Source organism: Micromonospora sp. CA-259024 (assembly GCF_050936255.1).
Lineage (GTDB): Bacteria > Actinomycetota > Actinomycetes > Mycobacteriales > Micromonosporaceae > Micromonospora.
The window spans coordinates 629,963-686,755 of the sequence record NZ_JBNJND010000001.1; the positions used below are offsets into that span (position 1 = coordinate 629,963).

Here is a 56,793-nt window from a genome sequence, read left to right on the forward strand (position 1 = left end):
TGGGAGACCTATGGTCGTGGCGGTACCAGGGGTGGACTCACTCCTTCCACGGTTCACGGCCATGACGTGAACTACACCCATGTCAATGCTCTCGATGGCGAAGGCCGAACAAATACTGGCCACCGGCGTCGCCGGGACGACCGAGATGTCGATCTCGGTCAACATCGCCGTCATGGATGCCGGGGTCAACCTGAAGGCCTTCGCCTGTAGGGATGAGGCTTTGTTCGGCTCCATGGACGTCGAGATGGGCAAGGCCCGAACGTTGGCGTTTTTCCAGAATTTGGAGGATCGCTTCGACTTCTCCAAGCCGGGCGGAACATCATTCGGCCTGGAGGACAGCAACGGCTGGCTGGTCGGGTTCGCCGGCGGACGTCCACTCATCATCGATGGTGACGTCGTCGGCTCGGTTGGCGTCTCCGGAGGGTCGGTTGTCCAGGATGACGCGATCACGCGAGCAGCGGCCGTCGCGCTCGGCGCGGTGCGCTGGAGGCCCTCGCCGAGGCGCTCGATGGCCAGATCTGTCCGTTCAACATCAAGATTCGGAACGTGAACCCGGGTGCCAGCCGGAGCGCCGTCGCCGACCGGGGTGCTGGCTTCGCTCGGATATGGAAGTGGTGCGAGTACGTGTGGCATGCAGACAGCGTCCCCGCCGGTGGTACGCACTCGCATCCGTCGACTCCCCAGCGAGGACGCCTCGATACCTGGCGGAAGCGCGCAGGTTGGGATCAGTCATGCCTGACCGACATCTACGGTTCAGCAACGCGTCCAAGCCGGCCACGTAACCTGGTGCGGGTGTGTCTCGCCGACGAGGCTTCCGGCGTTCTTGGTTAGCTCGTCGAGTCAGTGCGAGGGGTCGTAGAAGGGTTCGAGGTTGCCCACAGCCAGGGGCGACCCGCCATCCGCCCGTGCAAACAGCCAGTCGACCAGGAACAACAGTCACCAGACGTCATGCTCCACGTGACCATGGCCGACCTCGTCCGCGACGCCGACCTCGCCACCATCCTCGAAAGCCGAATCAACGAGGCGCGGGTCTGCGACCGCAACGGCGCCTACTCCAGTGCCGGCATCATGCTCGGCAGCCTCCTCGAAGGCGTTCTGCTCGACGCCGTCAAGGCTCGCCTGCCCGGCTCGAGCGAACCGCTCAAGAAGTGGAATCTGCACAACCTCCTTGAGACCGCCCACGACAAGGAGTGGATTCAAGCCGACGTCCACGGTTTCGCCACCACGCTGCGCGAGTACCGCAACCTTGTTCACCCCAAAGCGCAAGTCAATATTGGCCATGCTCCTGATCGGGACACAGTCAGCATGTGCTGGCCCGTGATTAACGCTGCCCTCAACGAGTTGGCGGCAACGGCAGGCTAATCGCCACGGCGTCTATACACTTCTCAACGCGCCACCCAATGGCGCGGCGCCTTTGAACCAGGCGCGTGAGTTGGTACGTTAAGCGCATGAACACCCACGCTAAGCGTGGATGCTCTAAATATGTGTTCAGCTCCCCCCTCGGACACGAACCATAACCCCACGGTGCGCGCTGAGATCCACTGCAGCGCGCACCGTTTGCGTTTCGGTCTGGTAGGTGAGTCGCAGTCCGAGTTGCCGGTAGACCTCGGCTTTGTCGTTCGGGTCGGCGTCGCGCAGCATGGCGGCGATGTCGCCGAGCGCTCGGACTAGGCCGTGTTTCATAGGGTCTGATCAGGGGGTTTGGTGGAAGCTGCCAGCGTGTCGGTGATCGTTATGTAGCGAGGTCTCCGGTAGATGGTTCATCGACCAAGGAGACCATCAGCACGGAGACCTCGTGGCCAGGGTAGCGGTGACGAGGCGGTTCGACCTGACCGACGCGCACTGGGCGGCGCTGGAGCCGTTGCTGCCCAAGGGGCGCAAGCCGGGCCGGCCGTCGAAGTGGAGTAAGCGGCCGCTCATTGACGGGATTCGGTGGCGAGTGCGGGTGGGTGCACCGTGGCGGGATGTGCCCGAGTGTTACGGACCCTGGCAGACGGTGTACGGGCTGTTCCGCCGTTGGCAACGCGCGGGAGTCTGGGCGCATATCGTGACCGGGCTGCAGACGCGTGCGGACGCTGGTGGGTTGATCACCTGGGGCGTGTCGGTCGATTCCACCATCGCTCGGGCGCATCAGCACGCAGCCGGTGCCCGCACCGACCCCGACGCGCAGAACGAACCGCCGGGCGGGGTCGGTGCACCTGAGCCGGCCGATCACGCGTTGGGCCGTTCGCGGGGCGGGTGGACCACCAAGCTACACCTGGCCTGCGAGCAGGGCCAGAAGCCGCTGTCGATGCTGTTGACCGCCGGACAACGCGGTGACAGCCCTCAGTTCACCCGTGTCCTGGCCGGTATCCGGGTACCACGCCCGGACGGTAGCCGCCCGCGTACCCGCCCCGATCGGGTGCTGGCTGACAAGGCATACAGCTCACGCGCGAACCGCGAGCACCTACGCCGCCGTGGCATCCCAGCCACCATCCCGATCAAGGTCGATCAGGCGGACAACCGGCGGAAGAAGGGGTCTAAGGGCGGCCGGCCACCAACCTTCGAACCGGAGATCTACAAACGGCGCCACGCGGTCGAGTGCGGCATCAACAGACTCAAACGGCACCGGGCTGTGGCCACCAGGTACGACAAGCTCGCCGTCCGGTACCTGGCCACACTCCACGTCGTGGCCATCAACGAATGGCTTTGAACAGCGGCCTACAGCCCTTCGGTGATGCTGCCATCCGGGTTCACCCGACCGAAGAACAGTCGTCGCTCTCCTGGCGGCTTCGCCTTTTCGGCTTCGTACCGGGGTACGAGTCGAGCCCATGCCTGGGTCTGCTGCTCGACCTGCGCCTGCAGCCAGTCGGTGAAGCAGGAGTAGCTGATGACCGGCACGCCAACTGTCGTGCCTTCGCTGTAGGACCAGACCTCGGGATTCGGGCCCGTACCCCGAAGAAAGTCGAACTGGTAGCCCTGATGCATCAGGATCACCCGATCCTCGGAGGTCCACACGAACGGGACCCGGTTCTCCTCCAACAACTCACGAGCGGCCTGACCCAAACCCAGCACCGACGGGTAAAAAACATCACTGCCCTGCAAAAAGTGCCCGGCGCCGCGCCCCACCAACTCCAGGAACCGCCGGTAGCTCTGGACGAGCGGCACCGCCTGATCATGTTCGATCTCGTCGACCTCGGACTGCGTCAAACCCTGCAACTGCTCCCCGGTAGCCGTCACCCCGTCGGCAATCGCTGCCACCAGCCCGCGAACGCGATCATCAGCCACACCCCAGACTAACGCCAGCTCCCAGACGCGACCGCGCCAATAAACCTTTTGAAACAAGGGCCTAGGTCAGCGATCTGGGAGCGGCTCATCCGGCGTCCGTGGCCGGCCGGGAAGACGGAAGGTCGGCCCGTCGCGCAGCGACGGGCCGACCTCGCGGGACCCCTGCCGTTAGCGGTTGTACCAACCGCAGGAGTTCGGGTACTCCCAGAGCGGCCAACAGATCGCGTCCCGGGTCTGCGGCCCGTACACCCCGTCGGCGCTGATGCCGAGCCGCCGCTGCAAAGCCTTCAACGCGTTCTCCGTCGCCGGGCCGAAGTCGCCGTCGACCGCGATGGCGTAGTCGTACTGGTCACGCATCACCCGCTGCAGGTACTTCACGGCGTTGTTCTTGTTGCCCCGGCGCATGTTGCACTGGGGGCTGAGTGTCGAGTAGTAGACCGGGATGAACATGTACTGGTTCGACACGCTGTACTTGCGGGTCGCCTCGTTGCAGGTCGGCACGGCGGCGCCGGCCGGTCCGGCGGTCGCGGCGAGCACGCCGCCACTCGCCAGGACAACCATGACCACCGCCGTGGCGACGGCCTTGAATCGAGAACCCATCGCGGGCTCCTCCCCGTTGCGCCGGCGGAAAGCCCCGTGCCTTCGCCCGGCGTATGCCGGACGCTAGCACCGACATGGACGCCCGTTAATCCCTTGAAGGGGGCGCCCGCAAGAACCGGCGATGCGCTCCAGAACGGGAAGAACCGGGCCTCAAGGGGAAACAGGCCTTATAGGAGAGGCCGGCCGACCAGGCTGGCCACGAGGCGCGCGAACTCCTCGAGCCGCGCGATCTGGCCGGCGCCACCGTCGTCGAGCGTCTTCCCGAACCGCAGCGCGTCGTGCCGGGGCACGTGGTGCTCCTCCGTCGGGGCGCCCTCGTCCATCGAGGTCAACAGCAGGTAGACGTCGATGGAGTCGGTGCGCGTCTGCCCGTTGGGCCGCCGGATGAGCCGCCGCCGGCAGCCGACCTCGGTGACCGTCGAGAGCGGCACCACCCGCAGCGACGACGTCATCGGCCCGGCCGGGTCGTCGCCGGGCGGCACGTCCTCGCCGTGCCAGAGGATGAGCCGGCTGCCGTCGCAGACGCGTGCGCTGCGGCATCCGGATCTCATAGGTTCTTGTCAGCCTGCGGATGCAGGATGGTTGCTGGAGCGGTCGGCGGGTCAGCACTCTTCGGATCTGACCCTGGTTGAGGTCTTGCGGCAGACCGTGCGCCCGCTGGTCGTGAGGAGATGTAACGGCTGATGGGATGACGTGCCCTGGTTGCATACCGGTGAGCACTGGACTATGAGATCGCTGGCGTCTCCTCCGCGCTATCGCCCGGACTGCCCGCAGTGGAGGAAGGAGATGATGTGGATAGGAGACGACTGGGCCGAGGATCATCACGACGTCGAGCTGCTTGACGACGATGGACGGCGGATCGCTCGGGACCGGCTGCCCGAGGGCCTCGAGGGAATTGCCCGGCTGCACGCGCTCATCGCCGAGGCGATGCCGGCATCCTGGGCCGAGCTCGACCCGGCGCAGGCAGCCGGCCGGGTCTGTGTCGGCATCGAGAGCGACCGCGGTACCTGGGTACAGGCACTTCTCGGCGCGGGCTACCGCGTCTATGCGATCAATCCGATGTCGGTTGCCCGGTACCGGGAACGGCACTCCACCTCCGGCGCCAAGTCCGATGCCGGCGATGCCCACGTCCTGGCCGAGATCGTCGGCCTGGACCACGCCCACCACCGTGAGGTCGCCGGTGACAGTCCAGCCGCCGAAGCAGTCAAGCTGGTAGCCCGCGCACACCAGAACTTGATCTGGGACCGCACTCGTCAGGTGCTACGGCTGCGCGCCGCGCTGCGGGAATTCTTCCCCGCCGCCCTTGAGGCGTTCGACGACCTCACCGCCAGCGACGCTCTGGAGCTGCTGGACCGGGCACCAGACCCCGACCGGGCCGCCCGGCTACCGAGGCTGACGATCGTTGCCGCGCCACGGCGCGCCGGCCGCCGCAAGCTCGACGCTAAGGCCGACGCGATCCAGCAGACGCTGCGCCAAGACCAGCTCCGCCAACCTGGACCGGTGCAACACGCCTACGCGGCGATCGTGTCCAGCCAGGTCCAGCTCATCAACATCCTCAATGTCGAAATCGCAGAGTTGGGGAAGGTGGTGGCCGAGCATTTTGGCCGGCACCGGGACGCTGACCGCTACTTGAGCCTGCCCGGCCTCGGTCCAGTGCTCGGCGCCCGGATCCTCGGCGAGTTCGGCGACGACTCCCACCGCTACACCGACGCCAAAGCCCGCCGCAACTACGCCGGCACCTCACCGATCACCCGCGCTTCCGGTAGCCGCCGCGTCGTGCTGGCCCGCTATGCCCGCAACCGGCGCCTCGCCGACGCTGCGCACCAGTGGGCGTTCTGCGCCATGCGCGGCTCACCCGGCGCCCGCATCTACTACCAATCCCTGCGCCAGCGCGGCACCGGCCACCAAGCCGCCCTGCGGCAGCTCAGCAACCGCCTCGTCGGCATCCTCCACGGCTGCCTCAAAACCGGCACCACCTACAACGAAGCCACCGCCTGGGCCCACCTTCAACCCACCGCTTGACAAAACAAAACATGGGATGTCTGCTGCCGATCGTGCGTGTTGTCCGATCACACGTCTGCCACCTACGGTGACCGTTCAGTGGCTGAAGCCCGGTACACAATGGGCCGCGCCAGCGGCGAGCCACGTCAGCTAGGAGCGAGACCTGTCCGAGTTTGCCAGTTCGCGGATTATGCTGATCAGCTCCGCGGCGCGGTGACCACGTTGCCGTAACACCGTCTTGAGGTGCTCCTGGGCGTTGCTCGGAGATGGCCCGAACGCGACGTTGTGGCGCGACCAGGCGTTCATGCTGTCCAGCCACTCCTGCGGGTACGGGTACCCCGGACTGGGGTCTCCGAGTGTCAGGCCGAGAACGCGGCGCAGCAAGGAAACTCGACACCTCCAGCGAGTTGTCGTACGCGTTGCCCCGCACCGCGAGATGCCGCCCGTCTGGGCTGAAGATAGGTGTCTCGTAGCCGTCGCAGTCGAGGACCAACGCCCGCCGCATCGGCCGCAGCACCGGCTCGGTGTCTCGAGAGAAGAGCACCAGCGTGGCACCCTGATCGCTCTGCAGGGTGGCCAAGAGGCCACCGCCCGGATACACCGCGACTCCGGTGTCCCAGCGCGGGCCGATCGCGGTTGCGCCGGAGATGAGGTCGAGCGTGATGGACGTGCCTTCGTGAGCGGTCGATGGCCAGGCCGCGGACCTCCGCGACGTGGCCAGGTGCGGCGTCGACGACAGTGTCCCGGCGGGTGTCGGTGAGGATGGGCAGGGCATAGCGGCCGGCGATGCACGCGCGCATCGCTGGCGACCTTTGTATTCGCCTGGGCGGCCTCGATACACCGGGCGGCTACGTCGAGAGGGCTCGAATCAACGGGTGGCCGCGTCGTATGTTGCCCGGGCCGCCTCCACCTGGGGCATGTGCACCTCGGCCCACTCCTTGAGATGACTCATCACGCCGAGCAGCGATTGGCCGAGCGAGGTCAGTTCGTAGTCGACTCGGACGGGCACCGACGGCGTCAGCGTGCGCGTCACCAGGCCGTCGCGCTCCATCCGGCGCAGGGACTGGGTGAGCATCTTCTGGCTCACCCCCGCGATCTGCGAGGACAGCTCGGAGTAGCGCAGCGGACCGCGCAGGCCGAGCGCGACTATCAGTAGGCTCACCCACTTGTCGCCGATCGTATCGAGCAGGCGCCTACTGGGGCAGCTCGCTGCGAAGGCGTTGAACTGCGGCTTCGGCTGCTGGGCGGATGCCGCCACGACGTACCTCCAGGTGCGCACCACACTCCAAAGTGCCTACTTCCCAAAAGAATGTAGGTCACCGAAGGTGGTGTGGCAAACAAAATGCAGGAGGAACCGAATGCGCGCACTCATCACTCGTGCCGGGGCCGACACGCCGGTGCTCACCGACGTCGAGCCCGCACCGCTCGGCCCCGCGGACCTGCGGATCCGTGTCAGTGCCGCCGCCGTCAACCCGATCGACGTCTTCCTGGCAACCGAGCGGGGCCGGGCCGTGTTCGGCCTGCGTGGCGGGACCGGCCTGGGCTCGGACCTCACCGGGACCGTCATCGAAGCCGGCGCCCAGGTCGACGGCTTCGCCGTCGGCGATCGGGTAGCTGCCCTCGATCGCGACCCCGCCGCCCGGAGCCGGGCGCACGCGGAGAGCATTGTCGTCGCGGCTGCCGATGCGGCCCGCGTGCCCGTCGGTCTCGATCCTCTGGCCGCAGCATCGATACCGCTCAACGCACTCGCCGCACGCCAGGGGCTCGACCTCCTCGGCCCGCCCGAGGGGCGGAGCCTGCTGGTGACCGGCGCGGCCGGTGCCGTGGGCGGATTTGCCGTCGCCCTGGCGGCCCGGTCCGGCTGGCGGGTCACCGGGCTCGCCCGGGTAGGTGACGTGGACTTCGTCAGCAACGCCGGCGCCGAGCAGGTCGTCAACGAACTCCCGGGGCCGGCATACGACGTCGTGCTCGACGCCGCCGCGCTGCAGAACGACGCGATCCCGGCGGTGCGCGACGGTGGCGTGTATGTCGGTTATCCCGGACAGTCGGCCGAGGCCGTACGGCGGATCCAGATCAAGTCAGTTGTCACCCAGCCCGACGGTGCCGCACTGGGCGAGCTGCTCCAACTCGCTGCCGACGGACTGCTCCAGCTCCGCATGGCCGGCACCGTCTCGCTCGCAGACGCGGCGGTGGCGTACGCCAAGGTCGCCAGCGGCGGCCAGCGCGGTCGCTGGCTCCTTGTCCCATAGCCCAAGACTTTCCCCGCCGGGGCGTCAGGTGAGCAGGACGGAGCCGGGAACGACCCAGTCGACAGGCGCCACATGGTCCTCACCAAGTGCTCGGGGCCGCACTCTCAGCCAGCCCCGGTCCGCGCCTCGAATCGGCGCCTCGCAACTCGCTCTCATGCCGCGATCCGCGTGGCTGCAGCTGACTATTAGGCCCCGGTTGAGCCGTTTCGGGAACCCGCTCACGATGAGCGGGCTCCCCGGAGCCTGGCCCGGCTCGAACGGTGCTGCCATCCCTGGGTCAGTGACGTGCGGTACCGGCGCCGCACGTTGGGCAGGCCGGCCTTCGAGGTTAGTGCGTTCCAAGCCTTGGTAGGGGAGTTCGTATACGTCGCCGGTTGTTCCTGCTCCCCATTCCGGTGGGGCCCCGCCGTCAGCCATGGCCGAAGCTGCGGGGAGGTCGCTGCTTCGATGGCCATACCTCAGGCCAGCGTCCGCGATCTGGCGAGGAACGACTGCGGGACTATCCACCGCGGGTCGACCGCCGCAGCCCAGTTACGAGCCGGGGATCGGGGGAGCAGGTGGGGAGCAACAGGGTGCACTGAACGGCCTTCAACTGCACCGAACTGCACCCGACGGCCCGCAACTGCACCCACCCCTGCCTGCGGTTTCTCATCTCCGCAGGTCAGAGTCGGTGCAGCGTCCGGCTTCACCGCGGAGTGCTCAACGCCATTGGACGGACTTAAACCCTTCTCTATGTCGCCTGATAGGGAGTGTGAGCAGGTCAGGGCGGTAACGATCGGTGCGGTGGTTGGGCCTTGCGTTGGGAGCAGATTGGGGGCAGCTCGGCGAAGTGGTCACCGTAGCGAAGAGGTCACCCAGATGTGTCCCGGCCAGGCCGCCGAGCAGCAACGATGGTGCGCTCCGGAGCGGTTGACCTCCCAGTAGAGGTCGAAGTGGTCAGGCTTCGCTGCTCCCGGGATGGCTGGCGCCGGCCGGCGTCTTGGGTCGCCTAACGCCACGCCTATAGGTTTGCTGCAGATCGATGGGAAGCGTTGCGGGTGAGCCTGCTGGAGTCCGCCGCGGTTCCGTCATCTAAAGACACCGACCCCACGGGCAACGCTGTGACCAGGCCCTTCAGGCTGGAGACCTCTTCGGTGAAACCGAAGGCGTCATCAACGCGTCGACTCGGGCACCAGCCGCCGGCAAGATCCGGCTCTTACTGCACCCATGGTTCGGCCGCAGACAAGGCTCGGTCCTCCCTCTTCGCGGCATCGTCTCGACGCCGACGACTCCGTGCCGGCCCGGGGCGGGCGGCATCTGTTAGGGACGATCGTGCTAAATCGATGTTGGATTCTGTTTGGGTTAATTCGATCGAGCTCGTTGAGCCCGTCGAGGCACCACGGCTACCTGCATCACCACTCGCTTCCACTACGGATGGGTTCGCGCCGACCCGGGCAGAATCAAACGGCGGACAGATCCCACCTACGGCAGATCTACTGATCAGGCGTTGTCTGTCCCGCGGTGCCGTCTGAGAGCAACTCAGCCAGTCGGGCACGCATCTCGTCGAGGCGACGATCGCCCAGCGTTTCGAGGATGGTGACGGCTTTCTGCATGGCCGCGACGGCCGCGGGAACGTCTCGTCGCGCTGCTGCGACGTCGGAGCAGCCGTGTAGGGCCCAGGCTTCCCGCATCCGGTCGCCGGTGCTCCTTGCGAGTCGGACGGCGGTGTCATAGTGGGTCTCGGCCAGGTCGACGTTGTCGCGCAAGAAGTGCAGCCGGCCGAGATTGGTGTGGACGCTCGCGGACAACCAGTCCCGGTTGCCGGATCGGTCGGCCGCGGCCAGCGCCGACGTGTAGGAGTCCAGCGCCTCTTGCTGGCGGCCAGCCCGGCGATGCAGGAGTCCGAGATTGTGTTCCACCTTGAAGATGAGATCGGGGTCATTCAGCAGGTTCGCGGAGTGCCGGGCCCGCAGCAGTGGTGGGAGCGCTTCGTCAAGTTCCCCGCTTTCGACCAGCATCCCACCGAGGCTCGCCTCGACGTCGGCCAGGCCGGCGTGGTCGCCGTTACGTTGACACAGTGCGCTGGCGCGCTGGTAGGCGGCGCGGGCCTCAACGCGGTGCAGCAGGAGGCTGTGTGCCACGCCCAGGCTCCCTTGCAGCGTGGCCTCGCCGGTGCTGCTGCCGGCCATGGCCGCGGCCCGGATCCCCCGCTCGGTGACGGTGATCCAGGTGTCGCGGTTGGCCCGGCGTTGTAACCAGCCGCGCATGTGCGCGGCGAGGGGCCAGACGAGATCAGGGTGCCCCTGAGCGTGCTCGGTGATCATCTTGATGATCGTGTCCGACTCGGCGTCGACCCAGCGGACGGCTGCGGCCGTATCGGGCAGTTCAGGGAGGAAAAGGTGAAGCGGGTCCGGGGCGCCCTTACCGTCAGGTCCGCCTGCGGTCGGCCGGATGCGTTGCTGCGCTTCGCCGGTTGCCTGCCCGTACCAGGACAGCAATCGCCGTTCCGCGTTGGCGCGATCGGCCGACGTGTCCTCGAGTTGGCCCTGCTCGCGGGCGAAGATGCGAGTCAGCTGATGGAGGCTGATTCGACCCGCTTCGAGGGCGACGAGGTTGACCGCGGTGAGCCTGCCGATCAGTCCGATCAGCACGGTGCCGGACGTGACACCGGCCAGAGCGGCGGCGGCACCCAGCGGGATCGCACCGGCACCTGAAAGTCCGAGGCGGCGCAGGAGCTGCCGGTCCGGGGTCGCCAGCCGCCGGTACGACAGCGCGATGACGGCGTGCACACTGACGTCGCCATCGGTGGTGGTGAGCCGGGCGATGCGTGTTCGCTCATCCTTCAGGTCCGCCACGAGGATGCCTGGCTGGGCCCCCAGTCGCAGGTGAGCTCCCACGATCCGCAGGGCCAGCGGCATCCCATGGCACAGCTCTACCAACGTACGGACGTCGCCAATCGCGGGCTCGGACATCCCGGCGGTCTCCGAAAGCAGACGGGTAGCCGGCTCGACGGGCAGTGGGGTGAGTACCAGCAGATGAAGGCCTTCGCGGGCAACGAGCCCGTCCAGCCGATTTCGACTGACGATCACCAGGAGGCTGTCACCGCTACCGGGCAGGAACGGCCGGGCCTGCTCTGCGGTGCCCACGTTGTCCAAGACCATCAGAACCGTTCGGCTGGACAGCAGTGTGCGCAGCTTCGCCGCCCGCGCCTCCGCCTGCTGCGGCACATCGTCAGGGGCGACGCCGAGATCGATGAGGCTCCTGGCCAGTGCCGCCGCCGGAGTGCCGTCGTCGAGGTCGAGGTAGAGCTGCCCGCCGGGGAAGCCTCGCTGGTGTTGACGGGCCCAGTGGGTAACCAGAGCTGTCTTGCCCATGCCACCGGCACCGGTGACGACCATCGCGCCGCAGAGCCGTTGGCCGGGACCGACCTTCTTGTGCAAGCTGTCGAGGATCGAGAGCTCATCCTCGCGTGCGACGAAGATGCTGGGTGGGGCGGGCAGCTGCATCGGCCGAACGGCATCGGAGACGGCGGACGGTGTACCTGCTTGCGCAGGACCGCGCAGGATCGCGGTGTGCAGCTGTTGCAACCGCGCGCCCGGGTCCGCACCGAGCTCGTCGGCGAGCAGGCGCCGGGTCCGTTCGTAGGTGGTCAGTGCCTCGGCCCGGCGGTCACTGCGAACAAGCGCGAGCATCAGCTGTGCCTGGAGACGCTCGCGCAGCGGGTTCTCCGTTGCCAGAGCCGCAAGCTCGGCGCACAACTCGCGGTGCAGCCCAAAGCTGAGTTCGATGTCCACGCAACTTTCAAAGGCGATCATGCGCTGCTCGCCCAGGTGCTCGGCGGCGGCCCGTACAAGCTCGGTGTCGGCAGTGCCCTGGTACGCCTCCGGCGCGCGCCACAGCCGGAGCGCCTTCCGGTAGCTCCGGCGTGCCTCGGCGAGCCGGCCCCGCGCCTCGTCATGTGCGGCGCTCTCGACAAGCGCCACGAACTCGCTCGCGTCGAGCTGGTGGCCGTCCAGCATCATTCGGTAGCCACCGTTCGCACGAACGATCGATTCGGTGCCCAAGTTGCGACGCAGGTGGTGGACGAGTACCCGTAGTGCCACGCGCTTACTGTTGCTCGGGCCGTGACCCCACAGGGTCTCCATCAACGTGCCATCGGTGACCGTTCGACCGTCGGCGGCAAGGAGGCACGCCAGCACCACCTGATGTTGACGCCCGCCGGCCGGCACCCTCGACCCAGATGCGTCGACGGCTCGCGGGGTTCCCAAGACTTCGAACCGCATGATTCCTTCCTCGGACGTACCCGGCGGGGTTTCCGGTCGTGGCACGACGGCTCTAGCTCAGCGAGCCAAGCGCCCCCAGGTCAAGAATTCGCGACCACAACTGGCGCCGACCTTCGGCCAACTTTAATGCTCGCAGAATTGGCCGACGCCGCCGACGGGTTGGGTGCCTGGCCCTGGGTGGAAGCCGGATCCAGCATGGGGGCCTCCGCCGCCGGATGGCAGCTGTGACGTGCCGAAGCGCCGCCCGCGGCTCCGGTCGCGCAACAGCAGCCCGCCGCACCGGTGGTGGCCGCCCCCGTGTCCTCGTCCGTTCCGATGCCCCGTGCCGACGAAGCTGAGATTCCGCTGTTCGGAGCGTGCGGCAAAGCGCGGGAGTTGGCCGCGGAGGTGACGCAGCTGCGGGCCGAGCTGGAGCGGCTGCGTGTGGAATGAACCGTCTTGGTGTGCTGCCGGCGGTATAGCTGGAGCAGTATCGAGAGCGGCTGAAGCGCGAAATCGCGGAGCAGGCTGCGGCGGCTCAGGAGCAGAAGGCGGATCTGGATCGCCAGTTGCTGGAGCTTCGTGAGCTGGTCGTGGTGACCGAGGAGACGGCGCTGCTGCAGAAGGCCGGCGTCTACGAGTACCGGCATCCGCTGTCGGATGCGGTCGCATACCAGGCTGCTCTGGCTCAGTTGCAGGGCCGGATCAAGGGCATGACCAAGCGGGGAGGAGGAGCGGTCCTAGCCGCGACTGGCTGGACGGTGAACGGTTCCGTGGCCGAGGGACGGGTCATGCTTCGAGATTTCTCCAAGCTGATGCTGCGGGCCTACAACGCTGAGGCGGACAACCTGGTCCGCGGCCTGAAGCCCTACCGGCTCGACTCGGCCGTCGAGCGGTTGGGCAAGGCGGCGGCGACCATCGCCAAGCTGGGCAAGACGATGCACATCCGCATCTCCGAGGACTACCACCAGCTGCGGGTGCGCGAGTTGGAACTCACGGCTGACTACCAAACCAAGGTCGCCCAGGAAAGGAGCGTGAGCGGGAGGAGAAGGCGCGACTGCGGGAGGAGCGACGGGTCCAGCAGGAAATCGAACGCGAGCGCGCTCGTCTGGACAAGGAGCGCCACCACTACGCCAACGTACTCGCCGCACTGCAGGTCAAGGGCGACGTCGACGGTGCCACCCAGATGCAGGAGCGGCTGGCGCAGATCGACACCGCGATCGAGGATGTGGACTACTGGGCCGCCAATGCTGCGCGCCGGCTACGGCTACGTCATCTCCAACTGGACGCGTTTGGCGAGAAGGTGGTGAAGGTCGGCATGACCCGGCGTCTCGACCCGCTCGACAGAGTGAAGGAACTCAGCGACGCCTCCCGACGTAATCGGTTCTGGCTGCGACTGGTCAATCACCACTGGCATCTCTGATGAGGAGACGATCAAGCTCCTGCGCGTGGTGCAGCGAAAGTTGGGCCGCGTAATTTGGATGGCTTAGCCAGGAGGCGGTCACCTTGCCATGGTGTGGGCTCATCCCAGGCGATGTCGGCGGTACTCCGGCGGGAGGTCGCCGAACCCGAGCCCGTTTTCGTCCAGGGCGCTGTAAACGGTCAGCCAGCTGTCCGCGAATTTCAGGCCCACGGTCACGGTACCGGCCGCCAGGTCGTCGCCGGCCCACTCGAGAAGCTCTACCACCTCAAGCCGCTGCCCGCGCCGGGCCGCCAACACGGCGGGGACATCATCGCGCCACCGCAGCTGGAAGCCGTCCGATGCCGGCCACTCCGGCGTCCGGGTCACGTCGATCGAATTCCACGTGATCGACAGATCGTCGAACTTCTGGTGGTTAACTTCCAGGCGCTCTCCGGCGAAGTCGAGCACCACCGGGCAGTCAGCGAACCACTCGTCGCGGTCGTCATCCCACACCAGCCAGGTAGAGGTCAACCGGCGGCCGACAAGGCTCTGCAGCCGGTGACCGTGACGGTCGGCGATCTCGTCGACCCCGTTGAGCCAACCCGGCTGGTAACCCGCCATACCAAAGTCGAACACCATCGGGGGATTGTGCCCGACGCCTGCGCCTTCGCGTGACTCTGGGAACCCGGGCCGTGGGCCGCATTCATTCGCTGCGGATTACGTGCGGCGTCCGACGGCGCGGCTCCACCGAGCCTGCGACGAGTCGCTCAGGAACATCCGAGAGGCAGGCTCCGGCCACGACGAGCCGCCAGCCACCGTCCCGGCCGACACCAGTTGGGCTCGGCAGGCGGTCCGGCGCGACGCCAGGACCGGGGAGCAGATTGGGAGCAGCAGGGTGCCGTGAACAGCCTGGAGCTGCGCCCAACGGCGTCGAACGTCGCTCAACTGCACCCACCCCTATCTCCGGCTCCACGTTGCCGCAGGTCAGAGTCGGTGCGACGTCCTGTTTCCCGCGGAATGCTCCGCGGTTCTGCACAACAGTCGACGACGCTCGCTAGTAGCCGCTCGGGCATCGCCGACCCTGAGCATCCGCTCATGGCCGCGATGAATGCGCTGCGTGGTGCCGGTTGGCAGCGGGCCGGGGACGATCTCGCCATGGCGACCTATGAAGTTGCGCTGGTGCTTCTCGTCGATTCCTCGGAGGCGGTACTCCTGCAGCATCGCGATGATCAAAGTTCGGCTTCTCCGAACCAGTGGAGCCTTCCAGGCGGTCATGTCGAGCCGGGCGAGACGCCTGAACAGGCGGCGCACCGGGAGTTATTGGAGGAGACGGGCCTGAGGACAGGTGAGTTGCGTGCGTTGTGGAGCGGCCACTCCCGTACGAGGCCGGCCTCCCGCACACGGTGACTGTCCACGTTTTCCGCGGCCGGACCGATGCTCGGCAACAGGGTGTGGTGGTCGGCGAGGGCCACGCAATGATGTTCGTCCCGCGGGATGAGGTTCTCGACCGCGAGCTGGCCGTGACGACCGCCGCAGTCCTGCCGCTCCACCTCGACAGCGCCGGCGACACGCACTGATCTGCCGCTGATCGAGCGCGTAAGCGGCCGGTGCGGCCATCACTATGGGTAGCTGGGCTCCGCTCGGCAGGTGTGCGTTGTCGATGTGAGTGCCCGGTAAGGGGCTATGCCCAGGGCGCGATGAATCGGCCGACGTAATTGCGAGCATGCCGTCGTTCATACGATCGCGTCTTGGCTGTCCCGTTCCCGGTCGGCGGCGCGCAGCGTCGGACTGACCATCGGCGACCGTACCCTGAAGGTTTCCAACGTGTCTGGCGATCAGCAGGTGCGATTGATTGAACACTTTCTCGCGAGTGTGCGGCGGTGACGAGCCGGGTGGCCGGCACGTTGCTCTCGTGGTCGCGGTCGAGCGGGACGCGCATTCGTCGTTGCATGATCTAGCCGCGCCAGCTGCCGACGCGGCTGCTTTGGTGGCGTGGCGGCCAGCCGTACCACCGTTGGCAGACCTCGTTCGCCGGGCCGCTCAGCAACTGGGCGCCGCTCGAGAACCAAACCCGGTAGTACCGGCTGCCCCGTCCGGGGCAGCCGGTGACTCCCTGCTCGATGTCGTCGTGCAGGCCCAGCGCGACACCCCGGATGGGTTGAACGAGCGGACCACAGCTATTACGGGCTGAGCGGGTCGCACAAGCTCCAGTTCGTCGGCCAGCCTGGACTGACGCCGGTGTACGTCTTGCAGTAGCGCTTGCCGTTCAAACCGTAACCTCGGATTGTCAAGGGGTTGAGGGGATTCCTCGTGTCGAGCCCGGCGACGAACCCTCCGCCCATGGAGCGCCACGGGATCCATGTCGTACGCGCGGGGTTGGAGTAGGTCTGCCAAACGGCCTGGTCCCAACCGATGATGAACGTCTCCTGGTGCCCGTCCGACCAGTAGGCGTTGACGAGGAAGTATCCGGGTCCACACATCGACCCGCCGGTTTGGGAGCCCCGAACAACGTAAATATGGTGGTTCGTCTGATTACATTGCGTGACGTCAAGTGACACTTGCTCGACCCGGGAGACCGTTGCGGCCGCCGCGGCCGCTGCCGGTTGAACCGCCACAACCGACGTGGACAAGACCGCCGCCGCCGACAGCAGCCCGATCGCCAGCCGTTTGAGTCTTCTCATCCTGAGTTCCCATCCTCGTGATGTTGGTCGACGTACGAGGGGCATCGACATTCCTCGGCCATCGGCGATGTTCTGTCTGATCCAGGTCCAGACGATAACCACGACGTGTTGGGATTCTGTTGGTTCGCCGCTGGACCGCGTTACGCCGACGAACGGCAGCGACTTCGCTGCCTTCGCCGGCTCCATCCACGAGAGCATGTCCGCAGCAGCTGACTCCGTGGCAATCGACTCCAGCACAGGCGTTACTGGCTCAGACGTTCTCCCCGCTCACGGCACACACGTGGCTGCGGGCGCTAACGAGTTAGAACCATCGTGCGCGGCCGGATTGCTCTCGTGGGTAGGCGGGGCGGCTTTGCCCGGTGCCTTTCTCACCGCAGGGTGTGCCTTCGCCAGTGTCATGATCCAGACGGCCACGTTCGAAACAACGCCGGACGCGCCATCGCGGGCCACCGGCGCCGTTTAGGCGCGTCCACGCCGAGCGGCCCCCGGCCGCCGCCCTGTCGACGAGCACCGACATCGCCTGGACATTCCGCTCCGGCCGGGTCGCCGCGGAGGCACCGACCGCGCTGCCACTGTGGACCTTCCGGTTCAGCCCGAAGCTTGACCAGTACAACAGGGCGCCCGCGCGTGGCCCGCTGACCGTGCCGATGTCCATCACGGCCCAACCGGGCTCGCAGGCCGGCAAGCTGGTCAGCCGTAGCGTGGAGGCGTCGTTCGACGACGGCGTCACGTGGCGGCCGGTACCGGTGACGGACGGCGCCGTCGTCGTCCCCCAGCCGGTCGGCAGCGGGTTCGTGTCGCTGCGGGCAAAGGCCGCCGACAGCGAGGGGAACACGGTGGAGCAGACCGTGATCCGCGCCTACCGGTACGGCATCGCGAAGTAGCGGCCGGTTCGAATCGCTGGCCTGGCCACTCGCGCGGTGGCCAGGCCAGCGGGCTCACTCCGGTGCCCGCCGGACCCGCCGGACGCAAGGCCCCTGACTTCCCATCCGGGGTCCTGGCCGCGTCTTGGCAGGACCGCGACGGCGCCAAGGGCCCCCTGCTCGCCACCTACGCAGCGACCCCCATTCGGCACGTCTTCGCCGACTCCGGATTCGCCGGTCGCCTCGTCGACTGGGCCCGTGGCCTGCTGCGCACCACCATCGAGATCGTCCGCAAACCCGCCGACCAGCAAGGCTTCGTCGTGCACCCGCGCCGCTGGGTCGTGGAGCGAACCCTGGCCTGGGGTTCACCGCCCACCGCCGCCTGGCCCGCGACTACGAGACCTACCCCAGCACATCAGAGGCCATGATCAGCTGGGCAGCCCTCGCGGCATGCTCCGCCGCCTTGCCCGAGCCAAACCCGCCACCCGCCAACAACGCCGCATCTTCAACACACCCGACTGACAGCAACGTGAAACGCGCTCTCAGTGCTGCCGCCCAACGTTCGAAGCCAACTCGGTGATGATGCGGGGTATCAGGACGCCGTTCCACCCGTTGACGGGAACCTTGATCGCCGGCTTCTCCTTGCCGTCCCGGTGGGCCAACACCACGAAGTACTCATTCCGCTTATCCGTGCCTGCGAAGTCTTGCCAGGCGAGGGACTTGCTGAAGAGCCGGCCTTTATGGACGCCATGGGGATCGATTCGCAGCCCGCTGATGTTGGCGGTGCCGCCGCGCTGAACGGTCGCCACCGCCGCACTGATCAGGCGGCCACAAACCTTCTCTTCGAGGATGTTGACCGCTTTGGTCCATTGCGCCTGATGGTGGTCGCGCTGCTCGTAGTTTCGATTGATCTTGACGGCCCCCGTCGTGCGGGAGTCCAGCCTGAAAACCGCGGTGGCGGCGGCGGTTCCAACCCGGATGACGAAGACGGCTCCCATGTACGCGCCGTTGACATAGATGTCCGAGGCGTGGTAGCCGACCCGGCCGATCTCCGTCCACCCAAAGCTCACGCCGTTGATGGTGAGCCCGTCGGTGGTCATCGTAAGACGGCCGGACTTCGGATGCCCGGGACGGGACTCCAGGTCGAGAAGTACCTCTGACACAGCGTCCTCCCGTCCGGCGAACTGACTGGACCACTATATGTGAGGCGGTCGACGAGACGAGCCGGCCACGTTCCGCCCGCATGTGTTCCCGGAGGCCGCCTATTCCGGCAGGTGCGGGGGCGGGGGATCACCTGTGTGGCGTACCGCGATTCCCGCCGCCGGGCCTCACGGCGGTCGACGCCGGGGTCCCATCCGATCCGTGGGTGTGTAGCGAGCGGGCGGTTTCCGCGGGTCGGGGCGCCGCCCCGACCGACATTGGTCGCGGCGGCGGCGCGGTCGCGGATGAGGAACCTGAACTGGTCCGCATGCTCGCCGAGGGCCATCAGGTGGCTGCGGGCTGCCTGCGCGGTCCAGGCCCCGTCGGGGTTTGGGGTGCCGCCGAGTACGTGGACGTAGCGGGTGCCGACCTCGACCACGAAGAACACGTCGGACTCGGCGTGGTCGTCCTGGCCGGCGGTGTCTTTTGGCGCTGCGGCGATCCGGAGCTGCGCTAGACCGGCGGCGACTGGGAAGCCTCTTTCAATGCGCCGCGTTAGGTTTTTCGTCGAATTGGCTGCCGCTTATTTACCGAACGTTTAACGGCGGGTGTGCCATGCGCAGTCACGGTGCGCACCAGCGGAGATAGTCTGACGCACATGACCGTGCGTCTACTGGTGGCCGGCGTGAGCGCGCTCGCGGGGATCATGGTGCTCGGCGGTTGCTGGGCGGAGGACGAGCCGCAGTCGGGGCACAAGGTCTCGGTGGACGCGGTGCGGCAGGCGGCGACCCAGATCGACCCCGCGCGGTGTCCCATCAAGCTCGACCTGTCCGCCGCGCTGCGGTCCGTAGCTGTCGACCGGCCCGCGCAGCTGGACTCCGCGAGCGCCGAGGTGTCGAAGAGCGAGAAACCCGCCGACGACCCGGCCACCGCGCAGCAAAACGGGCTCCCCCCGCTCGAGGCGGCCGCGGCCGCGTACGTCGAATGCGACTATCGGGTCGGCGAAGACAAACTCGGCATCCGCCTGACCGCGACCCGCGCCCCGGCCGCAATCAGCCTGCTCGCCCCGCAGATCGCGCGTGACGCGCACCTGACCCTTCAGGACCTGCAGGGGTTTCTCGACTCACCACCTGGCGTGGGTCAGGTCAAGGTCGCGGGTGGCACGGTGGCCGCCGGGGGCGTCGCGGCCGACGGGGGAGACGTGGCCGTGCTGGTCTCGTCCAGCGTGCCCGAGTTGCACGACGACACCTTGAGCACGTTCACGGCTGAGCTCATCAATCAAGTTGCGTTCTGAGAGCGCGTTTCACGCTTCGGAAAAGGCCGCACCACTGAGGAACTCACCAACGACCTCGCCGCCCTGACCGACTGGATCAACAACTACGCCCGCCACCAGAACCTCCACGCCGAACAGATTCCACCTGACCCGCACGGCGCGATCACGCTGACCCGGTGCCGGCGCACCCTCGCCTGGCACATCGTCCGCCGCCCGCGCGGGCTCATCGCCGGCGCGATCCAGTACGGCCACCTGCAGGTCCAAATCACCCTCGGATACGCCGGAACCTACGACTCCGGCTTCCCGGACGAGCACGCCTACGAAGACTGGCTCCTGCGCCTGGACACCCTGGCCGAGAACCACCGCCCGCTCACCGAAGGCGAAGCCGTCAGCGGCCCTGCCGCGGACACCTACCGCAACCGCGTCACCGCCGCCCAACACACGTTCGCCGGCCGCGTCCTGAGCAGCCCTCGACACGCCCGCGACCTGGTCACCAACCCACTCCCAAAGATCTTCCCCGGCCGCGGCATGACCTGCGTGTTCGACCCCGCAAAAGCGCTCTGCCAACTCCGCCCCGCCGAAGACGACGTCCGCCGCACACCTGACCAGGACGACTGCCGCCCGACCTGCCAGAACATCGCCTACACCGATCGGGACATCGCAGACGTCCGGCACCGCGCCGCACAGCTACACAACATCGCCAACGACCACCTCGCACCCTCGATACGTCACCACCGCGAACGAGCCGAGCTCGACCGGCTCAGCGCCATCATCCGCCGCCATGACCACGGGAAATGAGCATGTCCACCGCTTCCGAATCCTGGACCACCATCGAGACCGACCCGCAGCGCACGGCGATCCTCGACGCAGCGGACCGCCTCCTCGCAGGGACGTCCCTCCACTCCACCGGCAACCTCTCAGTCGTCCAACTCGCCATCGAAGCCCAGGTCAAGTACTGGGTCGTGGCTCAACGCCACCCCGATCTGCGCAACCACTTCCAAGTACTCGCCCAAGCCGCCCGACAAGGCGCCGTACCTCCCACGAGCGCAGATCGGAACCGGCTCGGTGAAGAACGCGATCAACTTGCCCAGCACTGCGCGGGCCTCGAACAACTCATCCAGACCTACGCAGTCGTAATCAACGAACTCGCAACCGAGAACGAGGCCCTGCGAGACCAGCTCCGGACACCCTCAGCAACCGTGACACCGCTCCGGCGCCGGCGAAGGGGGAGCTGACCCAGGCAGGGTCCACCGACCGGCCCGTCTGGGACGACCCACCGCCGATCGGGTACGCGCTAGCCGGGCCTTCGACCCGGCCAGGTGACCGGCAGCGCCAAGCGCGGTGCCCTATTGTCCGGAGTCGGCTTCTGCGCATGGCGCGCACCCGCCGATCGTCATGCACGGGTCGCGTCGCGCGCCTGCGCTGATGCGATCGGCAGACTCGGGGCCCATTGCCGTTGATCGGGGCGCCATGACGGATTCTCCTCCGTCGGCTCGCGCCCCGGTACGCCTGGGCGACCCGCGCCCGCACGGCGCCGACGGCTCGGGTGATCGATCCCCTGGGCTACGCAGCCGCGTCAGCACCACCGTCGGCCTCTCACCGGTGATCGTCTCGATCAGGTCGACACTGCGTTCGGGGTCCGGGCTGGGCGGTCGAGCACCACGGGCACAGGACCACGGACGCGGCGGCCGGCACCTCGAACACGTGCCCGCACGGGCGGCGGCTTCGGCCCGCGCGTATCCGGTGGTGCCGGCGGCCGACACAGGTCACGGTCGCGTCGGTGGGACCTCGTCGCCCACGGCGCGGGGCTGGGCGTGCCCGCACTCGTCGCACATGGCCTCCGGCGGCGGCGCGGTCACTCACGCTCGGCAACCCGAAGCGTGTAGAGGCGCTGATCACTGCTGTGCGGGGTGACCGGGCCGGGCGGCAGGGAGGTGGCGCACACGCCGGGCTTCTTTTGACAGTCCGGCGTAGGTCAGTTGGTGGGACCGGTTGTGGCCACCGAGGCCCATAGCGCTGAGAGGATCGGGCGGCGTAGGTCGGTGCGGCGGGCGCACAGGCCGATGGTGAAGGTGCCGATCGGTGGGTCGGTGGGTATGGCCGCGAGCCGGTTTTTGACCGCGCTGGTGTCGAGCACGAGGCGGGGTACGACGCCGGCGCCGATGCCCAGCGCGACGAGGGTGAGCAGCGCCTCGTGTCCGTCCACCTCGGCGGTGATCGTCGGGTCGAGCCGTTGGCGGCGGAACCAGCGCCGGGCGGCGTCGCGGGCCAGGCCGCCGCGTGGTAGGACGAAGGGCACCGCGGCCCAGTTACCGGTGCGGGCGGTGGCCCGCAGTTGCCGGGCGGTGCGGGCCACGACACACACCAGCGGCGTTTCGGTTATGGGCGCGCTAGCGAGGTGTTCGGGTACGCGGGCCGGCAGCGCGGCGACGGTGACGTCGACCGCGCCCTCGTCGAGCCGGCCGATCGCACTGGCCGCGTCGCCGGTCTGCAACTCCAGCCGCACCTGCGGGTGGGCCCGGCGGAACGGGGCCAGCAGGTCGGGCAGGATTGCCTGGCCCGCGGTCACTGACGAGAAGATCCGCAGGATGCCGCTGAGGCCGGCCGGCTCCGGGCCGTGTTGGCGGTAGTCCGCCCAGAGGGCCAGTGCCTGCCGGGCGTATTCGGTGAATCGCCGGCCCTCTTCGGTGAGCGCGACGCCGCGCGGCCCGCGGTCGAGCAGCCGGTGGCCGACCTGTGCCTCCAGCCGCTGGACGGTCCGGGTCAGGGTGGCCGGGCTGAGGTGCCGCTCCACGCTGGTGCGACCGAAGTTGAGCGTCTCAGCCAGGTGCACGAACACCCGGAGCGGCTCGAGCGAATCCATCTTTCACTCCTCGCAACACATCGTTGCAATAGTTGCGCTTGCTGAAACAGCATTGTCGCCGATAGAACAGCGTCATGGCCGCACTCACCTCCCAGATCTTCCCGGTCCGAAGCGTCGACCTGCCCGGCGGCGCGGAGACGATCGTGCCCGGCGGGCGGCACCTGTTCCCGTTGCTGCCGGCCGCCCTCGCCGGCGTACGCCGCATCGGTGTGCTCGGGTGGGGACCGCAGGGCCGCGCGCAGGCGCTGAACCTGCGCGACTCCCTGACCGGCAGCCAGATCCCGGTGACAGTGGGGCTGCGGCCCGGCTCCGCCTCGGCGGACGCGGCGCGGGCCGAGGGTTTCCGGACCGGCGACGGCACACTGGGCGACTGGCTGTCCGTGGCGGCCAGCAGCGACCTGGTCATCACGCTCGTCTCCGACGCGGCCTTGGCCGCGCACCACCGGGAGCTGTTCGCCGCACTGCGGCCGGGCACGACGCTGGGGCTCTCGCACGGCTTCCTGGTCGGTCACCTGCGCCAGAGCGGCGCCGACTTCCCGGACGGGATCAGCGTCGTCGCGGTCTGTCCCAAGGGCATGGGCGACTCGTTGCGACGGCTCTACGTGCAGGGCGCACAGGTCAACGGCGCCGGCATCAACAGCAGCGTCGCGGTGCACCGCGACCACGACGGGCGGGCCGTCGAGCGGGCGCTGGCCTGGTCGGTCGGGCTCGGCGCGCCGTACACGTTCGGCACCACACTGGACAACGAGTACCGCTCCGACATCGTCGGTGAACGAGCGGTCCTGCTCGGCGCCGTTCACGGACTGGTGGAGAGCCTCTACCAACGCTTCCGGCTCGCCGGCGACGATCCGCACACGGCGTACGAGCGCTCCTGCGAGAACGTGACCGGACCCATCGCGCGGACCATCTCCGCCGACGGGCTGGCCGCCGTCCGCGACCGGCTCGACCCGGCCGGGCGGCACATCTTCGACCGGGCGTACACGGCCACCTACCAGCCGGCCCTCGACCTGATCGCGGAGATCTACGACGAGGTCGACTCCGGCAACGAGTTGCGCAGCGTGGTGCTGGCCGCCCAGCGGCTGGCCGAACGGCCGATGGCACCGATCAGCGGCTCGCCGATGTGGGCAGCCGGCCCGGCCGTACGGGCCCGGCGCGCCGAGCGGGATTTGCCGGTCGAACCGTTCACCGCGGGCGCGTTCCTAGCCATGCTGACCGCCCAGGTTGACCTGCTTGCCGAGCGTGGCCACCCCTGGTCGGAGATCGTCAACGAGTCCGTCATCGAGGCGGTGGACTCGCTGCTGCCATACATGCACGCCCGGGACGTCGCCTACATGGTGGACAACTGCTCGGTCACCGCCCGGCTCGGCGCCCGCAAGTGGGGGCCTCGCTTCCAGGCGGCGTGCGACCAGATCGCCTTCCCCGACTTCGACGGCTCCGGCGACCCGGACGGCCAGCTCGTGGAAGCCTTCCGGAAGAACCCGGTGCACGACGCGCTCGCGCGCCTCGCCCCGCTACGCCCACCCGTCGACATCTCCATCTGACACAGGCACCGCCGCAGTCCGCGGCGCACGGATCACCCCGGCCGCAGGGTGTACGCCCAGCCGTACCCGGTTGTGCACCTGAGTCCGTACGCCGACAGAGGCCGAAACGCCGCCTTCCCGGTCACCGGCGTCGAGACCGGCTCCGGGACGACCAGGTCGTCCCACCCGTTGGCCCAGGCGGCGGCTGCGGGTGTCATGTGGGATCGAGGTAGGACAGGAGCAGCTTGATCAAGAGCACAGGAGTGAACCAAAACAGTGCGTCGGGCGTGGGTGCCAGCGTCAGGCCAAGGACGGTGACGGCGAAGGCCGCCGGCCGGTGTGCCTTCAGAACGAGTGCCGCACCAGCGACCGCGACCGCGTAGATCGCCGCAGCGGTCACCCAGGTGAAACCGGGCACCAGCCAGGCCATCACGAACGGTTGCACATGGGCGGCGACGAAGGCCAGATGGTGCCTGGACTTGCGAGTCGGCGCGTGAAACCGGCGCTTGGCCGCCGCGGTGGCGTTGACCACGGCGCCGCCGTACAGGTCGAAGGCGACCACCGTGACCGTGGCGATGGTCCACCATGGCCAGCCCTGGCGGGCGGCCAGCGTGAGCGCGAGTGCGGCGCCGACGGTGGCGCTGCCGTAGCACCAGAACCGATCGCCCACGGTGGCGCCAGGGCCGATGAGCGCGTCGTCGACTCTACTCATGTCAGCCCGTTGACACAGACATCGATGATGGGCTCGGTCAAGTCGGCCAGCGGGACGCCGGGATCTACCAGCCACTGGACCAGGCAGCCCTCGACGGCGCCCACAATCACCGCGGCCGTGCGGTCGGGATCCAACCCCCGCCTCAGTTTGGCCTGGCGCAGCAGGTCCGCCATCGCTGCACGGTAGTCACGGTATACGCCCGCGATGCCCACAGCAGCGGGCCACAGGTCCAACTGGAGGCGGGCCAGATCGGCGTCGGCGGCGAGCATCTGTACGGTGGCCCGAATCAACGCCGCCAGCCGTTGCAGCGGCTCACCGGCAGTGTCCGCGCGGGCCAGTATCTCGGCGGCCCGCACGGCATGAGCGTGGAAGGCCGCCTCCAACAAGGCGTCGCGGCTGCCGAAGTACAGGTAGACACTGCCCTTGGCGATTCCCGCCTCGGCGGCAACATCCTCGATCCGGGTCGCGGCAAAGCCCTGGCGCGCGAAAACCCGCACCGCGGCGGTCAAGATGTCCTGCCGCCGCGCATCCTTGTCAACCTTCCTCGGGGTCACGCCGCCATTATGACTGACCGGTCAGTCACCCTAAAGAGTCGGACCGAAATTTGGCGAGTGGGACCGAACCGACACCCACCCGTAGCAGCTCTACGATGCGGCAACACCGAGGGAAGGCAGTCCCCGGCGGAGTAGCGCATGGACCTGGTAGCTGACATGTCGTACTACCACCCCGCGGGCAGCGCGCCTGAACCACCGCACGACGGCTGCCGGACGAACCTTGCGGGTGTCCGGGTTGGTCCACCCCTCGGCATCAACGAAGCAGACGACCAGCACGACGTCGTCCACTGGCTCGAACCGGTTAGCGACACCGCGTACGCCGCAGTCCCTCCCACCGGCGCACAACGGCGGCTGATGCAGTTACAAGCCGGGTCCTGGTACGAGATCCGACGACAGCAACAGCGCCCCCCTAACCAGCGCATCCGCTGTGACGACCACTTCGGCGGATCCGAAGATGTCAGCCAAGGTGCTCCCGGTTATTAAGTCGGGGCGACGTCCGCACATGGTCGAGATGAGTGCAGGTGGTGTACCGATCGACCATTAGCGCTTTCCTAGTGAGGGCGAGGACGAGGCGATTCGCTTGCGCATCACGTCGACCGGCAGGGCCGGGTTCCTCGCTGCGGACTCGGCTAATTCGGCGTCGTTGAGCAGGTCGACGATCCGGTCCACCGGTAGTTGGGGGCATGCCGCCATTGCCCGCCGTACCGCGGGGTCGGGGTCGCGGGTGAGCTGGTCGATGAGCGGAGGTTCTGCCTGCGGGTCGCGGGCGACGAGCCGCCGGACCGCCGGATCTTGGTCGTCGGCGAACCGGGCTAGCGCCGCCGTCGGGAAGTTTGGCAGGGCCAGCAGCCGATAGCGGTCGCATCGACGGTACTCGTCTTCGCGGAACACTCGCAGGAGCAGTTCGGGTGGCGCGGTCGGATGGTTCGGATGGTGATGGGCGAGGAGGGATCGCACGCCGGGTTCGGGGTCGTCAGAGAGCGCGGCGACGATCTCGGCCGGCAACCTCGGGTCGACCGCGGCTCGTCGGCGCAGTAGTGGGTTCACCGATGTGGCGAGCTGTACCGAGTCCGCCAGTGGCGGCAGCGGTTCAGGCAGCAACGTCCATTGCACGTGCCAGCACAGGCCGGTCCACCGGTTCCACGGTGCCGTGGTCACGTCGATGTCGACCGCGGCACGCTGCTGCTCGGTGAGCGCGGGATGGACGGAGACTGCTGTTCGCACCGACACGTCCGGGTCCGCGGCGAGCCATGCCAACTGCGGGCCGGTCAGGTCGTCGCGCTGGGCGAGGCCGCACCGGACATCCGCCGATGGATGGTTGAACAACGCATCGACCACGTTCGGCGGCAGGTTGGGGTTGGTTGCCATCGCGTCGACGCCCGCCGTCCCGTCTTCGGCGGAGAGCACATGCTCGATCAGCGCGGGTGAGAGCCGCAGGCTGCCCAACAGCTCTCGGTACGCATACCCGTTGACAGGCAGGTCCGCCAGCTCCTGCATCCGATCCCGCTCGGCGTAGAAATGGGCGGTCGTCGTGCGCACCTCCGGAACGTCGTCGTGCAGTAAGGCTTGCCGCAGCTCCTCACGGGACGTTGTGTCCAGGCCGTCGAGCAGTTCGACCGCCGCAGCGCGCACAAGGGGCTCCGGGTGGGTGGCGACAGCCCGTACCGCACGCCGGTCCCGCACCGCCACCTCGATCACCTCACCGCGCAGCTCGGTCAACGTCATGAGGTCACGTCGGAACTGCTCGACGAGTCGGTCCAGCACCGGCATGAACGCGCGGTTCGGCAAGGCCAGGTTTCGATCCTCACGGACGAGCGCGGCAACGCGACGTTCGGGGTCGTCCAGCAGACGAAGCCGGAGCGCAGAGTCGATGTGGCGGTTGACGGCGAGTGCCCCGCGTACCCGGGCCAGGGGGTGACGCATCGCCGCCGCGACGACCACAGACGGCAGGTCGACGCGTCGCCGGAACGCCGCGGGAACGGCGTGGGCGTGGTCGTCAAGCAGGCGCATCAGCACGTCGAGCGGTGCCGCTGGATTGCCCGCCAAGCCCCTCGCCACCGGGTCTCCGGCCGGACCGTCCAGCCAGAGGTCGCCGGGGATGTAGACCACCCTGGAGGCACCGATGTGGCCGTCAGTTGTCGAGGTGTCGGCGGTCGTTCGGAGCGTCGTCCAAGGATCGTCGTCAATCACAAGCAGCGACGGTATGCCTGCGAAACCACAGCTCAACAGGGCTGATCACCCGAATGACAGCCGTCCGGGGCCGATATAAGCTGTGGATAGCGCCACTCTGCGGACGCCCCTACGACGGCGAGTCCGCCCTCCTCCCTCATCTGGGCCACTCTGGTTGCCACCGGATTATCAGCTCCTGATACCGAGCTGGCGCCAGCACGCGATTCCGGCATCCGCTCATGGCGAGATGAGTGCAGCGCGCGGCTTCCTGCAGGATGGCATGGGTTATCCATGGCCGCGTCCCTGCCAGCCTGGCCATCGCCAGCTGTCGACCTCAGGCCAGGTTGTCACGAGCCCGGTGGAGAGCGCGCCGCCGAATGCCACGGTTCCCTCATGGGATGCGTAGGCGATCCAGTCGTGATGCTCGTCGCTCCAGAGACTCTCGAACAATGGTCAACTGAGCTGGGTCGTTGCCGATGACTACGGAACCGCCGAGGCCACGGTGAACGCCAGCGACCTCTCGGTCGCCCGCCGGCGTAGCCTGCCGTTCGGCGGCACACGCGGCACCGCACCGACAGCCTGGCCTAGCAGCTTTGACAAAGGCTTCGTCGGAGGCACCGTCGACAGCACCGGCACCACTCACCTCGGCGCCCGGGAGTACGACCCATCACTCGGGCGCTTCACCTCGATCGACCCGATCATGGTCCTGACCGAGCCACAATCGCTGCATGGCTACGCCTACAGCAACAACAACCCGACCAGTACAAGCGATCCAACCTGCTCGCCGCTGCATGGGAAAATGTCTGGATGGCGACGGGCTTCATCGGCATCGGGGTGGGCATGGCGGTGAGTTTTCGCCTACCAAAGTCAGCCGGAGCCCGTCGCGGAGCGGGCGCTAATAGGGTAAATTCCTCAGATCGGGGGCTGAATTATTGATGTGCGATCCGCGGAATGGCTTCTAGCTCGACTACCGCACTACCCCTTTCCTTCGAAAAGACAAATCGGTGATCGGCGGTGGGGCAAAGGGTCGTGTCGCCCCCCCTCGGACACGTATTAATCACACGGTGATCATCTCTGGTGGTCACCGTCTTCTTGTCTCTCTGGTGTTGGCTTCCGGACACACATTATTCACACCGTCAATCGCCGAGGTCGTCACCTCGGCGATCGGTGTTTGTGCGCCTGGGCGGTAGGTGAGCTGGAGTCCGAGCCGGGAGTGGATCTCCGCATTGTCGCTCGGGTCGGCTCGGCGTAGAAGTCCTAGCAGTCCATCGAGTCCTTGGACAATCGCCAAGATCTGTTCTTCGGAACTACGTTCGTTCGTCGTCGGCTTCGCGGTCAGCAGCGCGGGATGCCCGTTGACACCCGGGCAGCACTCAGAGGGCTGGTACGCCAGCGGGGCTCGCCCGGAAGGCTGATGCGTCAGCAAGTCCGAGGTAGGCTGCCAGGTATGACCGAACCGCGCTGGCTGAACCCGCAGGAACGGCGGACCTGGCGGGCGTACCTCCGGATGCAGCGTGCGGTGGAGGTCGCCGCCGACCGGCAGTTCGGTGCGGCCGGGGTCTCCCGTCCCGAATACGAGGTGCTCGTTCCACTCTCCGAAGCTGAGGGGCGGACCCTGCGCGTACGGGACCTGGCCAGGTGGCTTGGCTGGGACCGCAGCCGGATCGCCCACCAGCTCCGCCGGATGGAGCAGCGGGGCCTGGTGACCCGGTCCGACTGCCCGGAGGATGCCCGGGGCACGATGGTGCGGCTGACCGACCAGGGTTACGAGGCCGTCGCCGCCGCCGCGCCCGGACACGTCGAGATCATCCGCAGGGTCCTGATCGACCTGCTCGACCCCGACGAGATGGCCCAACTCACCGCCATCGCCGAACGGGTGGCAGCCGCTGCCGGGTACGCCGACCTGCCCTATCCGGAATCGGGCGGTGGGTCGGCTGGCCAGCGGTTGTAACATCTCGGGACCGGCGCAAAACATTCTGCCGACCCGTTCGTCAGTGGCCGCCACCACGAGCGGAGCGACCGTCAAGGCTGGACGGTGTTCCGCTCCGCGGCGACCAGTTCACGGGCGGCCGGGGCTACCTCCGCAGCGAAGATCTCCACCGTGGCGGGGTCGTCGGCGGCCAGGATGAACGTGCTGACCCCGTCCTTCAGGGTCAGGCTGGCGAGTTCTTCCGCCCACTGCGCGGGCGGGCCGTCGAACTGTCCACGACCGGTCGGCGCGAACCGCCCGGAGACGTTGAGCATCCGCCGAACCTCGGCCGGGTTCCGGCCAGCCGCCGTCGCGCTCGCGTCGATCTGCTCGTTCATGCCGGCGATGTCGGCCGTCCCGCCCGGCAGGTACGTGAGGCTGGGCAGCCAGCCGTCGGCGAGCCGGCCGGTCAGCCGCAGCATCCGCGGCTGGTATGCGCCGACCCAGACGTTGACGGGGTGGGCGGGGGCGGGTCCGCGCCCAGCACCGTCGAGCCGGTAGTGCTGGCCCTCAAGGCGTACCCGGCCCGGCTTGTCGACCGCCCAGAGTTCGCGGATGAGGTGGATGGCCTCATCGAGCGCCGTGATCGCCTGGCCGGGGGAAAGCCGCCGGCCGCCCATCGCCGCGATTCCGTCCCAGAGCACCCCCGCGCCGATGCCGAGTTCGAACCGGCCACCACTGAGCACATCGAGACTCGCTGCGCTCCGGGCCACCACCGCCGGGTGCCGCAGCGGCAGGTTGAGCACGTTCGCGCTGAGATGGACCCGGTCGGTACGCGCGGCCACGTAGCTCAGCAACGTCCAGGTGTCGTGGAAACTCGGCTGGTACGGATGGTCCTGGAAGGTGACCAGGTCCAGCCCGACACGATCGGCGAGCACCGCCAGGTCCACGGCGTGCCGGACTGGTTGCACGGTGGGTGTGGTGAAGATGCCGAACATCAGGTCGTGCCCGTAGTCGGTCATGACGCCGTCCTTAAAGTGGTGTCAGGGGGTCAGGGTGACGTTGTCGTCGAAGAGGTTGTCCGGGTCGTACCGCGTCTTCAGCTCGCGCAGCCGGGCCAGGGTCGTGGGCGCGTATGCCTCGGCGAGCCGTTCTGGACGCCCGTCGACCTCGAAGTTGAGGTAGTTGCCGTCCTGATGCTCGGCCATGACGGCGTCCCAGACCTCGTTCAGTCGTTTCTGGCTCCGGCCGAGCACGGCCAGGTGGAAGTTCGCGGTGCGGTTGCTCCAAGCGGTGGCGTCCGCGTCGATGTCGTTGACGGCCCCGCCGACCGCACGGATGTGGAAGTAGAAGACGGCACCGCTGTTTAGCAGGCGGGCGGCAGCCCGGGCGACCTCGGGCGTGAGGTGGGTGAAGAGGCCGGACCGTATGACCGGTTCGCCGTGGCCGTGGTGCGGGCCGTCGCTCGCGTTGGCCAGCACCGAGGCATAGGGCGTGATGACGACCCGCTGGTCGTAACCGGGTGCGATGTCGGCGATCGGCTGCAGGTGACGGACGATCGTGTCGGGGTCCGCCGAGTCGACCAGCGCGGACACCTGTGCCACGGGCTGCCCCGGTCCCAGGACGAGCGCGCTGGTCACGTCACGGGGGGACGCCTCGACGAAGGCGCCCCAGCGGGTGATGACCTCGGCCGGGCCGCTGGCGTCGAGCGTGAAGGTCGCCCAGCCGACGTCACCGATTTCGTCCACCTCGAACTCGAAGGCGGTGGCGACTCCGAAGGCCGCTCCGGCGCCGCGTACCGCCCAGAAGAGGTCCGGGTGTTCGGTCTCGCTGGCCCGCACCGGGGTGCCGTCGGCGAGGACCAGTTCGACCGCGCGCAGGTGGTCGATGGTCAGTCCGTGTTTGCGCGCCAGCCAGCCGACGCCGCCGGCGGTGGCGAGGCCGCCGACGGCTACCCCGCCGTGATCACCGGAGGTGAGTGCCCAGCCGTACGGTTCGAGCGCGGCGGCGACGTGCATCCACCGCGCGCCGGGGCCGAGGCGGACCCGGCGCGTCGCCTTGTCCAGCACCTCAATCTCGTTCATCCGGCCGACGTCGACCACGATCCCACCGTCGTTGGTGGACCGGCCGCGCAGGCCATGCCCACCGCTGCGGATACCGAGCGGCACCTCCCGATGCGCCCGGGCGTAGGCGAGCGCCTCGGCGACCTCGGCGGGGGTACGCGGTCGCAGGACCAGGCCGGGCGCCCCGCCGCGGAAAAAGTTCGACCTGACCCCGGCGTACCCCGGGTCACCGGGCTCCACGGCCGTGTCGGCGAGCGAATCCGGCACCTCGTCGTAGGCGATGCCCGGACGCCGCTGGGCGCGGGCCGCCGCGCCGCGCCGCGGGCCGCGCGATGGGGCCGGGAGCGTCTGCTCGGCCGCCGCCCGCAGCGCCGGCGCCACCTCCCCGGCGAACCGTGCCATTGCCTCCACGTCGTCGCTGGCCAGGACGATGGTGCGGATGCCGTCGGCGACAACCAGTGGTAGCAGGTCCTCGACCCAGCCGGCGGCCGGCCCGTGCAGGAAGCCTTGACGGGTGCCGGAGAATTCACCGGAGATGGTCACCAGCCTCCGGATCCCCGCCGGGTCACGACCCGCCTTCCTGGCCGCCTCGTCGATGATTCTGTTGCCCTTCCGGAGGTCGTCCGGCCCGTTTGGGCCGAGCGTGGTGAGCCACCCGTCGGCCTTTGCGGCGACCAGCCGCAGGAGTCGAGGGGCGGTGCCGCCGAGCCAGATCGGGATCTCGTGCGCCGGCAGCGGGCCGCGCGGTGCCCCGTCGAGCCGCAGGTGCCGGCCGGCGTAGTGCACCGGTCCTGGCTCGCCGGCGGCGAGCACGGCGCGGATGACGTCGACCGACTCGCCGAGCGCGTCGATCGCGCCGAGCGGGTTGAGCCGCGGGCCAGCCGGCGCGACGACGACCGCCTGGTTGGCGGCGCTGAGAGCGAGTGCCAGCCGTCCGCCGGAGAGCAGATCCAGGCTGGCTGCGGATTGGGCGAGCACCGTCGGGTACTGCGGCGGTCCGCTGATCAGGTTCGCGGCAAGGCGGATCCGTTCGGTCCGGCCGGCGATCCAGGAGAGCAGCGTCCAGGTGTCCAGGTGTGTCGGCTGGCCCGAGATCCCGGCGAAGGTGACGAGGTCGAATCCGAGCGCCTCGCTGTGCCGAGCGAGTTCCACCGGCGTCTCGGGCGACGTGCTCACCGGTGTGACGAGCGTGCCGAACTCAAGGCGGTGGGTATTGGCAGATGACACGATTACCTCTTCGATATGCTGATGTGTCAGCAACATTACGACGCTCGCCCACGAAACATGGGATGACGCTCGTCACCCGGACCGGGGGTCGGGTGCCGTACCGCCGCCCGTGGACCTGCCTCGACCGCACGGCGGTGTCGCGGTGTGCGCGGTGCAGGCCGGGGCGTGCACGTTCGCCGCGGTCAGTGACTGGGTGCGGGATCTGGACCGGCCGGCCTGGGGACGGGTCGGGTTCACCGACCGGATACCCGCGGCCACGATGGTGTGGCGGCTGCTGATTCGCATCGACGCCGAGGTGCTGTCGCAGGTCCTCGCGCGGTGGCTGCGGGCCCGGACGGCGCGGTTCTTATTGGGCGGGCGGCGGTGGCGCCTGGTCATCGCGGTCGACGGGAAGCTCGTCCGTGGTGCCCGCCTGGCCGACGGGCGTCAGGTCCACCTACTCTCGGCATACGACACCAGCGCCCGCATCGTTGGTACCGGAGGACCCCCGTCGACGGGCGGCGTCGACCAGGTTCTGCAGCCCGGTGTCGAGCACCGCATGCTGAACCTCCATGATTTCGACGAGTGGCTGCACCTCGCCGGGGCAACGCTCACACGATTTCGGAGCGCGGCCTGCCTCCGCCGCCCATCCAGTCTCAGCCGAGAAGGTTCCGGCGTACGCCCGCGGCCCGGAAGAGATAGTCGCGTGACTCCTCAAGTTCGTGGCCGAGCCGGTCCAGGTCGGCGTCGAGCAACTGTCCCTTCCACTTACGGATCTTGCCGGCCACGATCACCGTTTCCACGTTGGTACGGTCCATCAGCGATACCACAGCGCCGGGCGCGTTGTTGACCGGCGCGACGTTGAGCGCGGTGGCGTTGAGCAGGACGATGTCGGCTTCCTTGCCAACCGTCAGAGAGCCTGTCCGGTGGCCGAGGCTCAGGTGGTCGGCACCGTTGACAGTGGCGAATCGCAGCACGTCGCGGGTGCCCAACAGCGGAGGCGTAGCGGGCTGGTTGCCCGCCTGGTCGAGAACGGCTTGATTGACGAGCATGCGCTGCACGGTCATAGCACTACGCATGAGCGTGAACGGATCGGCGGTCATCGTGGTTTCGACGTCGGAGCTCAGCGACGGCTCCATGCCCAGTTCCTGCATCTTCAGCAATGGCGGTGTGCCGTGCCGCATAACCATCTCGACGGGCACGGCCAGGGAGACCTTCACGCCGGCGTCCCGGACTGCCTTCCAGGCGAAATCACTCATCCCGGTCATGTGAAAGAGCAGCACGTCCGGGCCCAGCCTGACGTTCGCCCCGCCCTCGCCGCGCACCAGCGCGTCGAAGAGCGAACTCCCCCCGGAGCTTCCGATGAGGTGTGCCGCGATCGGCAGGTCCAGGGCGCGGGCGATGGTCCAGGACCGCGTGAGCACGTCGTCGCCGAGATACATCTCGCCGCCCATGACCATCGTCACCAACTGGTCATCCGAGGAGAACCACTCGTTGCGGACTCGATACGCGTCGTCCGGATAAGCCGCTCCAGCGCGGCCGTCGCCCTCGAAGTAACCGAACGCCGAGCGGCGCCCTGTATCGACCAGAGCCTGAATCGCCGCGTCGGTGTGCTCGGGCGAGTGATGGATCTGCGAGACGTCGAGAACGGTCGTGACACCGGCGTCGAGCTGAGACAGCCCGCCGAACAACGAGTTGATATACACGTCCTGCGGGCGGTAGGCAGGCGAGAACTTCTGCAACACGTACTCGAAGTACGAGGGGTCGGCGCTCGGCGTACCGGATCCGTCGTTGAACAGCAGCGCGTCGGGCAAGAAGGAGCGCAACGCGGTCTCGAACAAATGGTGGTGCGTGTCGACGAACCCGGGCACAACGATCCGTCCGCGGGCGTCGATCACCTCCGCGTCGCCGGTGTCCAGCTCGGGGCCGATCGCGACGATGCTTTTGCCCTCGACAAGAACATCGGCGGTTTCGAAATCGCCCGCGGCGGGGTTCATGGACAAGACCGTGCCGCCGCGGATGACGTAGCGACGGCCACGAGGCGGTGTTGACGGGACAGTGGTGTCAGCCACGAAATTCTCCTGTGATGAAGGGGATGGTGGGTAGGGACGTCGCGCGGCAGCGCGACTTCGGTGCCTCAACCGATCACTTTGTCGGCCTATTTCGGCCCGCACGTGGTCGAGGACGATTTTCAAATGAAAGGAGGACTGCTCAATTCAAGGATGCCGTACCCATCCGCGATCCGCCCGGCATTCGGATCAGCAGCGGGATCGCGGTGCACAGGGCGATCGCGACGGTGACGACGGTGAAGCCGATGAGGGCCGTGGTGAGTGAGACCGCCAAGGTCGCTACACCGATGCCGACCACCGGCAAGGTAAGTCCGATGTAGCCGATCAGGAAGATGCCGGCGAGTACCTCACCGCGATGACTGGCGTCGGCCAGCGAACCGGCCACCGCCGGGGCTGCCTTGAACAAGGGGCCACCACCGGCGCCGGTCAGGATGCCACCGGCGAAGAACCACTTGAGGGCGCCGACCTGCACCACGACCCCCGTAACCACGGCGATGCCCACGACCGGCAAGACCGTCCCGATCGGGACCTGGGCGCGCACGCTGAGCGACCGTACGGCGATCTGGGCGAGCACGGCGGCGGCGAAGGTCGCGAACACAACGAGATCACTCGTAAACCTTGAGGTGATGTGCAGCTGTCCGGAGACGAAGCCCGGCACCAGCGAGGTGAGCAGGCCCAGCACCGCGAAGGCGGCGAAGGTCATCCCGCCGGCCAGCAAGAAGGTTCCGCGCGCGCTGTCCGGGACGCGGACGCGCTGCGGACGGTATTTCGGACGTAATTCCGGAGGGGTCGCGGTCTCCGGCACGAGAGCCACCCCGATGAGGGCAAGCACGAGAAGAACGAGGAAGGCGATGTACGGGGTGACGAGCGGCGCAGTGATCCACTGAGCGAGCGTCCCGGACACCAGGGCACCCGCGCCGAAACCACCGAGGTTGGCCGCCGTCGCCACCACCTGGCCCCGCGTGAGGTCGGCGCCGGGTCGCGCAGTCGAATGCAGGTCGAGGATGTGCGCCGTGATCGTGGCGGTCAAAATGCCGATGCCGAGTCCGGAGACCACCCTCGCCAGGATCAGGCCGGGCAGGGCAGGCCAAAGCAAGAAGATGCCGGCCGAGGCGATCTCGAGCGCGATGGCGATCAGCAGAATGCGTCGCCGTCCGTAGATGTCGCCGAGATGCCCCGCGAGGAAGAGGCTGATCACCACACCGACCGCGTACGCCGCGAATGCGAATGTGATCGCGAGCGTCGAGAAGCCATCGCGTTCCTGGTACAGCGACCAGAGCGGCGTCGGCACGGTGCTGTATGCCATGACGACCAGGAACATGACTGCGGCGATCCAGAACCCGACACCGTGGGTGACACTCCGGCCCGTCGGGGTTATCTGAGCAGTTGCCACGTGCACAACCGTCCTGCCAACAGCAATCGTTTGCCACGATATAATTCGATTGCTCCGATCGGAGATGGAGATAAATGATGGACAGGCGACATCTGGAGGTTTTCGTTGCCGTGGCGCTGGCGGGAACTTTCACCCGCGCCGCCGTCGACTTGCATCTGGTGCAGTCCGCAGTCTCCGCGACGGTCGCCGCACTCGAGTCCGACCTGAACGAGCGGTTGTTCGACCGGACGACCCGGCGAGTGCGCCTGACGGCCGCGGGCCACGCCCTGCTGCCGAAGGCGATGGCAATCCTGGACGCCTTCCGAGATGCCCGTGAGACCGTGGACGCGGTAGGCGGCGGCCTCTCCGGAACGCTTCGCATCGGTTACATGACCAACGTGACCCTGTTCGACGTCCCACGCCTGCTCGGTCGGTTCCACGCCGACCACCTCGGTGTCACCATGCACCTGGCGCCGGCCGCGACCGGCACCGCAGGGCTGGCCGAGGGCCTTCGCGCCGGCGACCTCGACCTGGCCTTCCTCAGCGCCAAACCGGAAGACTATCCCGACCTGAACGTCGCCATGCTGGCCAGCTCGCCCATGGGGCTGGTCGTTCCGGCAGGTCACCCGCTCGCAGACCGAACCCGGATGCGGCTGGCCGACACCGTCTCGGAACGCTTCGTCGACTACCGCACGGGGTTCGGGACCCGAACCCTCATCGACGGCGAGTTCCGGCGCCGCGGCCTATGGCGGAACATCCAGATCGAAACTTCGGACGTCAACGATGCCACGGCTCTGGTCCGCAACGGGTTGGGCGTGGGTTTCCTGCCCCGATACTCGGTCGAGGGTGACAGCGGCCTGCACTGGATAGACATCGTGGACGCCGCGCTCGAGGCCGTCGTCAGCGTCGCGACCTACCGCGGCCGCAAGCCGAGCGCGGCCGCGTCCCGTCTGGCCGCCCTCGCCGTGGTTTCCTAGGCAGTGTCTTCAAAGGATCTTGGTGTCGGATGATGTGGTGCGTGGGTCGTCGCTACGAGTGTCTGACGTCGAGTGGGAAGCGCTGTCGAGGTATCAGCCGTCGGCGGTGACGGGTGGTCGGCCGCGTGCCGATGAGCGGCGGGTGCTCAACGGGATCGTGTGGAAGATCCGGGCCGGGGCGGCGTGGCGGGATGTGCCGGCCCGCTACGGGTCCTGGCAGTCGATCTATACCCGTTTCCGCAGGTGGGCCCTTTGATGGCATGTTCGAGCGGATGCTCGCCGAGGTCCAGGCCGACGCGGACGCGGCTGGGGACATCGACTGGTTGGTGTCGGTGGACTCCACGATCGTTCGAGCACACCAGCATGCCGCTGGCGCTAACGGGGGACCTACGAATCGGACGAACCACAAGATCACGCCCTCGGTCGAAGTCGAGGTGGACTGACCACCAAGATTCACCTCGCCTGTGACGGCCTGGGTCGCACCCTGGCGTTCGTGCTGTCCGGCGGCAACGTCAACGACTGCACCCGCTTCACTCAGGTCGTGGGCGCGATCCGTGTCGAGCGGTCGGGACCCGGGCGGCGTCGGGTCCGCCCGGATCATGTCATCGCCGACAAGGGCTACAGCGCGAAGGTCATCCGGAACCACCTGCGCCGGCGCGGTACCGGGCACACGATCCCTGAGCGCGCGGACCAGCGGGCCAACCGCCGCCGGCGCGGCAGCCGTGGCGGCCGGCCACCGGTGTTCGACAAGCAGCTCTACAAGCGGCGCAACGTTGTCGAGCGGTGCTTCAACCGGCTCAAGCAGTGCCGCAGCGTGGCGACCCGCTACGACAAGACAGCAACGTCATTCCAGGCCACCGTCACCATCGCCGCGCTACTCCAATGGTTGTGAACCTTTGCTGATGCGTCATCTGCTCGCCCATCACGCCGAGCGGGCTGACAGTGACAGCAACGGCAGCCTGCTGCGCTACCGCGATGGTCGACCGCTGACCTCCCGGCGCTACGACCATCTGTGGGCCCGGGTCGGACAGCACCTGCGGTGGGTTCACACCCAGCAGATCAGCACCCATTGGCGGCGACACACCACCCTGACGTGGGTGGAGCGCACCTACGGTCATGCCGTCGCCCGTGCCTACGCCGGCCATACCGACGGCGGCAGCGCGAGCGGCTCGACGGCTACCTATGTGAGGGCAAGTCTGCACGAGGTCGCGGTGGCTCTGGCTGGCCTGACTGCCGAGGAGCATCCGCTCGCCGCGGAAGCTTAGAAACTGTCCTGGAACGGCACGTGCCGGGCGCGTCGGTCAGCTTTGGTTTCAACGGTACGCACACCGGTACCAACCCGAGGCCGGCCGGGTTCACGCTCAACGGGCTGACCTGCGCGGTCGCCTGAGCCTCGCGCCGGGCGGGAGCGGGTTGTGCTCCCGCCCGGCGCGAGGCGTCCCCGTCGAACGTGTACTCCGGAAGGCCGGAGCAGCATCCGAGGTCAGCGGATCGTGATGTCGCTGAGGTCGAGTTCGATCGGCAGCCAGGACAGGTCCGGGGTGCGGTCCTCGTTGCGGGTGTGGATGTGCCGCTTGCTGCTGACCGGGATGCCGTCCACGGTCTGGTGTGCCCGGATGTAGTGCGCGACCGGGGTGCGGCCGTTCACGTCCGGCTGGTAGTCCATCCGGCGCAGCAGGCCGGCGTCGTCGAAGTAGTACAGCTGGGTGGTGTTGTGGGTGTGGATCGACTCGGGGAAGGTCACGCTGAGCACCCGCCACGTCTCGCCGTTCTCGATCCACGGTTCGACCTCGTGCGCCTCCACTCCCGGCCAGGTGAACACGTACGGCTCGACCAGGTAGTGCCAGGTGGCGTAGCTGCGGAAGTAGGCGATCTGGGCCAGGCTCCACGGGGTTTCCGGGGTGTACCCGGCGAAGGTGGCGCGCGGGTCGTCCAGCTGCTCGATCACCGTGCCGTCCGGGCCGGTGACGGTGACCCGGTTGGCCTTGAGGTCGAACTCGGTCGTCCGGCCGGTCGACTCCTGGACGTGCCGGATGCGCTCATCCTGGAGGTTCGCCTCGACCAGTTCGGTGCCGACGAACTCGGGGTGGCCCTTGAACTCCCAGAACGGGCCGCCGTAGGTGATCCGCGCGGTGAGGGTGGAAAACGTCTTCCAGCGGTCGAGCCCGCCGTGGGCCTCGATTACGCGGGACAGGAGTGCGTCCATCTGTCGCTCCCAAGTTAGGACTGGATGGTGCGACTGTAGCACTGAGTGGTGGGCGCTCGTACCCTTGAGCCATGTCACAGCGGAGTTATGAGGACGCCTGCGGGGCCGCCCTGGCAATGGACGTGGTCGGCGAGCGGTGGGCACTGCTGGTCGTACGCGAGCTGATCTTCGGTCCGAAACGGTTCCGGGACCTGCGTCACGGCCTACCCAAAGCCAGCCAGAACGTGCTCAGCCAGCGCCTGCGGGAGCTGGAGGAGAGCGGCGTGGTGCGCCGGGTGGAACTCGGTCCGCCGGTCAGCGCCCACGTGTACGAGCTGACGAAACGGGGTCAGCAACTCGAGCCGGTGCTGATCGCTCTGGGCCGCTGGGGCGCGCGGGTACCCGCCGCGCACGACGCCGAGATGAGCACCGACGCGTTCATGCTGCTGCTCAAGGCGCTCTATCTGCCGCCGGCGGACGGCGCGCCGACGCTGGCCGTCCGGCTCCTGGTCGACGCGGACGCGTTCGACGTGGCGGTGGCGCCCACCGAGGTCCGGGTCACTCGCGGGGCGCGCGTGGACGTGCACGCGACGATGCGTGCCGACGTACGGACGCTGTGGCGGCTGATTTTCACCGACCTGACCGTGCCGGCGGCGATCGACGCGGGGGAGTTGGAGCTGACCGGTGATCCGGCGGCGGCCCAGCGGTTCTTCCGGCTGTTCGGGCTGCCGCCGGAGTGAGACGTGTCCGGCGGCTCAGAGCGGGTCGCCCAGCGGCCCGAACTCGGCCTGGAGGGCGACCTGCGATGGATGCGGTGGTGGAATTCGCCATGTGGTCGCACGCCGGCTACCTGCTTCCACGGGGTGATCGCGGAAGCCGGACGGCCAGGCGCGCCGCCGGTTCGTGGGTGAGCCGGCCGAACATGACGTGGCTCATCCGGCCGATTTGGTCACGCACGGCGTTGTCCAGTATGCGGTGGCGTACTCGTGAATCGCCGCTCACCACGACGACATGGCGTCGATCAGTTCGCTGTTACCGAGTCTGTGCAGGCTCAATGGCCGGATGCCACGGACAGGCCGCATACGGTTAGGTGCGATGTGAGCTCACTGATCACGTCCAACGATGCGGCAGTGGAGCAGGCGAAGATCTCGCAGACAATCGTCACACCTCAACCCCGCTTAACTCGTGAAGAGCCGACATGCCACGCCTGCTTGCCGCCGGTGTGGAAGGCTCGTCGCCGTGGAACAGTTGATCAACGTGGGCGACGGGTCCGTCTGGGCCGAGGACACCGGGGGTGGCCTGCCGCCGGTTGTGCTGCTGCATCCGGGTGTCGGCGATTCTCGCATCTGGGACCCAGTGTGGGAGCGGCTCGCCGGGCAGCATCGGCTGATTCGGTACGACGTGCGGGGTTTTGGCCGCTCAGCGCCGCCGGCCGGGCGGTTTTCCCGCGTGGACGATCTGCGTCGGGTGCTCGATCGGCTCGGGGTCGGGCCGGCGTTGTTCGCCGGTTGCAGCATGGGCGGCGGTACCGCGCTCGACCTTGCCCTCGCCGAGCCGGATCGGGTCCGCGGGATGGTGCTGGCATGCCCCGGCATTTCCGGTGCCCCGCCCGCGCACGATCCTGGCGAGGAGCCGGACAGCTCCGACCCGGAGACCTTCGTCGAGCAGGGCGTCGCCCGGTGGGCCCGGGCCGGACGGGATCCGCTCGTCGTCGATCTGCTGCGCTCGGCTGTCCGGTTTTGGTTGAACTGGGGCGATACCTTCGCCGATGACGGCGACGCGTGGTCTCGGCTGGAGGACGTCGCAACTCCCTGCGTGCTGCTGCTCGGCGATCTCGAACGCCCGTCGTTCGTCCCGGCCTGCGTCGAGGCCGCGCGGCGCATTCCCCGCTGCCGCCTTGTGCAGATACCCGGCGCCGACCACTTCGTGCCGCTGCGGGCGCCCGAGGCCGTGATAGAGGCGCTGCGTTCGCTGCCGCGCTGATCGGACCGGCTACCAGTTGCCCGAATAGCTGACGTCAGTCTGGGCGTGCTCCAGTGACGGCAGCAGCCACACCAGCCGCTCCCCGGCGGCGTAGATCGACCCGTCGGCCGAACCCTGAATCAGCAAGTGTCGGCACTGTCCTGAACGGGAAGCAGCCCGCAGCCGTTGATTGCCAGCACCGAACGGAGGCCCTCCTCAGCAGCGCCCATGTCAAGCAGCCTGTCATGCCGCTGACCGAGCGGTCCGCGGCCAGGCATGCCGCCCACGAGCCGCCTGCAAACCTCAGCAGCCTTGTCGGACTGGGCGAATAGAGCAGGTAGCGAATGCCGCCCGCCACCAGGCGGCCGGCCCGCATGTCGGTCTACGACGTGCCGCTGTTCCTCGGTGAGGGCGAAGACCGGTTCGGGACGCCGAGCGGCTGACGGGCGCCTGGCTATTGGCTGCACAACCTCTGTCACCCAGGTTGAGGACGGCCGGCCTCGCCCTCGGCGACCGCTGGCCGTTGCTCTACGGCTGGGTGAAGCGGGCGACGACCGGGGCCTGGTCCGGCACGATGGCAGCCTCGCGGCTGCGGGTGGACGCGCCGATGGAGGTGATGTCGTCGACGAGGGAGTCGATGCCGACCAGCCGCAGTTGCAGGTCGCGGGTGGCGAGGATGTGGTCGATGAGTTCGTCCCGCCCCTGGTAGATGCGGGAGTAGGCGCGCGATGGTGGCAGGCGGCGTCCGAGGTTGTACAACCGCAGCGCGTCGCCCTTGTCGGGGCGGTGGACGTCCCCGTCGGCGGGTCCTTCGAGCAGGACGGTGGTGACGGCATCGGGTCCGTCGTTGAGGTCCCCGCACCGAATCGTCGGCATACCGGGCTGCCCGTTGACAGCGGATTCGGTGAGGACATCGTTGAGGTGAACGCGCAGGGCGACGGCCTCGGTGGTGCGGCGCAGCAGGGCGTAGCCGGCGCCGCGGGCGCGTTCGTCTTCGTTGCGCGGGTAGCGTCGTCCGCCCCGGGTAGGTGAGCAGCTTGCTCCGGGCTGGCCGGACAGGCGCTCCGTGTTCTTGTGATCGAAACGGCGGAGGGCTTCGACTACGTTGTCACCGGTGCTGTCGGCTGGCGTGAAGACGACGGTCGAGAAAACGATCCGAGCTCCCTCGCCTTCTTCTCTCCTGGTAGCGACCCGAATCGGGTCCTTCCGCCGGTGAACGCACGCGCTGGAGACTGAACATCGTTGGTCGAGGAACCATCGTCGAGCCCTTGGGACTCATGATCCGGCGCACTCACATGCCTCGTACCGGGCGGCGGCCCGCGATAACAGTTCGAGGTGTCAACGCCGGCTCAACCTTGACCCCTCTGTTCCGGCCGAATTTTGACCCCCTCGCTGGTTGTTGATGTTCAGTCGTTGGTCTTGGTGGCTGCGGGGACGCGGCCGAGGTCGCGGTCTTTGAGCCGGTAGCTGTCGCCCTTCATCGAAATGACTTCGGCGTGGTGAACGAGGCGGTCGATCATGGCTGCAGCCACCACGTCGTCGCCGAAGACTTCGCCCCAGCGGCCGAAGGGTTTGTTGCTGGTGACGATCAGCGAGGCTCGTTCGTAGCGGTTGGAGACGAGTTGGAAGAACAGGTTCGCGGCTTCGGCTTCGAAGGGGATGTAGCCGACCTCGTCGACGATCAGCAGTGGGATCCGGGCGAGTTTGACCAGCTCGTCTTGGAGACGGCCGGCGTGGTGGGCGTCGGCGAGGCGGGACACCCATTGGGCGGCGGTGGCGAACGCGACCCGGTGTCCGGCCTGGCAGGCCCGGATCCCCAGGCCGATGGACAGGTGGGTCTTGCCGGTGCCGGGCGGACCCAAGAAGACGACGTTCTCTCGGCCGGTGATGAAGTCGAGGGTGCCGAGGTGGGCGATGGTCTCCCGCTTCAACGACCGTTGGTGGTCGAAGTCGAACTCCTCCAGGCTCTTGCGGGCCGGGAACCTGGCTGCCCGGATGCGTCCCTCGCCGCCGTGGGCTTCGCGGGCGGCGACCTCGCGTTGCAGGCAAGCGGCAAGGAATTCCTCGTGCGTCCACGACTCCGCCCGGGCCTGCTCCGCCAGCCTCTCGACGGAGGCTGCCAGGGACGGCGCCTTCAGGGCGCGAGTGAGGAACGCGATCTCCGAGGCAACGTTGCGGCTGGTTTTGGCGGCCATCACGCAGCCACCTCAACGTCCAGGCCGAACAGGCGGTCGTAGTCGCTCAACGGCCGGCGTTCGACCTGGGCGTCGACGGCGGTCGTCGGGGTGCGTTGGGCGGCGATGCGCAGGTCCGCGGCGGCTTGGCGGTGGTCGGGGTCGGTGATGCTCTGATGCTTGGCCCAGCAGCGGTCGTGTCGGGCCACCGGCCGGCCGTCGCAGACCACCGTCACCTGGTCGCAGTCGGCGGTGACCTCAACCCGCCGCCCGACCACGGCCGGGTGCACCGAATAGTCGTTGCCGTCCAAGCGCACGTAATGATCGCGGGGCAGCCGGGTGCTCTGCCGCCAACCGACCACCGGCGCGACCGGCGGCAGCGGCAGCATCACCTGCCGGTCGGCGTCCCACCGCTCAGCCGGCCGGCAACCCAGCACCCGGTGCTGGCGGTTGTTCGCCCGCACCAACCACTCGGCCAGCTGGGCGTTGAAGTCGCCCGGAGAGGCGAACCGGCGTCCGGGCAGGAACGAGGTCTCCAGATAGCCGTTGGCCCGCTCCACCAGGCCCTTGGCCTCCGGATCCGCCGGCCGGCACTGAATCACGCGGATGCCGAGAGTGCCGCGGAAGGCGTTCATCGCCTCCGTCAGCTGAGGCCTACCGGCCCGCCACTGCCCAACCGCGGACTCGTTGTCCCACACCAGAGCCTTCGGCACCCGCCCCCAGCCGGAGATCAGCGCCCAGTGTCCGACCAGCAGGTCCGGCGACTGCCGGGACGGGATCATCACCGCCGACAGCCACCGCGAATACCCGGACACCATCACCAGCACCGGAGGCCGGCCGACCTGCCCGAAGCCCAACGGCACGTCCGCCGGCGGGAACCACAGATCACACTGCGCCAGCTCTCCCGGCAGATACTCCGTCCGCTGGGCCGGGTCCGGGCGGCGGAACAACGGCCGCAGCTGCTGCACCCGATCGGCGAACACCGTCTTGCCGCGGGTCCACCCGACCCGCTCCATGATCACCGTCGTCGGCATGTCCGGGAACTCCGCCAACAACGCCCTGATCTGCGGCTCGACCGCGTCCACGATCGAGCCCCTGGCCGCCCGCTGATAGCGGGGCGGCTCATGACTGGCCAAGGCCTTGCGCACCGTGTTCCGCGAAACCCCCAGCCGACGGCAGATGGCCTTGATCGCCATCTGCTCCGCCCGGTGCAACCGACGGATCTCCGCCCAGTCCTCCACGCTCAGCACCTCCCGATGCTTCCGGAAGGGGTCAAAATTCAGCCGGAACCACGGGGTCAGTTTTCAGGCGGAGCCGACACGAGGTCGCTCAGACGGCTGGGGCAGGATGGAGGAGGCGTGATCTCGTGCTTCTCGCGAACCCTTTCGGCCGCGCCACGCGAAGGGGAGAGTGCCGATGAGCTGTTATTCGATGGACGAGCGCGAGGCCTTCGTGGCCATGTCCCGGTTCGTGTGGCAGTTCGCGAACCGTGCCGGGGACGACCTGCTCACGCTTTTGGGGGACATCGGCATCGAGGCAAACGGCGGGACAACGGACCCCGCCGCGTGGAACGACTGGCTGGCCTGCGTTCGCTCCGTAGTAGAGGGCGCAGAAGACCCGGCTGGCGGCTCGGCCGGATAGAGACCAGCCCAGCGAGCATCAACTCCACCAGGAGAAGAGCGTCCGACGGGCCTCGGACAGCAGGATCACGATGCGAGCGCCGCTGGGACGACGACGGATGTGCGGGCTCGGGCTTTCGAGGCGGCTACTCCTATCCTCTCTGTTCACCAATCCGCCGCGGCAGGTAGGCGGCGGTCGTCCCCGCGATGCTGCCGAAGGGCAGGGCCAAGGCCAGCGGGAGGAACAAGCCTCGCGGGGGCAGCCGGAACACGGGGGCCGGGAGGGCGGACGAGGCGTGGTCGATGCCCGGTTCGCCGGCCCCGACCCTCAGTGCTCGACACCAAGACAAAAATGGGTGGCCTCGCCCGCCCGTCCCGCCCTACCTTGCAACTGGATCCTTCTTCTCCGACCCACTCACGAGAGGACTTCACCCCGCGTGACGCCGCCTGCTCTTTAGACCTGACACCTTGCCCCGTGCATCGGTCGCCGACGTCGCCGTCGGCTCTTTGCCCATGCCTTCCGTCAGGTCTTCAGAGGGATCATGTCTACGCGTCCTCATATCGTTCCGTCCTGGACCCTTCGGCGCACGCACCTTCCCCTGCTCGCGTTCCGCTGCGTCCACTGCCATTCCGGCCTCGCCAGCACCGGCGACGGCAAGATCCGCGTCAATGCCAACGGCACACTCCTCGACATCCTGCTCCTGGTCACCTGCGTTTCCTGCGAACGCACCAGCAAAATCACGGTTCACGATCATGTCCCGGTCCGGTACCTGGATCCGATCCTTCTGGGCGGCTACTCCGGCAGCTCCTCCCGCCGTGGGCCTGAGCTGGGGCGAGAGGCAAGGTGGCCTTGCCCCGGACTGCATCATGCGGCGGTCCGCGCGCGGTCGCTCATGACCGGGCGCGAACGAAGATCAGGGCCGGCCCGATACCGGCGAGGAAGGTGAACGGCCGGGTGCGAGTCGACGGTGACGACGATCAGCTCTCGGCGCCCGCGCCAGTGCCGGCGGCCCGGGTTGGCTGCCGTATGCCAGGGGAAAGTCGGTGCTGGAGTGCGTTCAGGTGGTACCGGACGAGGAGTGGGCGCACCACGGTTTCTGCGTTCGTGACCTCGAGCTACTCGGCTATTGGTGAGGCTGCGCGTCCAACGGCGCCGTGAGGCAGCCAGGATCGGTGTCTTCCCAACTGGCCGGCCGCCCTGTCGGAGCAGCCCGGTGAGCGGCTGCCGACCCGGGAGTCATACGAGCCGTAACGTTCAGGTCGTGTACTGGGACCCGAAGCCGGCAGTTGAAGCGTCTGCCGACCTGGAGGTGGCGTGTTTACTCGCGGGCGGACGACGCCTCGGGCCGCCGGAGCAGTACTTGAGGGGGCGGTGGGCGGACAGGGATTGGCGAAACGTACCGGGCGCCTTCTACGGTGCGCGGACCGATTCGTGCTGGATGGGTCGCGAGATCGCTCCGCAGCACGTGGTCTACGAGGACGAGTTCGGCGGCGAGATCGTGTACCGGCAGCCGACCAACTCCAGCGAAGTCCAACGTTTGCTGACGGCCGCCTGGAGCGACCCTTTCTGCGCCTATGCCGCTGACGGCGATGAGCACTGGACGCTCGACCTTGTGCGGCAATGGTGGGCCGAGCGAAAGCGGCTGGCCGCCTGGATCGACCAGTTACGACGCCAGTGGTCAGCCAGCGATCGGACTGACGAGCGTGACAACGCGGCAGGCTTGGTCGACTTCGGCCGGTACCTCAACGACGGCCTCGAGGCCGATCTTCGTGACTACGGGTTCTGGCTGGACAACCGAAGACCTCGGCAGCCACGTGAAGGGCTCCCGAGCCTGTAGTTCCGTCGGCGTGGCGCCGGTGGCGGCGGACCGTCCTGGAGGCTGCCTGCTCCACGCACGCCTGCCGCTGACGACGCGCCATTCGTTAGGGCGCTCTCCGATCGATCGATGCTGCTGGGTGCCAGCGCGGCACCTACAAGGTTCAGGGCTGGCAGCTCACGATCGGTCCGCGCCGACGGCACGGTACGGCCCCGGCGCGGGGGAACAGGTTGGGAACAACGGGGTGCCCTGAACAGCCTTGAACCGCGCCCAACGGCGTCGAACGTCACTCAACTGCACCCGCTCCTGCCTACGGCTTCACGTTTGTGCAGGTCAGAGTCGATGCGGTGTCCTGATTCCCGCGGAATGCTCTGCGGTTTCGGGCAGCAGTCGACAGTCCTCTATGTTGCCTGGCGGGGGGGGGGGTACGCCCAGGTCACGGCGGTAAGGAACTGCTGGATTGCCAGGCCTTGCAGTTGCGAGCAGATTGGGTGCAGGTTGGCGAAGTGGTCAGCGCGCCCGAAGTGCTCACCGATGCTGGACAGGACGGCGGGCGTTGACGTGCGGTGATGCGGGCGAGTGGTCCGGCGTCAGCTCCCAGAGAAAATCGAAGAGGTCAACCTTTTCTGGTCACCGCCTGGGCGGGGTGTCGGGCTGTCGTCGTGGGCGCCCCTCAGGCGCGATCGAAAGAGTTCGCCGCGTAACGCTGCGGGCCGTCCGTGGTGCCGTCGGTATGGATCCCGGGAGCTGAGACTCAAGTCCCACCAGCAACCTTCTGACCAGGGCTTCTTGCTGGCTGACCTCTTCGGTGAATCCGAAGAGGTCAGCCAGTCTGCTCCCGGTCGTCAGTCGAGCGGCGTCCGCTCATGTCGACACGAGGGAGGCGTTTGTATGGTGAGTCACCGTAGTGCTGCTGCGAGTTCGGCGGCGTTGTCGAACGCGGGTGCCGCTCTTTCGGATTCGTCTTCCGTGAGCGTGACGGACTGGGCGCGGGCCAGCGTCTCGGCCGCAGTCTTTGGATCGTGCAGCACCATCGCGAGTTCGGCGCGGTAGACCAGGACCTCTACCTGCTCGACCGGGTCGTCGTCGGCTTGCGGGCGGGCCAACGCGCTGTCGAGGATCCGAACGGCCTGTCCGACGCTTCCCCTGGAATCGGCCTGAACGACAGCATTCGCTAGGGCCTTGGCCAGCCGCCCGGCAGGCGTGGCGGCCGGCATGGGCGCGGTGGCGGCGTCCCGAAAGACGCGGATCCAGTTGCCGCCCGGGTCGATGACGCTGAATCCGCCCAACCCGTCGGCGTTCTTCCGCGCCCTGGGCCGAGTCATCCGCGGCGTTCCGGACACCAGTACCTTGCCGTACGCGGCGCGCATGCCGGCTGCGAATGCCCGATGTAGTCCCTCGATGTCCGCGGTGAGTACGAGACAGGAGCCATAGGACTGCTCCGGGTCAAATCCGGCGATCTCGAAGAACTGCAGATGCAGGTCTTCCCGCTGCACCCCCACACACGCGTTGGGCTTGCGTTGCTTGTACGTGGTGCGGAAACCGAGAACTCCGTAGAAGGTTTCGATGTCGTCAATGGATGCGCACGGCAGCAGGGGAACGGTCACCTCGTTGGTCATGCCTCCTTCCTAAGCGTCGCAGGGTGTCCGTCGCACATAGAAATAGCCGATCATCGCCTTCGGTCATCCGATCGGCTGATGACCCAGAACGCAACGCCGCCAATCGGATGCGGGTGCTCGTAGCGGCGCACAGGTTCACCGGTGACCCGGTCGAGATGGCTGAGCCGGTTGAGGCGGCAGCCACCAACACGGCGTGCACGGTCGAAGCCGCCAACCCAGGCGCCCTGCGATCTGCACGGGACCGAGGCGTTGCTGCCACCGCAGGTATACGATCTTGCGTACCAGCGGACGCGGAGTCCGAGCCGGGTTGCGGTGCGGCCGCGACGAACGGTCCTGCATGCCCTCGGCGCGCTGCTGGCGGTATCGCTGCGCCCACCGGTTCGCAGTGCGCCAGGACACCTCGTAACGACGCGCCGCCGCAGCGACCGACCAACTCTCATCCACGATCAGGCGCGCCAGGCGCGGACGTGCGCGAGGGGTCAGCGTGGGACACGAAGGCCTCCTGGTTGGCGGAGCGGTTCCTCGACAGCTTCACTCCACAACCGGAGGCCTTCACCTACCTACGACATCAGACCGTGTCGTCACACAACCTCGACCAACCTCCCTGGACAGCACAGCTAGATCGCCATGGTTGGCAGGAACGTGTCCCGGCCTGGCCCAGTCTTGTAGCTGCGCCATGCGGTAGCGAGGCGGTGAACGGCCTCGCTGAGTTGGTCCGGTGGGGCGAGGAAGTGCAGGCGCAGGTACTCGGCGCTGCGGCCGTCCGCGTCGAGTCCGGAGCCCGGCAGCACGGCGACACCGTGGCGAAGCGCCTGCTGTGCGAAGGACCTGCCGTCACCGTGCGGCAGGCGGACCCACAGGGTCTGGCCACCGGGGACGGCGGGTGCCTGCCAGTCCGGGAGGTGGTGGGCCAGTTCGGCTCGCAGGTGGTCGTGGCGGGCTTGTCGCTGCTGGGCTCCTCGGCGCTGCGGTGCATCCAGGCGGGGCAAGAGGTCTGCGGCGGCCAGTTGCGCGGGAATGTTGCCGCCGAGATCGTGAACGGCCCGCAGCCGTGCCAGTCGAGCGATGACCGGTGCCGGCGCACGCAGCCAGCCGATCCGGAGACCGCCCCAGACGACTTTGCTCAACGATCCGATCGTGATCACCTGGTCGTGATACGCTGCCAACGGCAGCGGTGCCTGCTCGCCCGGGAAGCCGAGGTCGGAGAGGACCTCATCGTCGACCAGCATGACACCGGCCGCGGCAGTGGTCTCGGCGAGCCGTCGTCGCGACTGCTCGGGCATTACCGCGCCAGTGGGGTTGTGGAAGGTGGCGATCACGTAGACGAGCGCCGGGCGGTGTTCGGCAAGAGCGGCCGCGAACCCGGTGAGGCTGACCGGTAGCGCGCGCAGCGCGGCGGTTTCCTCCCGGAACGCCTCCAACGCACCCGGATACGTCGGCGCCTGCACCAGTACTCGGTCGCCCGGCCGGATCAGCGCCCTGGCCAGCAGCGTCAGTGCCTGCTGCCCGCCGTTGGTCACCAGGATCTGATCCGGCGTGGTGGACAGTCCCCGCGACTGGTATCGGGCGGCGATCGCGCGTCGGAGCGCGATGTGCCCCATCGGGTGATAGCCGATGTCGCCTACGGTGTCGGCCAACTGGGGAAGGGTGCGCGTGTACGCCGCGACCAGTTCAGGAGGTGGTGTGTCCGGCGCTGCGCACGCCAACATGATCACGCCGTCTTGGGGCTCGAGCAGATGTAGGAACGCCGGTGCGTCCGTGGTGGGCCGTGCCGGCGCCGGCGCGGTCCCGGCGACCCTGGTGCCGCTGCCCTGACGACGCACGATGCGGCCCTCCCCGGCCAGCAGGTCGTACGCCGCGACCACGGTGCTGCGGCCCACCACCAGGGCGGACGCCAGCGCACGATCCGGTGGCAGCCGCGACCCGGGCCGGAGCTCGCCCTCATCGATAAGGGTGCGTATCCGTGCCGCCAGCAACAGGTACAGGGCTCCCCGACCCGAGGACCAACGGCCCAGCCGCTCAACTAACCCTATTGGCTCCATTGGCAAACCAATCTACTCGCATTGGCTCTGCCCCTGCCCGGCGTACACCTCGATGATGTGCACCATGACCGCCTTCGCGCCGAGCGCCATGACCGCTCTGATCGACCTCTCGGTTCGCTATGACCTGGCGGAGAGCACATGCCCGCCGCTGAACCTCGGCGATCTTGCCGACGCGGCGACGCTCGCCGCCGTCCCGCTGGCCTATGGCACCTCGCGCGGTGATGCCCGCCTGCGCGCGCTGATCGCCGCCGACACCGGGGTGGACGCCGAGCAAGTGCTGGTGACGGTCGGTGCGATCGAAGCGATGTTCCTCCTAGCTCAGGTCAGTTGCGCCCCGGGCGATCGGGTTCTGCTGGCCACGCCGTGCTTTCCGCCGGCTCGAACGGTCCCGGAAGGGCTCGGGGCACGGGTGGACGTGGTGCCGTTGTCGTTCGACGACGGCTACCGGTTGCCGCTGGACCGGATCTCCGCGGAGCTCGACCCGCGCACACGTCTGGTGTCCCTGGCCTCGCCGCAGAACCCGTCCGGCGTCCGATTCACCGAGCAGGAGCTGCGCACGTTGCTCGAGACGGTACGGGAGCGCGCGCCGGACGCGGTCGTCCTTGTCGACGAGACCTATCGGGAGTCGACCTACGGCGACGCCGCGACACCGCGCTCGGCGGCGACGCTATCGCCGCAGCTCGTCACCTGCTCCTCCGTGTCCAAGGCACACGGCGCACCCGGTCTACGCCTTGGCTGGTTGACCACGACCAACACCGCGCTCTACGACCAGCTCCGTGAGGCCAAGTTCCTCACCACGATCGCCTGCTCCACTGTCGACGAATTTCTCGCCGCGCAGGTACTTCGGCAGCGGACCGAGATCCTCGCGCCCCGCGCCAAGCGACTCCGGGAGGCGCTCGACGAGCTACTGCAATGGACGCGGGACCAGCCGGTCGAAATCGTCCTCCCGGACGGCGGAGCCATGTGCTGCCTGCGCCTGCCCACAGACCGGTTCACCGACGACGCGGTCCGGACCTTCTACGCCCGCCTCGCCGAACGCGACACCCGAGTCGCACCGGGATCCTGGTTCGGCGAGCATGACCGGGTCTTCCGACTCGGCTTCGGCCACCTCTCAGCCAGCGACTTCAGCGCGGCCCTCGAATGCCTCGCTGACGCCCTCACCGCAGGCAGCTGACAAAATTCCCGTGCGCCTTTGCCCCGCACAGTTCGTCGAGGGGCTCAGCGGCGCGCCCGCCGTCGAAGAGAGCACCGGCCTGGTCTACGGCGTGGTGAAGGCGTCACGGGACAGGTCTGACAATCGCGGCGGCTGGCTGGTGCAGGCCACCGATGGCGGTGGCTCGCCAGAACCACAGCGAGCGCCTTGGACGGCCTGGCCGGCCGGGTACGCCGGACTTTTGGCCGGTGCCCGGGGACCGGACTGCACGCTCTGCTCTCCGCCCAGCTGCGGTGGCGGATCCACCGGCTGGATTTTCGCGCTGATCGTGAGCGACTGTGAGCCGTTGTGAGAACGGGGGGCGCTCGCCAGAGCACACAAACACGGGTCTGAGGGTGTCAGCATGCCGTCCGACTCGCCGTGTAACACGGTGCCCATGTCCCACGCCGGTGGAGAAGGAAGGTTGAGTGCGCCGCCTCCTGGACAGGGTGGGACCGCCCGACCCCCGTGGTCCCGCCCGGTCAGACCTCCAAAAGAGGGCCAAAGTGCGACAAGACGGAGCATCAACGCTAGGGAAGATCGTGACAACGAGCGTGCCAGATACCTCGACCCACGTGCCAAATTCGGTGCCGCAGGAACGAGGTGCCGAGTGCCGGCACTGTGGTGAGCCCCTGTGGCAGGACTGGTTATGGGGATGGATGCACGAAGGCAGTCGCTATCTGTGCCAGGATCCGGCCACGGGTGAACTGCTGTGCCAACCCGCAACACCCGTCTGACTCGTCGCCTTTGGCCTGGTCCGGAGTGACCCTGAGCCCGGCGGTCGGGGCGGTGCTGATGTCCGCCTCTACCATCGTGGTCGCACTCAACGCCCAACTGCTGCGCCGCGTGCAGCTACGGAACCCGGATCGTCGAGACCCGGATCGCGGGTTAGCCCCAAGGGTTCCAGCGCCGGCACGCTAGCGTGGAGCGCATGACACAGCCAGCAGCACGAGCCGGACTTCTCGTCCGGTTCGTGCTGCTGGCCAGCACCCTTATCGGGCTGGCTGCCATGCACAGCCTCGGGCACGACCCCATCGCGTCGATGCGATCCGACGGCGGCCACGCCAGTCATACAGCCGCGCAGCCGGCCCCGCCCGCGGCCCACGGATGCGACAGCGACAACTGCGATCACCCATCGGCCACCCCGCTCGGCCATGGCAACGCACACCTGCCCGGCTGGCAGGTGTGCCTGGCCATCGTCACGGCCGTCGGCCTCACGGTAGCCCTCGGCGCACTCCTGCTCGCCCGCACGAGTCACGCCCGCCCACGGCAGCGCCCAAGCCGGCGCGCCCCGAGCTCCCGGGCGCCGCCAGTGCCCCACGTCGGACTGCACCTGGCCTCGGTGTCGGTGCTGCGCGTATAGGAGCCGCGAGCTCTGACGGGACACGTCCCGCCGGACTCGCATGCACCTGTTCCGCAGTTTCCTCGATATCGAAAGGCACATTCTGCGATGACTCGCACCTGTCTGCGCCGCGCCGTCCTGGCAGCGGCCAGTCTTACTACCGCCGCCGTGCTCGCCGGCTGCGGCGCCGACGACCACGGCGCCACCGGCGGGGGCCACAACAGCGACACCACGGCCAGCCCGGCCGCCAGCCCCGCCCCGAGCAGCCCTGGCGCCGGCAACGCCGCCGACGTCACGTTCGCCCAGGAGATGATCCCGCATCACCAGCAGGCCGTGCAGATGGCCGACCTCGCCATCAACCGCGCCATCGACGCCGACGTCAAGCGACTCGCCACCCAGATCAAGGCCGCCCAAGGGCCAGAGATCACCACCATGACCCGGTGGCTGGCCGCCTGGGGCACACCGGCGCCAACGACCAGCATTACCGGCATGCCCGGCATGCATCACGGCGAAAGCGCCAACGCCTCACCCGGCGTGGAAGCGGACCATCGCATGCCCGGCATGATGACCGACGCCGACATGACCACACTCGCCGCTGCCACCGGCACCGACTTCGACAGGCAGTTCCTCACCATGATGATCGCGCACCATCAGGGCGCCATCACCATGGCCAAGAACGAGATCAGCAACGGCGCCAACATCGACGCGAAAGCCCTCGCCCAGCAGATCGTCGACGACCAGCAGGCAGAGATCGACACCATGAACACAATCCTCGCCCGCCTCTGACCGGCGCGATGTGCCCGGGCGTTTCTCGACGCCCGGGCACACCCCGTTCATCCGATCAATCCCCGCGAGCGACAGGCACGAGGGCGGCAACGGCGTTCGAATCGACGGCCGATCCGGCGCTACCGCTCTGGTCAACTCGCCCGCTGCTCAGTTGCGGGGCCAGACTCGCACCGGTACCCGGGGGAACGCTGCCATCGGGGCTGTCTCGCTAACGGTGTTTTCGGCAATCTTGGTTAGTAGGTTTCAGCGGCGGGGAAGCGGTCGCTGAAGGTGATGGCGAAGGCGTTCAACGCGGGTTTCCAGCGCATCGTCCATCGGGTTCTGCCTGCTCCGGTGGGGTCCAGGGACCGAGTCACCAGGTACAGGCACTTCAACGCGGCCAGCTCGTTGGGGAAGTGGCCACGGGCCTTCACGGCCCGTCGGTAGCGGGCGTTCAACGACTCGATCGCGTTGGTCGAGCAGATCACCTTGCGGATCTCCACGTCGTAGTCGAGGAACGGGATGAATTCGGCCCACGCGTTGTCCCACAACCGGATCACCGCCGGATACCGCCTGCCCCACTTCTCCGCCAAGTCGTCGAACGCGGCGCGGGCCGCCTGGGCGTTCACTGCGGTGTAGATCGGCTTGATGTCGTGCTTCAGCGCGTCCCAGTACTTGCGCGACGTGAGCCGGAAGGTGTTGCGGATCAGATGGATGATGCACGTCTGCACCACCGTCTGCGGCCACACGTTCGTCACGACCTCGGGCAGGCCTTTGAGGCCGTCGCAGACGAGGAAGAACACGTCCTTCACGCCCCGGTTACGCAGGTCGGTCAGCACGCTCATCCAGAACTTCGCGCCCTCACCACCCGTGCCAGCCCACAGCCCGAGGATGTCCTTCTCCCCGTCGAGGGTGACCCCGATCGCGGCATAGAACGGCCGGTTCGCGACCTGCCCGTCGCGGACCTTGACCACGATCGCGTCGATGAACACCGCCGCGTAAATCGCATCCAGCGGGCGATGGGACCAGTCGGTCATCTCCTCGATCACCTTGTCGGTGATCCGCGAAATGGTCTCCTTGCTGACCGAGGCGCCGTAGATCTCGGCGAAGTGAGCGCTGATCTCTCCGGTGGTCAGCCCTTTGGCATACAGCGACAACACGACCTCGTCGACCCCGGACAGGCGGCGCTGCCGCTTGCGGACGATCTGGGGCTCGAACGTGCCAGCCCGGTCCCGCGGCACGTCGATCTGCACCGGCCCGTTGGCCTCGGTCAGCACCGTCTTCGAGCGGGTGCCGTTGCGGATGTTGCCCGACTCCACCCCAGCCGACTCATGTTTCTCGTAGCCGAGGTGTTCGGTCATCTCCTCGTTCAGCGCGGTCTCCAGGACCGACTTGGTCAACTGCTTGAGCAGCCCGTCCGGGCCGGTCAGGGACAGCCCTTGTTCCTTGGCCGCCCGGACCAACTCGGCCGCGGCCTTCGCCTCAGCCGATGGCTCAGGCCGCTTCTTACGTCCGGTCTGGTCGTTCAGTGTCGCGGTCATCACGGCACCCTCCTCACCAGGCACAACGCCTGGCGGGTCAGGCCGGAAACACCGTTAGATCCACAGACCCCTGCCATCAGGAAATGTGCGGTGAGGCGGTCGCGCAGGAGGCAGTCCGGCCAGGCGTCCAGCACTTCGGGCAGGGTGCGGTGCCCGAGGGCCAGGTGAGCAGGCCACCGGGCGGGATGACGGCGTGGGTCTCGGGGTGTGAAGGCCGGGTTCTCCGACGCCGCAGTCGAATCTGCCGCCGCGCCGGTGAGCTACGCGTGGCACGGCATGAGCCAAGCACCGGCCGCTTGCTGGGGAGCAAGGAGCGGCCGGTGCTGGGTTCGTGGCTCCCGCAGCACGGGACGCGCGGCGAGGAGTCGGGGTGGGAAGGGTCGAGGATGCCGGCACCGTCGCCGGTGCCGGCCTTTCTTAGAAGGTGGCGACGTTGAGGAGCTTCTCCTTGAGGCCGTCCGGGTCGCCGACGTTGTTCCAGTCCGTCGTGCCGACCGACTGGAGGGCGGACTTGACGGTGCCGGGCGAGGCGGTGGGGTGGGTGGCCTTGTAGAGGGCGGCGCCACCGGCGACGTGCGGGCTGGCCATCGAGGTGCCGGAGATGGTGTCGTAGCCGCCGCCCTTCCAGGTCGACTCGATGCAGACACCGGGGGCGATCAGGTCGACGTCAGCGCCGTAGTTGGAGAAGTCGGCGAGGGTGTCGTCGACGTCGCTGCGGCAGGTGGCGGCGGCACCGCCGCCGGGAAGGCCGTTGAAGTCGGCGAGGGCGCTGACGGTGATCACCTCGTCGTACGCCGCCGGCACGAACGTGCTGGAGTCAGCAGAGCTGTTGCCGGCCGCGACGACGTACGTGACGCCGGCGGCGACCGAGCGGCAGATCGCCTCGTGCATCGCGTCCTTGTTGCTGCCACAGGCGCTGTCGGAGCCGGAGCCACCGAGGCTCATGTTGGCTACCTCGATCTTGTCCGCGTTCGCGGTCACGTAGTCGATGCCGCAGATGATGTCAGAGAAGCTGCCGCTGCCCGAGTTGCTCAATACCCGCACGGGCCAGATCCGGGCACCCGGGGCGACGCCGACCACACCGGTGCTGTTGTCCAGTGCACCGATGGTGCCGGCGACGTGGGTGCCGTGCCCGTTGCCGTCGTCCGCGGTGCGCCCGGTGCTGCAGTTCTTCGCACCGGTGGTGTAGACGTTCAGGTCCGGGTGGTCCAGATCGACGCCGGTGTCGATGACGGCGACGTCTACGTTGACCCGCTCGTCCACGCCGTTGATTTTCGCGGTCGGGCTGAGCTCGGCGTCGGCCCGGTTGATACCGGTGGGGGTCGACTGCGCCTTGATGGTCGCCACCCCGTCAGCCTGCACGAACAACACTCGCGAATCCCGGGCGATCCGCTCGGCGGCGGT

General features: G+C 68.0%; 50 protein-coding genes and 5 pseudogenes (1 of these 55 running past the window's edge). 27 read left to right on the forward strand and 28 right to left on the reverse strand.

All coding sequences use genetic code 11. The features are described 5' to 3' along the window. The first annotated feature begins 79 nt into the window (after positions 1-79). From ACQEUX_RS02790 to ACQEUX_RS02800, 3 genes are all read left to right on the forward strand, one after another. Positions 80-550 (forward strand): GlcG/HbpS family heme-binding protein, encoded by a 471-nt coding sequence (locus ACQEUX_RS02790; protein ID WP_433040593.1) that lies wholly within the window; start codon positions 80-82, stop codon positions 548-550. Between the two features lie 407 nt (positions 551-957). Further along, the gene (locus tag ACQEUX_RS02795) at positions 958-1,362 is read left to right on the forward strand and encodes a hypothetical protein (protein ID WP_433040596.1); all 405 of its coding nucleotides are present in this window, start codon (positions 958-960) and stop codon (positions 1,360-1,362) included. Between the two features lie 448 nt (positions 1,363-1,810). Continuing rightward, positions 1,811-2,692, forward strand: coding sequence for an IS5 family transposase (locus ACQEUX_RS02800; RefSeq protein ID WP_433049557.1), 882 nt, complete (start codon positions 1,811-1,813; stop codon positions 2,690-2,692). Positions 2,693-2,700: 8 nt separating this feature from the next. On the opposite strand, the gene ACQEUX_RS02805 is transcribed toward ACQEUX_RS02800, so the two are convergent. The 3 genes and pseudogenes from ACQEUX_RS02805 to ACQEUX_RS02815 all read right to left on the reverse strand — a co-directional run. After that, positions 2,701-3,267: a hypothetical protein gene (locus ACQEUX_RS02805; RefSeq protein ID WP_433040599.1), complete on the reverse strand. Its 567-nt coding sequence runs from the start codon at positions 3,265-3,267 to the stop codon at positions 2,701-2,703. A 168-nt stretch (positions 3,268-3,435) separates the two neighbouring features. Next, positions 3,436-3,867, reverse strand: a complete 432-nt coding sequence (locus ACQEUX_RS02810) for a peptidoglycan-binding domain-containing protein (protein ID WP_433040602.1) — start codon at positions 3,865-3,867, stop codon at positions 3,436-3,438. Positions 3,868-4,034: 167 nt separating this feature from the next. Beyond that, positions 4,035-4,391 (reverse strand): annotated as a pseudogene (locus tag ACQEUX_RS02815) (hypothetical protein); the annotation flags it as partial. Positions 4,392-4,653: 262 nt separating this feature from the next. Here ACQEUX_RS02815 and ACQEUX_RS02820 point away from each other — a divergent pair. Continuing rightward, the gene (locus ACQEUX_RS02820; protein WP_433049560.1) at positions 4,654-5,889 is read left to right on the forward strand and encodes an IS110 family transposase; all 1,236 of its coding nucleotides are present in this window, start codon (positions 4,654-4,656) and stop codon (positions 5,887-5,889) included. An 847-nt stretch (positions 5,890-6,736) separates the two neighbouring features. Here ACQEUX_RS02820 and ACQEUX_RS02825 read toward each other — a convergent pair. Then, on the reverse strand, positions 6,737-7,126 hold the full coding sequence (locus ACQEUX_RS02825; RefSeq protein WP_433040605.1) for a winged helix-turn-helix transcriptional regulator: 390 nt from the start codon (positions 7,124-7,126) through the stop codon (positions 6,737-6,739). 100 nt (positions 7,127-7,226) lie between these two features. Here ACQEUX_RS02825 and ACQEUX_RS02830 point away from each other — a divergent pair, with 100 nt between their 5' ends. After that, positions 7,227-8,117 carry a zinc-binding dehydrogenase gene (locus ACQEUX_RS02830; protein WP_433040608.1) on the forward strand — a complete coding sequence of 297 codons (891 nt, stop codon included), beginning with the start codon at positions 7,227-7,229 and terminating at the stop codon, positions 8,115-8,117. Between the two features lie 1,472 nt (positions 8,118-9,589). On the opposite strand, the gene ACQEUX_RS02835 is transcribed toward ACQEUX_RS02830, so the two are convergent. Then, entirely contained in the window at positions 9,590-12,379 is a 2,790-nt protein-coding gene (locus ACQEUX_RS02835) for a BTAD domain-containing putative transcriptional regulator (RefSeq protein WP_433040611.1), read from the reverse strand. Between the two features lie 548 nt (positions 12,380-12,927). Here ACQEUX_RS02835 and ACQEUX_RS02840 point away from each other — a divergent pair. Continuing rightward, positions 12,928-13,668: a DUF4041 domain-containing protein gene (locus tag ACQEUX_RS02840; protein WP_433040614.1), complete on the forward strand. Its 741-nt coding sequence runs from the start codon at positions 12,928-12,930 to the stop codon at positions 13,666-13,668. Between the two features lie 212 nt (positions 13,669-13,880). Here ACQEUX_RS02840 and ACQEUX_RS02845 read toward each other — a convergent pair whose 3' ends face one another. Then, positions 13,881-14,399 (reverse strand): hypothetical protein, encoded by a 519-nt coding sequence (locus ACQEUX_RS02845; RefSeq protein WP_433040617.1) that lies wholly within the window; start codon positions 14,397-14,399, stop codon positions 13,881-13,883. Positions 14,400-14,855: 456 nt separating this feature from the next. On the opposite strand from ACQEUX_RS02845, the gene ACQEUX_RS02850 reads away from it, so the two are divergent. Further along, positions 14,856-15,167, forward strand: coding sequence for an NUDIX domain-containing protein (locus ACQEUX_RS02850; RefSeq protein ID WP_433040620.1), 312 nt, complete (start codon positions 14,856-14,858; stop codon positions 15,165-15,167). Between the two features lie 773 nt (positions 15,168-15,940). Here ACQEUX_RS02850 and ACQEUX_RS02855 read toward each other — a convergent pair. Further along, entirely contained in the window at positions 15,941-16,627 is a 687-nt protein-coding gene (locus ACQEUX_RS02855) for a hypothetical protein (RefSeq protein ID WP_433040622.1), read from the reverse strand. 461 nt (positions 16,628-17,088) lie between these two features. Here ACQEUX_RS02855 and ACQEUX_RS02860 point away from each other — a divergent pair, with 461 nt between their 5' ends. After that, positions 17,089-17,325, forward strand: a complete 237-nt coding sequence (locus ACQEUX_RS02860) for a hypothetical protein (RefSeq protein WP_433040625.1) — start codon at positions 17,089-17,091, stop codon at positions 17,323-17,325. 62 nt (positions 17,326-17,387) lie between these two features. After that, positions 17,388-17,732, forward strand: coding sequence for a transposase (locus tag ACQEUX_RS02865; protein ID WP_433040628.1), 345 nt, complete (start codon positions 17,388-17,390; stop codon positions 17,730-17,732). A gap of 114 nt (positions 17,733-17,846) precedes the next feature. Here the strand turns inward: ACQEUX_RS02865 and ACQEUX_RS02870 are convergent, their stop codons facing one another. Next, positions 17,847-18,404: a hypothetical protein gene (locus ACQEUX_RS02870; protein ID WP_433040631.1), complete on the reverse strand. Its 558-nt coding sequence runs from the start codon at positions 18,402-18,404 to the stop codon at positions 17,847-17,849. 266 nt (positions 18,405-18,670) lie between these two features. On the opposite strand from ACQEUX_RS02870, the gene ACQEUX_RS02875 reads away from it, so the two are divergent. Further along, positions 18,671-18,961, forward strand: a complete 291-nt coding sequence (locus ACQEUX_RS02875; RefSeq protein WP_433040634.1) for a hypothetical protein — start codon at positions 18,671-18,673, stop codon at positions 18,959-18,961. 168 nt (positions 18,962-19,129) lie between these two features. Then, the gene (locus ACQEUX_RS02880) at positions 19,130-19,738 is read left to right on the forward strand and encodes a hypothetical protein (protein ID WP_433040637.1); all 609 of its coding nucleotides are present in this window, start codon (positions 19,130-19,132) and stop codon (positions 19,736-19,738) included. Between the two features lie 9 nt (positions 19,739-19,747). Here ACQEUX_RS02880 and ACQEUX_RS02885 read toward each other — a convergent pair whose 3' ends face one another. Beyond that, entirely contained in the window at positions 19,748-20,392 is a 645-nt protein-coding gene (locus ACQEUX_RS02885; protein ID WP_433040640.1) for a hypothetical protein, read from the reverse strand. 125 nt (positions 20,393-20,517) lie between these two features. Between ACQEUX_RS02885 and ACQEUX_RS02890 the strand changes: the two genes are divergently transcribed. Continuing rightward, positions 20,518-20,952, forward strand: coding sequence for a hypothetical protein (locus ACQEUX_RS02890; RefSeq protein WP_433040643.1), 435 nt, complete (start codon positions 20,518-20,520; stop codon positions 20,950-20,952). Positions 20,953-21,692: 740 nt separating this feature from the next. Here the strand turns inward: ACQEUX_RS02890 and ilvY are convergent. Further along, on the reverse strand, positions 21,693-22,580 hold the full coding sequence (gene ilvY, locus ACQEUX_RS02895; protein ID WP_433040646.1) for an HTH-type transcriptional activator IlvY: 888 nt from the start codon (positions 22,578-22,580) through the stop codon (positions 21,693-21,695). 74 nt (positions 22,581-22,654) lie between these two features. On the opposite strand from ilvY, the gene ACQEUX_RS02900 reads away from it, so the two are divergent. Next, entirely contained in the window at positions 22,655-24,121 is a 1,467-nt protein-coding gene (locus ACQEUX_RS02900; protein WP_433040649.1) for a hypothetical protein, read from the forward strand. Positions 24,122-24,314: 193 nt separating this feature from the next. Here ACQEUX_RS02900 and ACQEUX_RS02905 read toward each other — a convergent pair whose 3' ends face one another. The 3 genes from ACQEUX_RS02905 to ACQEUX_RS02915 all read right to left on the reverse strand — a co-directional run bounded on the left by ACQEUX_RS02905 (position 24,315) and on the right by ACQEUX_RS02915 (position 27,556). Next, on the reverse strand, positions 24,315-24,812 hold the full coding sequence (locus tag ACQEUX_RS02905) for a hypothetical protein (protein ID WP_433040652.1): 498 nt from the start codon (positions 24,810-24,812) through the stop codon (positions 24,315-24,317). Beyond that, positions 24,809-25,366, reverse strand: coding sequence for a TetR/AcrR family transcriptional regulator (locus ACQEUX_RS02910; RefSeq protein ID WP_433040655.1), 558 nt, complete (start codon positions 25,364-25,366; stop codon positions 24,809-24,811). The genes ACQEUX_RS02905 and ACQEUX_RS02910 overlap by 4 nt, the downstream gene beginning before the upstream one ends. A 540-nt stretch (positions 25,367-25,906) precedes the next feature. Then, on the reverse strand, positions 25,907-27,556 hold the full coding sequence (locus ACQEUX_RS02915) for a hypothetical protein (RefSeq protein WP_433040658.1): 1,650 nt from the start codon (positions 27,554-27,556) through the stop codon (positions 25,907-25,909). 481 nt (positions 27,557-28,037) lie between these two features. On the opposite strand from ACQEUX_RS02915, the gene ACQEUX_RS02920 reads away from it, so the two are divergent. Continuing rightward, positions 28,038-28,385: an RHS repeat-associated core domain-containing protein gene (locus tag ACQEUX_RS02920; protein WP_433040661.1), complete on the forward strand. Its 348-nt coding sequence runs from the start codon at positions 28,038-28,040 to the stop codon at positions 28,383-28,385. 597 nt (positions 28,386-28,982) lie between these two features. After that, positions 28,983-29,486, forward strand: a complete 504-nt coding sequence (locus ACQEUX_RS02925) for a MarR family winged helix-turn-helix transcriptional regulator (protein WP_433040664.1) — start codon at positions 28,983-28,985, stop codon at positions 29,484-29,486. A 71-nt stretch (positions 29,487-29,557) separates the two neighbouring features. Here the strand turns inward: ACQEUX_RS02925 and ACQEUX_RS02930 are convergent, their stop codons facing one another. The 4 genes from ACQEUX_RS02930 to ACQEUX_RS02945 all read right to left on the reverse strand — a co-directional run bounded on the left by ACQEUX_RS02930 (position 29,558) and on the right by ACQEUX_RS02945 (position 36,175). Beyond that, entirely contained in the window at positions 29,558-30,466 is a 909-nt protein-coding gene (locus ACQEUX_RS02930; protein WP_433040667.1) for an LLM class flavin-dependent oxidoreductase, read from the reverse strand. 21 nt (positions 30,467-30,487) lie between these two features. After that, a complete protein-coding gene (locus ACQEUX_RS02935; RefSeq protein WP_433040670.1) occupies positions 30,488-32,734 on the reverse strand; it encodes an LLM class flavin-dependent oxidoreductase in 2,247 nt (748 codons plus the stop codon). Between the two features lie 635 nt (positions 32,735-33,369). Further along, positions 33,370-34,785: an amidohydrolase family protein gene (locus ACQEUX_RS02940; protein WP_433040673.1), complete on the reverse strand. Its 1,416-nt coding sequence runs from the start codon at positions 34,783-34,785 to the stop codon at positions 33,370-33,372. A 139-nt stretch (positions 34,786-34,924) separates the two neighbouring features. Next, the gene (locus tag ACQEUX_RS02945) at positions 34,925-36,175 is read right to left on the reverse strand and encodes an MFS transporter (RefSeq protein ID WP_433040676.1); all 1,251 of its coding nucleotides are present in this window, start codon (positions 36,173-36,175) and stop codon (positions 34,925-34,927) included. A 77-nt stretch (positions 36,176-36,252) separates the two neighbouring features. On the opposite strand from ACQEUX_RS02945, the gene ACQEUX_RS02950 reads away from it, so the two are divergent. The 4 genes and pseudogenes from ACQEUX_RS02950 to ACQEUX_RS02965 all read left to right on the forward strand — a co-directional run bounded on the left by ACQEUX_RS02950 (position 36,253) and on the right by ACQEUX_RS02965 (position 38,521). After that, positions 36,253-37,131 (forward strand): LysR family transcriptional regulator, encoded by an 879-nt coding sequence (locus ACQEUX_RS02950; protein ID WP_433040679.1) that lies wholly within the window; start codon positions 36,253-36,255, stop codon positions 37,129-37,131. A 58-nt stretch (positions 37,132-37,189) separates the two neighbouring features. Further along, positions 37,190-38,023: pseudogene (locus ACQEUX_RS02955) on the forward strand (IS5 family transposase). 10 nt (positions 38,024-38,033) lie between these two features. After that, entirely contained in the window at positions 38,034-38,396 is a 363-nt protein-coding gene (locus tag ACQEUX_RS02960; RefSeq protein ID WP_433040682.1) for a hypothetical protein, read from the forward strand. Between the two features lie 20 nt (positions 38,397-38,416). Then, positions 38,417-38,521 (forward strand): cellulose binding domain-containing protein, encoded by a 105-nt coding sequence (locus ACQEUX_RS02965; protein WP_433040685.1) that lies wholly within the window; start codon positions 38,417-38,419, stop codon positions 38,519-38,521. Between the two features lie 93 nt (positions 38,522-38,614). Here ACQEUX_RS02965 and ACQEUX_RS02970 read toward each other — a convergent pair whose 3' ends face one another. Next, positions 38,615-39,337, reverse strand: a complete 723-nt coding sequence (locus tag ACQEUX_RS02970) for a hypothetical protein (RefSeq protein WP_433040688.1) — start codon at positions 39,335-39,337, stop codon at positions 38,615-38,617. A gap of 71 nt (positions 39,338-39,408) precedes the next feature. Here ACQEUX_RS02970 and ACQEUX_RS02975 point away from each other — a divergent pair, with 71 nt between their 5' ends. Then, positions 39,409-40,056 carry a winged helix-turn-helix transcriptional regulator gene (locus ACQEUX_RS02975; RefSeq protein ID WP_433040691.1) on the forward strand — a complete coding sequence of 216 codons (648 nt, stop codon included), beginning with the start codon at positions 39,409-39,411 and terminating at the stop codon, positions 40,054-40,056. 142 nt (positions 40,057-40,198) lie between these two features. On the opposite strand, the pseudogene ACQEUX_RS02980 reads toward ACQEUX_RS02975, so the two are convergent. Beyond that, positions 40,199-40,341: pseudogene (locus ACQEUX_RS02980) on the reverse strand (adenosylmethionine--8-amino-7-oxononanoate aminotransferase BioA); the annotation flags it as partial. 232 nt (positions 40,342-40,573) lie between these two features. Here ACQEUX_RS02980 and ACQEUX_RS02985 point away from each other — a divergent pair. Next, positions 40,574-41,299 (forward strand): alpha/beta fold hydrolase, encoded by a 726-nt coding sequence (locus ACQEUX_RS02985; protein WP_433049563.1) that lies wholly within the window; start codon positions 40,574-40,576, stop codon positions 41,297-41,299. 507 nt (positions 41,300-41,806) lie between these two features. On the opposite strand, the gene ACQEUX_RS02990 is transcribed toward ACQEUX_RS02985, so the two are convergent. The 3 genes from ACQEUX_RS02990 to istA all read right to left on the reverse strand — a co-directional run bounded on the left by ACQEUX_RS02990 (position 41,807) and on the right by istA (position 44,702). Beyond that, positions 41,807-42,154, reverse strand: coding sequence for a hypothetical protein (locus ACQEUX_RS02990; protein WP_433040694.1), 348 nt, complete (start codon positions 42,152-42,154; stop codon positions 41,807-41,809). A 530-nt stretch (positions 42,155-42,684) separates the two neighbouring features. Then, positions 42,685-43,473 carry an IS21-like element helper ATPase IstB gene (istB, locus tag ACQEUX_RS02995; protein WP_433040697.1) on the reverse strand — a complete coding sequence of 263 codons (789 nt, stop codon included), beginning with the start codon at positions 43,471-43,473 and terminating at the stop codon, positions 42,685-42,687. After that, positions 43,473-44,702: an IS21 family transposase gene (istA, locus tag ACQEUX_RS03000; RefSeq protein ID WP_433040700.1), complete on the reverse strand. Its 1,230-nt coding sequence runs from the start codon at positions 44,700-44,702 to the stop codon at positions 43,473-43,475. Before istA ends, istB begins: the two co-directional genes overlap by 1 nt. Positions 44,703-44,883: 181 nt before the next feature. Here istA and ACQEUX_RS03005 point away from each other — a divergent pair, with 181 nt between their 5' ends. The 3 genes from ACQEUX_RS03005 to ACQEUX_RS03015 all read left to right on the forward strand — a co-directional run bounded on the left by ACQEUX_RS03005 (position 44,884) and on the right by ACQEUX_RS03015 (position 46,909). Beyond that, positions 44,884-45,093 (forward strand): hypothetical protein, encoded by a 210-nt coding sequence (locus ACQEUX_RS03005; RefSeq protein ID WP_433040703.1) that lies wholly within the window; start codon positions 44,884-44,886, stop codon positions 45,091-45,093. A gap of 520 nt (positions 45,094-45,613) precedes the next feature. Continuing rightward, entirely contained in the window at positions 45,614-46,018 is a 405-nt protein-coding gene (locus ACQEUX_RS03010) for a DUF1062 domain-containing protein (RefSeq protein ID WP_433040706.1), read from the forward strand. Between the two features lie 315 nt (positions 46,019-46,333). Beyond that, positions 46,334-46,909, forward strand: a complete 576-nt coding sequence (locus tag ACQEUX_RS03015; protein ID WP_433040709.1) for a ferredoxin — start codon at positions 46,334-46,336, stop codon at positions 46,907-46,909. An 878-nt stretch (positions 46,910-47,787) separates the two neighbouring features. Here ACQEUX_RS03015 and ACQEUX_RS03020 read toward each other — a convergent pair. From ACQEUX_RS03020 to ACQEUX_RS03030, 3 genes and pseudogenes are all read right to left on the reverse strand, one after another. Beyond that, on the reverse strand, positions 47,788-48,507 hold the full coding sequence (locus ACQEUX_RS03020) for a VOC family protein (RefSeq protein WP_433040712.1): 720 nt from the start codon (positions 48,505-48,507) through the stop codon (positions 47,788-47,790). A gap of 104 nt (positions 48,508-48,611) precedes the next feature. Next, a pseudogene (locus ACQEUX_RS03025) lies at positions 48,612-48,990 on the reverse strand (helix-turn-helix domain-containing protein); the annotation flags it as partial. 134 nt (positions 48,991-49,124) lie between these two features. Further along, the gene (locus ACQEUX_RS03030) at positions 49,125-50,549 is read right to left on the reverse strand and encodes a PLP-dependent aminotransferase family protein (RefSeq protein WP_433040715.1); all 1,425 of its coding nucleotides are present in this window, start codon (positions 50,547-50,549) and stop codon (positions 49,125-49,127) included. 64 nt (positions 50,550-50,613) lie between these two features. Here ACQEUX_RS03030 and ACQEUX_RS03035 point away from each other — a divergent pair, with 64 nt between their 5' ends. From ACQEUX_RS03035 to ACQEUX_RS03045, 3 genes are all read left to right on the forward strand, one after another. Continuing rightward, positions 50,614-51,723, forward strand: coding sequence for a pyridoxal phosphate-dependent aminotransferase (locus ACQEUX_RS03035; protein WP_433040718.1), 1,110 nt, complete (start codon positions 50,614-50,616; stop codon positions 51,721-51,723). 949 nt (positions 51,724-52,672) lie between these two features. Continuing rightward, the gene (locus tag ACQEUX_RS03040) at positions 52,673-53,104 is read left to right on the forward strand and encodes a DUF6153 family protein (RefSeq protein WP_433040721.1); all 432 of its coding nucleotides are present in this window, start codon (positions 52,673-52,675) and stop codon (positions 53,102-53,104) included. Positions 53,105-53,191: 87 nt separating this feature from the next. After that, complete coding sequence (locus ACQEUX_RS03045; protein WP_433040724.1) at positions 53,192-53,869, forward strand: DUF305 domain-containing protein; 678 nt, start codon at positions 53,192-53,194, stop codon at positions 53,867-53,869. A 233-nt stretch (positions 53,870-54,102) separates the two neighbouring features. On the opposite strand, the gene ACQEUX_RS03050 is transcribed toward ACQEUX_RS03045, so the two are convergent. The 3 genes and pseudogenes from ACQEUX_RS03050 to ACQEUX_RS03060 form a co-directional block, all read right to left on the reverse strand. Beyond that, on the reverse strand, positions 54,103-55,389 hold the full coding sequence (locus ACQEUX_RS03050) for an IS256 family transposase (protein WP_433040727.1): 1,287 nt from the start codon (positions 55,387-55,389) through the stop codon (positions 54,103-54,105). Then, positions 55,389-55,585: pseudogene (locus ACQEUX_RS03055) on the reverse strand (hypothetical protein); the annotation flags it as partial. The gene ACQEUX_RS03050 and the pseudogene ACQEUX_RS03055, both read right to left, overlap by 1 nt. Before the next feature lie 221 nt (positions 55,586-55,806). Further along, positions 55,807-56,793, reverse strand: the 3' portion of a protein-coding gene (locus ACQEUX_RS03060; RefSeq protein WP_433040730.1) for a S8 family peptidase. Its footprint extends 228 nt past the window's final position; only the last 987 of its 1,215 coding nucleotides appear in the window; its start codon lies beyond the right edge, outside the window; it ends in the stop codon at positions 55,807-55,809.

Bases quoted from the DNA above. Each gene is read 5' to 3' on its own strand.
- ACQEUX_RS02790 (WP_433040593.1), top strand. From the start codon at position 80: ATGTCAATGCTCTCGATGGCGAAGGCCGAACAAATACTGGCCACCGGC.
- ACQEUX_RS02810 (WP_433040602.1), bottom strand. From the start codon at position 3,867: ATGGGTTCTCGATTCAAGGCCGTCGCCACGGCGGTGGTCATGGTTGTC.
- ACQEUX_RS02820 (WP_433049560.1), top strand. From the start codon at position 4,654: ATGATGTGGATAGGAGACGACTGGGCCGAGGATCATCACGACGTCGAG.
- ACQEUX_RS02830 (WP_433040608.1), top strand. From the start codon at position 7,227: ATGCGCGCACTCATCACTCGTGCCGGGGCCGACACGCCGGTGCTCACC.
- ACQEUX_RS02835 (WP_433040611.1), bottom strand. From the start codon at position 12,379: ATGCGGTTCGAAGTCTTGGGAACCCCGCGAGCCGTCGACGCATCTGGG.
- ACQEUX_RS02845 (WP_433040617.1), bottom strand. From the start codon at position 14,399: ATGGTGTTCGACTTTGGTATGGCGGGTTACCAGCCGGGTTGGCTCAAC.
- ACQEUX_RS02850 (WP_433040620.1), top strand. From the start codon at position 14,856: ATGGCCGCGATGAATGCGCTGCGTGGTGCCGGTTGGCAGCGGGCCGGG.
- ACQEUX_RS02855 (WP_433040622.1), bottom strand. From the start codon at position 16,627: ATGGAGCCGGCGAAGGCAGCGAAGTCGCTGCCGTTCGTCGGCGTAACG.
- ACQEUX_RS02860 (WP_433040625.1), top strand. From the start codon at position 17,089: ATGTCCATCACGGCCCAACCGGGCTCGCAGGCCGGCAAGCTGGTCAGC.
- ACQEUX_RS02870 (WP_433040631.1), bottom strand. From the start codon at position 18,404: ATGACCACCGACGGGCTCACCATCAACGGCGTGAGCTTTGGGTGGACG.
- ACQEUX_RS02890 (WP_433040643.1), top strand. From the start codon at position 20,518: ATGTCCACCGCTTCCGAATCCTGGACCACCATCGAGACCGACCCGCAG.
- ilvY (WP_433040646.1), bottom strand. From the start codon at position 22,580: ATGGATTCGCTCGAGCCGCTCCGGGTGTTCGTGCACCTGGCTGAGACG.
- ACQEUX_RS02900 (WP_433040649.1), top strand. From the start codon at position 22,655: ATGGCCGCACTCACCTCCCAGATCTTCCCGGTCCGAAGCGTCGACCTG.
- ACQEUX_RS02905 (WP_433040652.1), bottom strand. From the start codon at position 24,812: ATGAGTAGAGTCGACGACGCGCTCATCGGCCCTGGCGCCACCGTGGGC.
- ACQEUX_RS02925 (WP_433040664.1), top strand. From the start codon at position 28,983: ATGACCGAACCGCGCTGGCTGAACCCGCAGGAACGGCGGACCTGGCGG.
- ACQEUX_RS02930 (WP_433040667.1), bottom strand. From the start codon at position 30,466: ATGACCGACTACGGGCACGACCTGATGTTCGGCATCTTCACCACACCC.
- ACQEUX_RS02950 (WP_433040679.1), top strand. From the start codon at position 36,253: ATGGACAGGCGACATCTGGAGGTTTTCGTTGCCGTGGCGCTGGCGGGA.
- ACQEUX_RS02960 (WP_433040682.1), top strand. From the start codon at position 38,034: ATGCGTCATCTGCTCGCCCATCACGCCGAGCGGGCTGACAGTGACAGC.
- ACQEUX_RS02970 (WP_433040688.1), bottom strand. From the start codon at position 39,337: ATGGACGCACTCCTGTCCCGCGTAATCGAGGCCCACGGCGGGCTCGAC.
- ACQEUX_RS02975 (WP_433040691.1), top strand. From the start codon at position 39,409: ATGTCACAGCGGAGTTATGAGGACGCCTGCGGGGCCGCCCTGGCAATG.
- ACQEUX_RS02990 (WP_433040694.1), bottom strand. From the start codon at position 42,154: ATGCCGACGATTCGGTGCGGGGACCTCAACGACGGACCCGATGCCGTC.
- istB (WP_433040697.1), bottom strand. From the start codon at position 43,473: ATGGCCGCCAAAACCAGCCGCAACGTTGCCTCGGAGATCGCGTTCCTC.
- ACQEUX_RS03005 (WP_433040703.1), top strand. From the start codon at position 44,884: ATGGACGAGCGCGAGGCCTTCGTGGCCATGTCCCGGTTCGTGTGGCAG.
- ACQEUX_RS03010 (WP_433040706.1), top strand. From the start codon at position 45,614: ATGTCTACGCGTCCTCATATCGTTCCGTCCTGGACCCTTCGGCGCACG.
- ACQEUX_RS03020 (WP_433040712.1), bottom strand. From the start codon at position 48,507: ATGACCAACGAGGTGACCGTTCCCCTGCTGCCGTGCGCATCCATTGAC.
- ACQEUX_RS03030 (WP_433040715.1), bottom strand. From the start codon at position 50,549: ATGGAGCCAATAGGGTTAGTTGAGCGGCTGGGCCGTTGGTCCTCGGGT.
- ACQEUX_RS03035 (WP_433040718.1), top strand. From the start codon at position 50,614: ATGACCGCCTTCGCGCCGAGCGCCATGACCGCTCTGATCGACCTCTCG.
- ACQEUX_RS03040 (WP_433040721.1), top strand. From the start codon at position 52,673: ATGACACAGCCAGCAGCACGAGCCGGACTTCTCGTCCGGTTCGTGCTG.
- ACQEUX_RS03045 (WP_433040724.1), top strand. From the start codon at position 53,192: ATGACTCGCACCTGTCTGCGCCGCGCCGTCCTGGCAGCGGCCAGTCTT.
- ACQEUX_RS03050 (WP_433040727.1), bottom strand. From the start codon at position 55,389: ATGACCGCGACACTGAACGACCAGACCGGACGTAAGAAGCGGCCTGAG.